The sequence below is a fragment of the Bacillus sp. IT-79MI2 genome, assembly GCF_949768135.1.
GTDB lineage: Bacteria > Bacillota > Bacilli > Bacillales > Bacillaceae_G > Bacillus_A > Bacillus_A pseudomycoides.
In genome coordinates this window covers 173,015-230,175 of sequence record NZ_CATKPV010000084.1, presented here as the reverse complement: position 1 = coordinate 230,175, position 57,161 = coordinate 173,015, and the positions used below count along the sequence as shown (strand labels likewise).

The 57,161-nt window shown below is 34.4% G+C and carries 60 protein-coding genes and 8 pseudogenes (2 of these 68 running past the window's edge); 50 read left to right on the top strand and 18 right to left on the bottom strand.

Annotated features, from left to right (window positions below):
• The 3 genes from ACM6HU_RS22345 to ACM6HU_RS22335 all read right to left on the bottom strand — a co-directional run.
• On the bottom strand, positions 1–353 hold the 5' portion of the coding sequence (locus ACM6HU_RS22345; RefSeq protein WP_414848443.1) for a DedA family protein. The gene continues 253 nt to the left of window position 1, outside the view; only the first 353 of its 606 coding nucleotides appear in the window; the start codon lies at positions 351–353; the stop codon falls past the left edge of the window.
• 165 nt (positions 354–518) lie between these two features.
• Positions 519–1,178 carry a PspA/IM30 family protein gene (locus ACM6HU_RS22340; protein ID WP_414848442.1) on the bottom strand — a complete coding sequence of 220 codons (660 nt, stop codon included), beginning with the start codon at positions 1,176–1,178 and terminating at the stop codon, positions 519–521.
• 2 nt (positions 1,179–1,180) lie between these two features.
• Entirely contained in the window at positions 1,181–1,750 is a 570-nt protein-coding gene (locus ACM6HU_RS22335; RefSeq protein WP_016115127.1) for a hypothetical protein, read from the bottom strand.
• A 318-nt stretch (positions 1,751–2,068) separates the two neighbouring features.
• Between ACM6HU_RS22335 and ACM6HU_RS22330 the strand changes: the two genes are divergently transcribed.
• On the top strand, positions 2,069–2,299 hold the full coding sequence (locus tag ACM6HU_RS22330; protein WP_016115126.1) for a hypothetical protein: 231 nt from the start codon (positions 2,069–2,071) through the stop codon (positions 2,297–2,299).
• 127 nt (positions 2,300–2,426) lie between these two features.
• Here the strand turns inward: ACM6HU_RS22330 and ACM6HU_RS22325 are convergent, their stop codons facing one another.
• Entirely contained in the window at positions 2,427–3,191 is a 765-nt protein-coding gene (locus tag ACM6HU_RS22325; RefSeq protein ID WP_006095061.1) for a DUF1836 domain-containing protein, read from the bottom strand.
• 265 nt (positions 3,192–3,456) lie between these two features.
• Here ACM6HU_RS22325 and ACM6HU_RS22320 point away from each other — a divergent pair, with 265 nt between their 5' ends.
• Positions 3,457–3,906 (top strand): hypothetical protein, encoded by a 450-nt coding sequence (locus ACM6HU_RS22320; protein WP_003198066.1) that lies wholly within the window; start codon positions 3,457–3,459, stop codon positions 3,904–3,906.
• Positions 3,894–4,202: a YxcD family protein gene (locus ACM6HU_RS22315; protein ID WP_033671234.1), complete on the top strand. Its 309-nt coding sequence runs from the start codon at positions 3,894–3,896 to the stop codon at positions 4,200–4,202. The genes ACM6HU_RS22320 and ACM6HU_RS22315 overlap by 13 nt, the downstream gene beginning before the upstream one ends.
• Positions 4,203–4,354: 152 nt before the next feature.
• On the opposite strand, the gene ACM6HU_RS22310 is transcribed toward ACM6HU_RS22315, so the two are convergent.
• From ACM6HU_RS22310 to ACM6HU_RS22295, 4 genes are all read right to left on the bottom strand, one after another.
• Complete coding sequence (locus tag ACM6HU_RS22310) at positions 4,355–5,599, bottom strand: NAD(P)/FAD-dependent oxidoreductase (protein WP_077294139.1); 1,245 nt, start codon at positions 5,597–5,599, stop codon at positions 4,355–4,357.
• Complete coding sequence (locus ACM6HU_RS22305; protein ID WP_016115123.1) at positions 5,596–5,928, bottom strand: (2Fe-2S)-binding protein; 333 nt, start codon at positions 5,926–5,928, stop codon at positions 5,596–5,598. Before ACM6HU_RS22305 ends, ACM6HU_RS22310 begins: the two co-directional genes overlap by 4 nt.
• Positions 5,925–6,197, bottom strand: coding sequence for a (2Fe-2S)-binding protein (locus tag ACM6HU_RS22300; RefSeq protein WP_016115122.1), 273 nt, complete (start codon positions 6,195–6,197; stop codon positions 5,925–5,927). Before ACM6HU_RS22300 ends, ACM6HU_RS22305 begins: the two co-directional genes overlap by 4 nt.
• 73 nt (positions 6,198–6,270) lie before the next feature.
• A complete protein-coding gene (locus ACM6HU_RS22295) occupies positions 6,271–7,932 on the bottom strand; it encodes a sigma-54 interaction domain-containing protein (protein WP_016115121.1) in 1,662 nt (553 codons plus the stop codon).
• A gap of 179 nt (positions 7,933–8,111) precedes the next feature.
• On the opposite strand from ACM6HU_RS22295, the gene ACM6HU_RS22290 reads away from it, so the two are divergent.
• The 7 genes and pseudogenes from ACM6HU_RS22290 to ACM6HU_RS22260 form a co-directional block, all read left to right on the top strand.
• A complete protein-coding gene (locus ACM6HU_RS22290; RefSeq protein ID WP_077294142.1) occupies positions 8,112–9,287 on the top strand; it encodes an NAD(P)/FAD-dependent oxidoreductase in 1,176 nt (391 codons plus the stop codon).
• On the top strand, positions 9,284–10,321 hold the full coding sequence (locus ACM6HU_RS22285) for a proline racemase family protein (RefSeq protein ID WP_016132924.1): 1,038 nt from the start codon (positions 9,284–9,286) through the stop codon (positions 10,319–10,321). Before ACM6HU_RS22290 ends, ACM6HU_RS22285 begins: the two co-directional genes overlap by 4 nt.
• A complete protein-coding gene (locus tag ACM6HU_RS22280) occupies positions 10,318–11,271 on the top strand; it encodes a proline racemase family protein (RefSeq protein ID WP_077294145.1) in 954 nt (317 codons plus the stop codon). The genes ACM6HU_RS22285 and ACM6HU_RS22280 overlap by 4 nt, the downstream gene beginning before the upstream one ends.
• A gap of 53 nt (positions 11,272–11,324) precedes the next feature.
• Positions 11,325–12,221, top strand: a complete 897-nt coding sequence (dapA, locus tag ACM6HU_RS22275) for a 4-hydroxy-tetrahydrodipicolinate synthase (protein WP_033671233.1) — start codon at positions 11,325–11,327, stop codon at positions 12,219–12,221.
• 37 nt (positions 12,222–12,258) lie between these two features.
• Complete coding sequence (locus ACM6HU_RS22270; protein ID WP_077294148.1) at positions 12,259–13,743, top strand: aldehyde dehydrogenase family protein; 1,485 nt, start codon at positions 12,259–12,261, stop codon at positions 13,741–13,743.
• Positions 13,744–13,856: 113 nt separating this feature from the next.
• Positions 13,857–15,347 (top strand): alanine/glycine:cation symporter family protein, encoded by a 1,491-nt coding sequence (locus tag ACM6HU_RS22265; protein ID WP_077294151.1) that lies wholly within the window; start codon positions 13,857–13,859, stop codon positions 15,345–15,347.
• A 45-nt stretch (positions 15,348–15,392) separates the two neighbouring features.
• A pseudogene (locus ACM6HU_RS22260) lies at positions 15,393–15,575 on the top strand (carboxymuconolactone decarboxylase family protein); the annotation flags it as partial.
• Between the two features lie 231 nt (positions 15,576–15,806).
• Here ACM6HU_RS22260 and ACM6HU_RS22255 read toward each other — a convergent pair.
• Positions 15,807–16,613, bottom strand: a complete 807-nt coding sequence (locus tag ACM6HU_RS22255) for an alpha/beta fold hydrolase (RefSeq protein WP_077294154.1) — start codon at positions 16,611–16,613, stop codon at positions 15,807–15,809.
• Positions 16,614–16,812: 199 nt separating this feature from the next.
• Here ACM6HU_RS22255 and ppaC point away from each other — a divergent pair, with 199 nt between their 5' ends.
• Positions 16,813–17,745 (top strand): manganese-dependent inorganic pyrophosphatase, encoded by a 933-nt coding sequence (gene ppaC / locus ACM6HU_RS22250; protein ID WP_016115113.1) that lies wholly within the window; start codon positions 16,813–16,815, stop codon positions 17,743–17,745.
• A 282-nt stretch (positions 17,746–18,027) separates the two neighbouring features.
• Positions 18,028–18,480, top strand: coding sequence for a DUF6884 domain-containing protein (locus tag ACM6HU_RS22245; RefSeq protein WP_414848441.1), 453 nt, complete (start codon positions 18,028–18,030; stop codon positions 18,478–18,480).
• A 342-nt stretch (positions 18,481–18,822) separates the two neighbouring features.
• Here ACM6HU_RS22245 and ACM6HU_RS22240 read toward each other — a convergent pair whose 3' ends face one another.
• On the bottom strand, positions 18,823–19,185 hold the full coding sequence (locus ACM6HU_RS22240; RefSeq protein ID WP_414848440.1) for a cytoplasmic protein: 363 nt from the start codon (positions 19,183–19,185) through the stop codon (positions 18,823–18,825).
• Positions 19,186–20,125: 940 nt separating this feature from the next.
• Entirely contained in the window at positions 20,126–21,388 is a 1,263-nt protein-coding gene (locus ACM6HU_RS22235; protein WP_016132916.1) for an APC family permease, read from the bottom strand.
• Positions 21,389–21,513: 125 nt separating this feature from the next.
• Between ACM6HU_RS22235 and ACM6HU_RS22230 the strand changes: the two genes are divergently transcribed.
• From ACM6HU_RS22230 to ACM6HU_RS22185, 10 genes and pseudogenes are all read left to right on the top strand, one after another.
• Positions 21,514–22,428: a LysR family transcriptional regulator gene (locus tag ACM6HU_RS22230; protein WP_016115109.1), complete on the top strand. Its 915-nt coding sequence runs from the start codon at positions 21,514–21,516 to the stop codon at positions 22,426–22,428.
• A 49-nt stretch (positions 22,429–22,477) separates the two neighbouring features.
• The gene (recQ, locus tag ACM6HU_RS22225) at positions 22,478–24,595 is read left to right on the top strand and encodes a DNA helicase RecQ (protein ID WP_016132915.1); all 2,118 of its coding nucleotides are present in this window, start codon (positions 22,478–22,480) and stop codon (positions 24,593–24,595) included.
• Between the two features lie 23 nt (positions 24,596–24,618).
• Positions 24,619–24,996, top strand: coding sequence for a gamma-glutamylcyclotransferase (locus tag ACM6HU_RS22220; RefSeq protein WP_016115107.1), 378 nt, complete (start codon positions 24,619–24,621; stop codon positions 24,994–24,996).
• A 68-nt stretch (positions 24,997–25,064) separates the two neighbouring features.
• Positions 25,065–25,265 (top strand): annotated as a pseudogene (locus ACM6HU_RS22215) (hypothetical protein); the annotation flags it as partial.
• Positions 25,266–25,493: 228 nt separating this feature from the next.
• Positions 25,494–27,590: a HelD family protein gene (locus ACM6HU_RS22210; RefSeq protein WP_016115106.1), complete on the top strand. Its 2,097-nt coding sequence runs from the start codon at positions 25,494–25,496 to the stop codon at positions 27,588–27,590.
• A 683-nt stretch (positions 27,591–28,273) separates the two neighbouring features.
• The gene (locus tag ACM6HU_RS22205) at positions 28,274–29,977 is read left to right on the top strand and encodes a M4 family metallopeptidase (RefSeq protein WP_016131481.1); all 1,704 of its coding nucleotides are present in this window, start codon (positions 28,274–28,276) and stop codon (positions 29,975–29,977) included.
• 167 nt (positions 29,978–30,144) lie between these two features.
• Positions 30,145–31,215, top strand: coding sequence for a Rap family tetratricopeptide repeat protein (locus tag ACM6HU_RS22200; RefSeq protein ID WP_016115103.1), 1,071 nt, complete (start codon positions 30,145–30,147; stop codon positions 31,213–31,215).
• A 5-nt stretch (positions 31,216–31,220) separates the two neighbouring features.
• Positions 31,221–31,349, top strand: coding sequence for a hypothetical protein (locus tag ACM6HU_RS22195; RefSeq protein WP_003197979.1), 129 nt, complete (start codon positions 31,221–31,223; stop codon positions 31,347–31,349).
• 214 nt (positions 31,350–31,563) lie between these two features.
• A pseudogene (locus tag ACM6HU_RS22190) lies at positions 31,564–32,414 on the top strand (IS3 family transposase); the annotation flags it as partial.
• Positions 32,413–33,177: pseudogene (locus ACM6HU_RS22185) on the top strand (transposase); the annotation flags it as partial. The pseudogenes ACM6HU_RS22190 and ACM6HU_RS22185, both read left to right, overlap by 2 nt.
• 132 nt (positions 33,178–33,309) lie before the next feature.
• Here ACM6HU_RS22185 and ACM6HU_RS22180 read toward each other — a convergent pair.
• Both ACM6HU_RS22180 and ACM6HU_RS22175 read right to left on the bottom strand, forming a co-directional pair.
• Positions 33,310–33,633, bottom strand: coding sequence for a hypothetical protein (locus ACM6HU_RS22180; RefSeq protein ID WP_016115099.1), 324 nt, complete (start codon positions 33,631–33,633; stop codon positions 33,310–33,312).
• Positions 33,630–33,839: a helix-turn-helix transcriptional regulator gene (locus tag ACM6HU_RS22175; RefSeq protein ID WP_016115098.1), complete on the bottom strand. Its 210-nt coding sequence runs from the start codon at positions 33,837–33,839 to the stop codon at positions 33,630–33,632. The genes ACM6HU_RS22180 and ACM6HU_RS22175 overlap by 4 nt, the downstream gene beginning before the upstream one ends.
• A 979-nt stretch (positions 33,840–34,818) precedes the next feature.
• Between ACM6HU_RS22175 and ACM6HU_RS22170 the strand changes: the two genes are divergently transcribed.
• The 17 genes and pseudogenes from ACM6HU_RS22170 (at position 34,819) to ACM6HU_RS22090 (ending at position 46,640) form a co-directional block, all read left to right on the top strand.
• Entirely contained in the window at positions 34,819–36,138 is a 1,320-nt protein-coding gene (locus ACM6HU_RS22170) for an HBL/NHE enterotoxin family protein (RefSeq protein WP_077294711.1), read from the top strand.
• Positions 36,139–36,208: 70 nt separating this feature from the next.
• Positions 36,209–37,429: an HBL/NHE enterotoxin family protein gene (locus ACM6HU_RS22165; protein WP_016115096.1), complete on the top strand. Its 1,221-nt coding sequence runs from the start codon at positions 36,209–36,211 to the stop codon at positions 37,427–37,429.
• Positions 37,430–37,459: 30 nt separating this feature from the next.
• Positions 37,460–38,587: an HBL/NHE enterotoxin family protein gene (locus tag ACM6HU_RS22160; protein WP_016115095.1), complete on the top strand. Its 1,128-nt coding sequence runs from the start codon at positions 37,460–37,462 to the stop codon at positions 38,585–38,587.
• Positions 38,588–38,807: 220 nt separating this feature from the next.
• Positions 38,808–39,899, top strand: a pseudogene (locus ACM6HU_RS22155) (HBL/NHE enterotoxin family protein); the annotation flags it as partial.
• A gap of 425 nt (positions 39,900–40,324) precedes the next feature.
• Positions 40,325–41,038: a class I SAM-dependent methyltransferase gene (locus tag ACM6HU_RS22150; protein ID WP_016115093.1), complete on the top strand. Its 714-nt coding sequence runs from the start codon at positions 40,325–40,327 to the stop codon at positions 41,036–41,038.
• 347 nt (positions 41,039–41,385) lie between these two features.
• Complete coding sequence (locus ACM6HU_RS22145; RefSeq protein WP_016115092.1) at positions 41,386–41,724, top strand: DUF952 domain-containing protein; 339 nt, start codon at positions 41,386–41,388, stop codon at positions 41,722–41,724.
• Between the two features lie 93 nt (positions 41,725–41,817).
• Positions 41,818–42,582 carry a serine hydrolase gene (locus ACM6HU_RS22140; RefSeq protein ID WP_016115091.1) on the top strand — a complete coding sequence of 255 codons (765 nt, stop codon included), beginning with the start codon at positions 41,818–41,820 and terminating at the stop codon, positions 42,580–42,582.
• A gap of 90 nt (positions 42,583–42,672) precedes the next feature.
• On the top strand, positions 42,673–43,020 hold the full coding sequence (locus ACM6HU_RS22135) for a GNAT family N-acetyltransferase (RefSeq protein ID WP_229161695.1): 348 nt from the start codon (positions 42,673–42,675) through the stop codon (positions 43,018–43,020).
• Between the two features lie 18 nt (positions 43,021–43,038).
• Positions 43,039–43,146 (top strand): annotated as a pseudogene (locus tag ACM6HU_RS22130) (MmcQ/YjbR family DNA-binding protein); the annotation flags it as partial.
• A gap of 106 nt (positions 43,147–43,252) precedes the next feature.
• Entirely contained in the window at positions 43,253–43,846 is a 594-nt protein-coding gene (locus ACM6HU_RS22125; RefSeq protein ID WP_016115089.1) for a DUF2441 domain-containing protein, read from the top strand.
• Positions 43,847–43,914: 68 nt separating this feature from the next.
• A pseudogene (locus ACM6HU_RS22120) lies at positions 43,915–44,007 on the top strand (MmcQ/YjbR family DNA-binding protein); the annotation flags it as partial.
• 3 nt (positions 44,008–44,010) lie between these two features.
• Positions 44,011–44,565 carry a YdcF family protein gene (locus ACM6HU_RS22115; protein ID WP_016115088.1) on the top strand — a complete coding sequence of 185 codons (555 nt, stop codon included), beginning with the start codon at positions 44,011–44,013 and terminating at the stop codon, positions 44,563–44,565.
• Positions 44,566–44,666: 101 nt separating this feature from the next.
• Positions 44,667–45,281: a DUF4241 domain-containing protein gene (locus tag ACM6HU_RS22110; RefSeq protein ID WP_016115087.1), complete on the top strand. Its 615-nt coding sequence runs from the start codon at positions 44,667–44,669 to the stop codon at positions 45,279–45,281.
• Between the two features lie 54 nt (positions 45,282–45,335).
• The gene (locus tag ACM6HU_RS22105) at positions 45,336–45,665 is read left to right on the top strand and encodes a GNAT family N-acetyltransferase (protein WP_016115086.1); all 330 of its coding nucleotides are present in this window, start codon (positions 45,336–45,338) and stop codon (positions 45,663–45,665) included.
• 111 nt (positions 45,666–45,776) lie between these two features.
• Complete coding sequence (locus ACM6HU_RS22100) at positions 45,777–46,163, top strand: DUF2809 domain-containing protein (RefSeq protein WP_016115085.1); 387 nt, start codon at positions 45,777–45,779, stop codon at positions 46,161–46,163.
• Between the two features lie 109 nt (positions 46,164–46,272).
• Positions 46,273–46,377 (top strand): annotated as a pseudogene (locus ACM6HU_RS22095) (MW1434 family type I TA system toxin); the annotation flags it as partial.
• Complete coding sequence (locus tag ACM6HU_RS22090; RefSeq protein WP_016115084.1) at positions 46,377–46,640, top strand: Gp49 family protein; 264 nt, start codon at positions 46,377–46,379, stop codon at positions 46,638–46,640. The pseudogene ACM6HU_RS22095 and the gene ACM6HU_RS22090, both read left to right, overlap by 1 nt.
• A 108-nt stretch (positions 46,641–46,748) precedes the next feature.
• Here ACM6HU_RS22090 and rpiA read toward each other — a convergent pair whose 3' ends face one another.
• Positions 46,749–47,411, bottom strand: coding sequence for a ribose 5-phosphate isomerase A (rpiA, locus tag ACM6HU_RS22085; RefSeq protein ID WP_016115083.1), 663 nt, complete (start codon positions 47,409–47,411; stop codon positions 46,749–46,751).
• Between the two features lie 16 nt (positions 47,412–47,427).
• Positions 47,428–47,748, bottom strand: a complete 321-nt coding sequence (locus ACM6HU_RS22080; protein ID WP_016115082.1) for a 2Fe-2S iron-sulfur cluster-binding protein — start codon at positions 47,746–47,748, stop codon at positions 47,428–47,430.
• Between the two features lie 147 nt (positions 47,749–47,895).
• On the opposite strand from ACM6HU_RS22080, the gene ACM6HU_RS22075 reads away from it, so the two are divergent.
• Together ACM6HU_RS22075 and clpP are read left to right on the top strand one after the other, a co-directional pair.
• A complete protein-coding gene (locus ACM6HU_RS22075; RefSeq protein WP_016115081.1) occupies positions 47,896–48,594 on the top strand; it encodes an RNA polymerase subunit sigma-70 in 699 nt (232 codons plus the stop codon).
• Between the two features lie 21 nt (positions 48,595–48,615).
• On the top strand, positions 48,616–49,197 hold the full coding sequence (gene clpP, locus ACM6HU_RS22070; protein WP_016115080.1) for an ATP-dependent Clp endopeptidase proteolytic subunit ClpP: 582 nt from the start codon (positions 48,616–48,618) through the stop codon (positions 49,195–49,197).
• Positions 49,198–49,250: 53 nt separating this feature from the next.
• On the opposite strand, the gene ACM6HU_RS22065 is transcribed toward clpP, so the two are convergent.
• A complete protein-coding gene (locus ACM6HU_RS22065; RefSeq protein ID WP_414848439.1) occupies positions 49,251–50,108 on the bottom strand; it encodes a glycine betaine ABC transporter substrate-binding protein in 858 nt (285 codons plus the stop codon).
• A gap of 189 nt (positions 50,109–50,297) precedes the next feature.
• Here ACM6HU_RS22065 and ACM6HU_RS22060 point away from each other — a divergent pair, with 189 nt between their 5' ends.
• Positions 50,298–51,503 (top strand): quaternary amine ABC transporter ATP-binding protein, encoded by a 1,206-nt coding sequence (locus tag ACM6HU_RS22060; protein WP_016115078.1) that lies wholly within the window; start codon positions 50,298–50,300, stop codon positions 51,501–51,503.
• Positions 51,496–52,335, top strand: a complete 840-nt coding sequence (locus tag ACM6HU_RS22055; protein WP_414848448.1) for an ABC transporter permease — start codon at positions 51,496–51,498, stop codon at positions 52,333–52,335. The genes ACM6HU_RS22060 and ACM6HU_RS22055 overlap by 8 nt, the downstream gene beginning before the upstream one ends.
• A 74-nt stretch (positions 52,336–52,409) precedes the next feature.
• Here the strand turns inward: ACM6HU_RS22055 and ACM6HU_RS22050 are convergent, their stop codons facing one another.
• Positions 52,410–52,655 (bottom strand): hypothetical protein, encoded by a 246-nt coding sequence (locus ACM6HU_RS22050; RefSeq protein WP_016131476.1) that lies wholly within the window; start codon positions 52,653–52,655, stop codon positions 52,410–52,412.
• A 214-nt stretch (positions 52,656–52,869) separates the two neighbouring features.
• On the opposite strand from ACM6HU_RS22050, the gene ACM6HU_RS22045 reads away from it, so the two are divergent.
• The 4 genes from ACM6HU_RS22045 to ACM6HU_RS22030 all read left to right on the top strand — a co-directional run bounded on the left by ACM6HU_RS22045 (position 52,870) and on the right by ACM6HU_RS22030 (position 54,892).
• On the top strand, positions 52,870–53,349 hold the full coding sequence (locus ACM6HU_RS22045; RefSeq protein WP_016115075.1) for an HIT family protein: 480 nt from the start codon (positions 52,870–52,872) through the stop codon (positions 53,347–53,349).
• The gene (locus ACM6HU_RS22040; protein ID WP_016115074.1) at positions 53,327–54,172 is read left to right on the top strand and encodes a PP2C family serine/threonine-protein phosphatase; all 846 of its coding nucleotides are present in this window, start codon (positions 53,327–53,329) and stop codon (positions 54,170–54,172) included. The genes ACM6HU_RS22045 and ACM6HU_RS22040 overlap by 23 nt, the downstream gene beginning before the upstream one ends.
• Positions 54,173–54,199: 27 nt before the next feature.
• Positions 54,200–54,403, top strand: a complete 204-nt coding sequence (locus ACM6HU_RS22035) for a hypothetical protein (protein WP_016115073.1) — start codon at positions 54,200–54,202, stop codon at positions 54,401–54,403.
• Positions 54,404–54,520: 117 nt separating this feature from the next.
• Positions 54,521–54,892 (top strand): DUF4181 domain-containing protein, encoded by a 372-nt coding sequence (locus tag ACM6HU_RS22030; protein WP_016115072.1) that lies wholly within the window; start codon positions 54,521–54,523, stop codon positions 54,890–54,892.
• Positions 54,893–54,968: 76 nt separating this feature from the next.
• On the opposite strand, the gene ACM6HU_RS22025 is transcribed toward ACM6HU_RS22030, so the two are convergent.
• Entirely contained in the window at positions 54,969–55,811 is an 843-nt protein-coding gene (locus ACM6HU_RS22025; RefSeq protein WP_016115071.1) for an oxidoreductase, read from the bottom strand.
• On the opposite strand from ACM6HU_RS22025, the gene ACM6HU_RS22020 reads away from it, so the two are divergent.
• The 3 genes from ACM6HU_RS22020 to ACM6HU_RS22010 form a co-directional block, all read left to right on the top strand.
• Positions 55,753–56,340 (top strand): TetR/AcrR family transcriptional regulator, encoded by a 588-nt coding sequence (locus ACM6HU_RS22020; RefSeq protein ID WP_229161686.1) that lies wholly within the window; start codon positions 55,753–55,755, stop codon positions 56,338–56,340. The genes ACM6HU_RS22025 and ACM6HU_RS22020 overlap by 59 nt on opposite strands.
• A gap of 27 nt (positions 56,341–56,367) precedes the next feature.
• The gene (locus ACM6HU_RS22015) at positions 56,368–56,532 is read left to right on the top strand and encodes a hypothetical protein (RefSeq protein WP_016115070.1); all 165 of its coding nucleotides are present in this window, start codon (positions 56,368–56,370) and stop codon (positions 56,530–56,532) included.
• A 224-nt stretch (positions 56,533–56,756) separates the two neighbouring features.
• Positions 56,757–57,161, top strand: the 5' portion of a protein-coding gene (locus ACM6HU_RS22010; RefSeq protein ID WP_016115069.1) for a GNAT family N-acetyltransferase. It continues 141 nt past the right edge of the window; the window shows 405 of its 546 coding nt (coding positions 1–405); it begins with the start codon at positions 56,757–56,759; its stop codon lies off the right edge, out of view.

Here is a 57,161-nt window from a genome sequence, read left to right as displayed (position 1 = left end):
ACGACTGGAATGAAGCGTGCTGTGAAAATAACACCGGTTCCATAACGATTAAACCATGCTTCTGCAGAATCGATTTGTTTTTTATGAATGAAAATGTACTTGCCATAACGCTCTAGTACAGGTCTTCCTCCGTAACGCCCAATCCAATAAATAAAGATTTGTGCGATAACACCACCAATCATACCAAATACAATGGCGCCTATAAATGAGATGTTTCCTGAGAATACTAAATAACCTGCATAGGCGAGAACGATTTCGCTTGGGATAATCTCAATCATGAGTCCAAGCATAATGCCCCAATAACCAAGGCCTTCTAAAAATGATAATACGGAATGAATAAAACTACCTAACATGTTGCACCTTCTATATGAGATTTTTTTAGAGTAAGAGAAAAAATATTCCTTGCATTTTTAGTATACGGGAAATTATGAAAGAATAGGTGTGGAATTTTATTTTAAAAGATTAATTTCATAAATAATTATTCGCTCGTCCCAAAAAATGAAACGAGCGAATAGTCTTTACTTCCTTACTTTTAATTTTTCTAATTCTTTTTGTACTGCTTCTTTTAGTTCAATCTCTGTATCGTCTGTATAAGAAATAGGCTTTATTTGATTAAAGTAGTTACTTGCTGAGGCCTCAGCTTCTATTTTTTGAATATAACTTTCTACTCTTGCGAAGCCTTTCACTGCATTTTCTGTATGAAAAGATGCAAGAGCTTCATTGTTTTCTTTCATTGTACGTGCTACATGTAACCTGGAAGCAAGTACGAGTTCTTTATATTGTAATTCTTGGTATTCTTTTTGTAGTTTATCAATTTGCTCATATAGGATTGAAGTTTGTTGTTTTACTACATTGTACTGTTCATGATACATTTCTAGTTTTTTCTCATGTGCAATTTTTTCTTGAAGTGCTAATTGTGCCATATCATCTTCATTGCGAGACACCGCAAGCTCAGCCTGACGAAATCTTTTTGCAATAACAGCCTCTGTTTCTGTAATAAGAGATTCATATTTTTTTTCTAGAAATAGCTGCTGAGATAAAGCTTGTTGTGCTTTTACCACTTGTTGCTCCGTTTCTCGTATGTATTGTTTTAACATACTTACCGGGTTTTCTAGTTTATTTAAAGCTTCATGGACATCAGCGGTTACAATGTTTTTAATTCTTTTAAAAATACTCATTTTTATTTCTCCTCTTTACGAATTTGTTTTTCCCATTGATCAAGAATATCCGTTTTATTATTTGATATGACTATATAGCTGTCTACTGTATAGTCAGTTGTAGAATGGGGTGAGTTTTGTTTTCTTTTTTTATAAAGCCAAATTGGAAATACCACGACAACGAAAAGAGGGATCAGTGGTAATATACCAATGATAATAAGAAGGATACCAATCCATTTTCTTATTATTTGACCTTCTGTCTTTTTGAGGATAAACCATCCTAAAAGAATGAAGCTTAACTCAATTGTGAAAAGAATAAGGGAAATCCCATCAAATTTTTCTTTATGATGCTTTTCATAATGTTGAAAAGGCTTCTCGTTTTCCAAATTCTCTTGTTTGAGATGATGTCTTTCATCTTTAAGGTAAGAAGCTTGTCCCCTATATTCCTCAGCAAAGGCCTCACGTTTTGCATGATGCCATCTTTCCATCTGCAATCCGTGGGTTCCTAAAAATACTGCCAAAAGGGAGAAAGCAATAATACTTACCCATATAAGCCAACGAAATTTTGTACGCTTCTTTTTTTGTTTCTTCACATTCTCACCTCCTGCCATATATTTGTGTTTCTTTCATAACTGGAAAAATGAGATTCGCATAACGGTCATAACGTACAATTTTGAAATTTTATTTTAGCTTCACCATCTCCTTTGTGTTTGTATTACTTATAGTAAAGCGTAGAAATTAGAGCCGTGTGAAAGTTTGATGGAGATAGAATGAAAAGTATATTAGAAATTTCTCATCTTGTAAGTGAACCGTTTTTTTAGTAGATATTTAGTAGATAAAAGAAGAAAAAACTTCAGTTCATAGCCCTAGTATTACAAAGTTTTTTTAAAAAGAGAGAAGAAGAGCGAACAGTGGGAGATTTTCTTTGCTTAATTAATGAAGTAATATTAGATGAAATACAGTATTTTACTACTTTGAAAATTGTTGAAAGGGAAGAATTAGTACAATTATCTCTTCTTCCCTTTCAAAATTTAAAGTGGGAAGGAGAGATGAAAGAAGATTTTGTGACCTATAAAGAAAGATGCGTATTTGGAATTTTAACTGAGAATAAGAATCTTAATATTTTTATGAATAGAAACTAGTATTTTGATGATATTTTAAAGACTTCAAAGTATATTCAAGATGTAGTTTATTTATTGCGGAGAGAGTGTGTGTATTATTTGTAATACAAAAGTTCTAAAAAAGAGGAGCGCTTTGCGCTCCTCTTTTTTATGGCTTTACATCTAAATTTTGTAAAAATAATGTTGCAGAAACATAGCGTTTCGCTAACATTTGTACATATGCGGTATGTACAGAGAGCGTTGCGATAATAATCGCATTGCGAATGGCTTCTCGTTGCTCATTGTTGATTTGATCAAACTGACTTGCGATTTTATCTGCTTTTTCTTTTACAATATTTTCAATTGTACGAATGGTATCAGTCGCGTTTAATTGTAAACAACCACCTTGATTCAATTCCTCAAATAAAGAAGAATAAGCGACGTATAAATGAACAGGATTGATTAAATCATCACTTCGATCTGCTGGATCATTTACGATGAGTCTTAACAGCTTACGAATGGATTCAAAATCAAGTGCTGTTTTTAAATCTTCAACAATGAATAATAAAGCTGCTTGTTCGATAGAATATTTTTTTCCTTTTTGTGGTGAACCAATCATTTCTTTTATATCTCGTTTTACCCAGTTTTGCATAGCTGTTACAGAAAAACTGGTATTTTCAATTTGATTACCAAGCGCAACGATCTCATTTAAAGAAAAGCCAATATCTGTATCTTCAATTTTAATGAGCTTTTCAAAAATAGGCGAAAGAGCGGTTGTAATAAAAGCTGTAACACTTTGTCCACATTCAATATCTTTTTTATGTGACTTTGCCCAAGCTTCTTGTAAAATAACGAGAGGCTTTTTTGCATTCCATCCTCTAAGAGAAAGAAGGAGCATTGCCATTTCGTTTCGTGTGAGATGAAATGTTTCCATCTTTTCACCTCCAAAATTATAAAAGTTCTTATGAACTTATAATATGTTTTGTTGCTTGTAAAGTCAATTCTGTTTTTCATTATTTTTCCTGTCATTTTATAAATTGTTAATAAAGTTAAATAAATAATACTTGCTTATTATAGAAAAAGTTCATATAATAGGTTCATAAGAACTTTTTGTTTAACTTTAAAAAAAATCTATCATTCTTATTTCAAAGAAAGATAGATTTCACATATATCTATAGTAAAAGGAGAATGGATATAATATGTTGAAAAAAATCGTTACAGTAATGACTGCATTAATGGTTGTTTTTGGGGCTAGCAGCTTTGTTTTCGTAGATCATGCGGCAGCGAAAAGTTACAAGTCAGGTCAAAAATCATTTACACCAAGTTCAGGACAAAAATCAAAAGTTGATTTAAACAAAAAAGATTCTAATGTGAATGCACAGAAAACAAACCCTGATACAAAAACAAAAGCATCAAACACAGCACCAAAGAGTAATAAAGGGAGCTTTATGAAAGGTTTATTACTAGGTGGTCTTGGTGGTCTACTAATGGGAAGCTTATTTGCAAACATGGGAGCACTTGGTTCTGTATTAGCGTTCATGGTAAATATGCTAGTAATGGCTGGTATCGTAATGTTAGCGATTCGAGCATTTAAATATTTCAAAAATCAACGTAAGAAACAGGCAGAAGAAGCAGTATGGAAACGATGAAAATTTCTGAACAAGAGCTGATAAACGCACTATGTGTGTATATCGCAGAAAAGCGACAAGTTGGCCCAGAAGCAGTTTTAGTTGAACTAATGTATGATGATGACTATGGTTTTTCTGCTGAAGTAGAAGTAAATGGTCGTAGGCAAATTTTAATTCAAGCAAACTTAATTGAAGCACTTCGCTTATGGCTTGATAGGGAATATAATGTCAATCCGTTTGCGGCAAGATTGCAGCTTGAGTTAGATGATGAAGAAGGTATTTTCGCATTGGCGAATTTAAATAACTCGGATGAGTAGTCAAAAGGAGCTGTTGAGATTAATTTCAACAGCTCCTTTTAGTATGCACATTTTTAATGAAATAATGAACCTAGTAGTTAAGTGAGGGTGAATACCTTTGCTTCTTCATTTGTGTGCCCAGCTAAGCTGGGCACTATTCTCTAGGCAATGAATTATACAATTTCTTGAGGCGGATTTTGATCATCCTGATTTAAACAAAAATGACTCCAAAGTTCATTCATTTTACGTCTACCAGCGGTAACCATTGGGTTAAATTGAATTGCAGCTTGTTCGCGGACAGCCTGGACATTTTGGATAGCTTGCTGTAATTGTTGTCCGACTGAGTTTAATTCTGTACAAGCATGCTTAACAATTGAAAGACCGGCAACAGTTCCTTGCGCCATAGCAATTTTTCCACTTTCAATTCCAGTAATATTTCCAGCTACAAATAATCCGTGAAGAGGGGTTTCCATTGTCTCTGAATGGAATGGGACATGTCCACCCAGTTCAGGAATGTAATGGAATGGGCATCCTGCTACGGCAGCGAGCTCTGCAAGTGGATATAATCCTCCTGCGATACAAACAAAGTCTGCTTCATATATTTCTTCTGATCCTTTTATAATATTTCCTTTCGAATCAATGTTAGCAACACGAACGCCCTCCACTTTATCCGTTCCGATAATTTCAATTGCAGCTTTGCAAAGGTGGAGTGGTGTACCATTTATTTTTATACCGTTATTCGGATAAAAGGTTAAACCAGCTTTTCGAATCCAATCATGTTTCATAAAGCGACTTCCGATGCGTAGTAAAGCTGATGGGGCAAGGTGAGCAGCATTTAATAGTGACTTTAAAACTTCCTCTGGTTCACCAGCTTTTTGGCTAAGGTCACTCTTTTGAGGGAGTACGATATGATCAACAGTAATACCAGCTAGTTGTAATTCATTTAAAATTGCAAATGATAAAATATTGGCTCCGATAATAATTCCTTTTTCCCCAACTTGGACTCTATGAACATTTGTCATAACTTGAGCAGCGCCAATTGACATGACTCCTGGAAGAGTCCAGCCAGGAAGTGGGATAGAGTATTCAGCAGCCCCGGTAGCAAGTAGTACAAAGGGGGCTTCAATTGTACCTATGCTTGTATGTACATACCAAATGTTTTCGTCTTTTTCTAAATTGTATACTGACACACCACATCGAATAGGAACTGAGAGTGCTTTCGCTTTTTGATGAAGGCGTTCTGATTCCTTTATTCCGTTCCACCATTCTCCAGTTGGTTCTTGATGTAATTGTCCTAACAATCGTCCGCCAGGCTTCATAAATTCATCAATAACAAGTACGTTAAGTCCAGAACTAGCGCAAGCAATTGCACCAGCTAATCCTGCTGGTCCCGCGCCAATTACAATTACATCCATCATCGCTTTTCCACCATCTTTCTAATAATATTTGGATGCTGTTTACCACTTTCAACAACCATTTCGTTTTCTACAACAGTTAAGCACGCCCGGACGTTCATTTGATTATTAACTGTTACGCGGCATTCAGAACAATGTCCAATGTTGCAGTAAATTCCTCTAGGTGTACCACTATCTTCGTGAACGCGTAACGTTCTAATTCCATTTGCAAGAAGGGCAGCAGCAATCGTTTCATTTTCATATGCTTCGTATTCTTTACCATTAAATTGAAATGAAATACGTTTCCTATCGTCTAAGTTTCCTAAAATAGGGTGATGTAAAATTCTATTCATTGCTTTTCACCTACCGCTCCAAAAGTTACTGCGCGTATTGGTGGTTGATATTTTAATGGAATCTCATGAGGTGATGTTCCAGGATTTGCACTTTCTATCATTCGATCTATTGTCGTTCTACATGTACGCCCCCCGCAAAAGCCCATCCCAGCACGTGTTCTTAGTTTTAGCTCCCGAGCCGAGCAATTATATGTAGCAATTGTCGATTGAAGTTGTCCGTATGTAACTTCTTCACAACGACAAATAATTAAATTCTCTTTATTAGACATGTATATTCCTCCTCTAGTTCGGTTTACAAAAATTATAATGCAAAAGGTATGCCAATATAGAGGAGGGGAGGTTTTATTGTAACCCGAGTCTTTTTAAGCGGTTGTATAAAGTAGCTCTTGTTACACCAAGTTGTTTCGCACATTCTAATTTATTACCATTTAAAATTCGTAAAGCTCTTTCGATCACTTTTTTCTCGTGTTGATCCATCTCTTCTTGTAAGGAAAAAATCGTGTTGTTGTTACTGACTAATGGATAATGAGATACTATTTCCTCTGGAGTATTGTTTGTATGAAAGGGTAAATATTCTTGCTTTATAATGCCGTCCGTTGCAAATACGACGAGTCTTTCTATAACGTTGCGCAGCTCGCGAATATTCCCCGGCCAATCGTAATGAAGGAGTTCGTGCATAATTTCTGGGGGGAAATCATGAATTGGCCTTTTGTAATTTATTGAAAAGTCGTTTAAAAAAGAATAGGTTAATTCTATAATGTCTTCTCGTCTTTCACGTAATGGTGGAATGTGTAAGCTAACTACATTTAAGCGATAATATAAATCTTCACGAAATGTTCCTTTTTCCATCTCTTCTTGTAAATCGCGATTTGTAGCTGCAATAACACGAAAATCAATATTAATTTCTTTTTCTCCACCGACACGATAATATTTTCGTTCCTGCAGTACACGCAAAAGCTTAACTTGCATATCGAGTGGCATTTCGCCTATTTCATCGAGAAATAAAGTGCCACCTTGTGCAAGTTCTATTTTGCCTTTCTTTCCTTTACTATTCGCTCCAGAAAAAGCTCCGCGCTCATAGCCGAATAATTCACTTTCAAATAATGCTTCTGGAATTGCACCACAGTTAATCGAAATGAAAGGGGCATTTTCTTTCTCACTTGCTTCATGAATCGCTTTCGCAAATACTTCTTTTCCGACACCGCTTTCTCCTAGTATTAAAACGGTCGATTTAACAGAGCAAACTTTCCTAGCCAATTGGATCGTTCTCTGTATGACAGCACTCTTTCCTTTCATGGAATGAAAGGGATCGGATGTGTCTTTATATTTTGCTACTTCTTGTTCTAAGCGGTGCACTTCATGTGACATATTAAATAACTTTTCATTTAGTACAACCTGATTTGTAACATCCGTTTCAGAAACGACTGCACCGATAATTTTGTTGTCGCAATAAACAGGATTTGAATTAATTAATACAAATAGATCGGAGCGAGGTTGATGATACTGAGCTACTATACGTTTTCCTTTATGTAATGATTGTAAAATTTCTAGATCTTTATAATCAAAAAAATGAGTAATAGATTGTCCGATAATGTCTCCATGTTTTACTGAAAATATTTTTTCGGCTCCATCTGTCCATGTACGAACACGTTCATTATCGTCGATAACAGTAACTGAAGAATCTGTCGTTTGAAGAACGGTATTGTAAAATGCCTGTAATTGATTGTAAGAATTATAGAGAAAAGGGACCATTTGGGTAACAGTTATACAGTGTGTTGGATCTTGTGTTTTATTGAGAATAACGACTGCAAAATGATTAGAAAATGCTTTGATTAAATTAGAAAAGGAGTCTTCTTCATATAAAGTTGCACAAAGTAATTCTTTCGTATGTGCAGTAAGGTAATAAAATTCGCCATTTTTTTGTTTGATGTGACTTATGTCGAATGTATGATTTGTTGAAAAATATTTTATAAGTTCTTTTATTGATGGGAATGAAAATGCCATATTATCCTCCTGTAGTGTGAAAAATTTTAGACACTGATAAAAAAATAATACACTTATTTCTGTTAAATTCAAAATATTTTTACATCTATTTTTCTTACATATGAAAATAAATATATTTTGAGTTGGCATACCAATTGCATAAATAGAGGATGAGAGATTTGAAAGAAAGGAGGGGCTGCATGAGACACTGTGACGTTTTAATACTAGGCGGTGGAATTATTGGCTGTTCTATTGCTTATTACACTTCAAAATATGGAAGAGACGTAACAATCATTGACAAGGGGGAATTTGTCAGTGGCACGTCTTCACGGTGTGACGGCAACATTTTAGCCATTGATAAAGACCCAGGATTTGATAGTCAGATGTCGCTAGTAAGTCAAAAATTAGTAACGGGATTAAGTGAAGAATTGGAACATTCGTTTGAATACCGAGCGCCAGGAAGTATTCTGGTCTGTGAGTCAGAGGAGGAAATGGAGGCAGCTCAAAAATGGGTGAATCGTCAAAAAGAAGCTGGCTTACCGTTTCGGATGCTTGATAGACAAGACATAAGAGAAGAATCACCGTTTTTCGCTGATGATTTATTAGGTGGTTTAGAATGTGCAACAGATTCGACTGTAAATCCGTATCTCCTTGCTTTTTCACTTCTTGCAGAAGCGGAAAAATTTGGGGCAAAATCTTTTAAGCATACAGAAGTAAAAGAAATGAGGAAAGCCATAGATGGTTCCTTTATTGTAGAAACGACAAATGGAACGTTTACTACAAAGCAAATTGTGAACGCAGCGGGAGTATGGGCACCTAAAATTGGAGAAATGTTGGACCTATCTATACCGATTGAGCCAAGAAAGGGGCATATTATCGTAGCTTCAAGGCAACAACATGTAGGCTCTCGCAAAGTAATGGAATTTGGTTATTTAATTTCTAAGTTTGGTGGGAAACGGAAAGTCGATGCTTTGACTGAAAAATATGGTGTAGCTCTCGTGTTTGAACCAACAGAAAGTCAAAATTTTTTAATTGGTAGTAGTAGAGAATTTGTAGGATTTCATACGAGGATAAACAACGAAGTAATTAAATGTATTGCGAATCGAGCGATTCGTTTTTATCCAAAAATGGCAGATATGATGGTTATTCGTTCTTACGCTGGCCTGCGTCCATGGACAGAAGATCATTTGCCGATCATTTCACGAGTAGAACATATTCCAAACTATTATATTGCTGCAGGACATGAAGGGGATGGAATTAGTCTCGCAGCAGTTACAGGGAAAGTTATTGAAGAGCTCTTAAACGAAAGAGAAACATCAATTCCGATTGAACCGCTTCGTTTGAATCGTTTTACAGAAAGGGTGTTAAACGGATGAGGTCACAAAGAGTCTTTACGACCATTGATACGCATACAGGTGGAAATCCTACGAGGACGTTAATTAGCGGACTTCCAAAGTTAGTAGGAGAGAAAATGGCAGAAAAAATGCTTCATATGAAGAAAGAGTATGACTGGATCCGTAAATTGTTAATGAATGAACCGCGCGGTCATGATGTGATGTCTGGGGCGTTATTAACAGATCCGTGTCATCCAGAAGCGGATATAGGTGTCATCTACATAGAGACAGGTGGATATTTACCGATGTGTGGTCACGATACGATCGGTGTATGTACGGCTTTAATTGAATCAGGTTTAATACCTGTATATGAGCCGATAACTTCTTTGAAATTGGATACACCAGCTGGTCTTGTTGAAGTGGATATTTCTGTTCAAGACGGTAAAGCAAAAGAAGTATCTTTTTGTAATATACCAGCTTTTTTACTAAAGAGTATTTCTGTCCATGTTGAAGGGATTGGAAATGTAGATGTTGATATCGCATATGGCGGAAACTTTTATGCCATTATCGATGGGGAAGCGCTTGGTCTAGAGTTAGTGCCAGAAAATGCTTCTACAATAATTGATAAAGCGATCCAAATAAGAAATACGATTAATGAAAAATTTGAAGTTATTCATCCGCAATATTCATTTATAAAAGGGGTAACACATATTGAATTTTACACAGATCCTACCCATGAAACGGCACATGTGAAAAATACCGTTGTTGTTCCGCCGGGAGGAATTGATCGTTCTCCGTGTGGTACGGGAACATCTGCGAAGTTAGCCGTATTATACGCTAATAAAAAAATTGCAATGCAAGAAGAATTTGTGCATGAAAGTATTGTTGGCTCGTTATTTAAAGGAAGTGTAATAGATACAACATATGTGGAGAACATTGAAGCTGTAGTAACAAAGATCACTGGTTCAGCTTGGCTAATGGGAATGCATAGATTTTTTTACAATGAAGAGGATCCACTGAAAGAAGGATTTTTGCTAATTCCGCCGATGGAACATGAAACGGAGGAAGTGAAATGAAGATTCGAAAAATGTATATGACAGTAGATGTACACGTAGCTGGTGAAGCGTTTCGTGTAATTAAAGACGTACCGTGTAAATACTATCATAGTTTGGAACAACTAAATGAACAAATTTCTGGTGAATTAGCAGAGGAAATGCAGCTTTTATTAAATGAACCACGAGGGTTCATAGGTTTAAATGGATGTGTTGTCGTTCCTTCTATTCATAGTGAAGTTGATGCAGCTGTATTATTTTTTAATCATAAAGGAGCAATTCCTCTTCATTACGGCGGAATTGTCGCGGTAGTAACTATGTTACTCGAAAGTGGACACTTAAAACAAAACGATTCAAATCAATACAAAATTGAAACGCTATGCGGTGTGTTTTTAGTCCGTGCACATGTAGAAAAGGATGAAGTCGTTTCTGTATCGCTAGAAAGTAAAGTGTGTTACTCAATCGAAGAGAATCTACCACTACATAGTCCTATTGGAAATATATGCTACTCTCTCATACAAGCTGATCAAGTATATGCAGTGTTTCAGAAAGAGGAATGTTCTCCGGAAATTTGTATTGAAAACATTTTTGAATTAAAGAACTGGGGGAAAGCTATACTTGAGTCCATGCCAAAGCAGCCACTTATAAAAAGAGTCGTTTTAGTAGATTCTTCCCACATAAAAGAGAATCGTATAAAAACAATTACATTTCAGGATGACGATTATATTGTGCGTTCGCCTGGATTCGCATCAACAAGTGTTTCGTATATGAGTAGCCTTTCTATAGGTGATATACGTACGGAAGAACCTTTTATGAATGAGAGTATTTTTAATAGTTTTGTGAAGGTGCAAAAAGTGAATAAGGAAGAGAACGGATATACATTTACTTTCACAAGCAGAGGGTTTATTACAGGTATGCAAACATTTGTATTAGACCCTACTGATCCATTTCCAGTAGGCTTTTTATTAAAATAACGGTTATATACAGTATGTGAAAAAAATAAATGAAATGTAAGGGAGAGAATATGATGAGAAGTATAAAAGGAGCATTTCCAGTATTAATTACTCCGATGGATGAATTTCAAGAGATTGATTGGAACGGAGTGAAACAGAACGTAAACTATTTTATTGAGCAGAAGGTTGCCGGCATCATCATTAATGGAAGTACGGGAGAATTTGTTAGTTTATCAAAAAAAGAACGATTTAAGATGGTGGAAACGGTATTAAAAGAAGTTGATGGACGCATTCCTGTAATTGTTGGAACTGCTGCAGAGACGACGAAAGAAACGATTGAATATACGAAGCATGCAGAAGCTCATGGCGCAGATTGTGCATTAATTATTAACTCTTATTATTGTAAACCGAAAGAAGAAGAAATCTACTTTCATTTTAAAGAAATCTCAAATGCTGTAAATATACCAATTATGTTATACAATAACCCGTTTACCTCTGGTGTTGATATGAGTATAGAGCTTATGCTTCGAATAGGAAAAGAATGTGAAAATGTTACACATATTAAAGAATCTAGCGGAGATATTCGTAAAGCGAGAGATTTAGTAAGACAAGGAGAGAGTGCTTTTCAAGTCTTTTGTGGATCCGAAGATTTAGTTATGGAATCATATTTAGTTGGTGCAACTGGATGGGTCTCTGTGGCGGGTAATATCGTTCCGGGACTTGTTACAAAAATGTATGAGCATTTTCAAAATGGAGAGTTCGAAAATGCATGGAAGATTAATGATACAATTTTGCCTCTTTGTGAATTCCTAGAAGGGTCAGGGAAATACGTACAAATTGTTAAACGTGCAATGGAGTTACATGGACAAACTGGAGGGCCATCTCGTTATCCAAGATTAGGATTGACACAGGAAGAAGATCAAAAACTTCAACAGATTTTATCACAAATTACGGCTAATTCAGCTGTTTAAACTAGATTTAAATTGTAACTAAGGAGGAGAGAAATATATGTTAACGACAAATATTGAGCTAAAACCAAAAGTGAAAGCGTTTTTAAATGAAGAAATTAAATTGTTTATTAATGGTGAGTTTGTTCCTTCTATTAGCGGGAAAACGTTTGAAACGTACAATCCAGCTACAGAGGATGTTCTTGCAGTTGTGAGTGAAGCGCAAGAGGAAGATATTGATGTAGCAGTGAAAGCTGCAAGAGAAGCTTTTGAAACGGGACCTTGGTCTGAAATGACTACCGCTGAAAGGGCACACCTTATATATAAATTAACTGATTTAATTGAAGAACATAAAGAAGAATTAGCGCAGCTAGAAGCTTTAGATAATGGGAAGCCATATCACATTGCACTTGAAGATGATATTCCAGCGACAGTAGAAAATTACCGGTATTATGCTGGTTGGGCTACAAAAATTGTAGGGCAAACAATTCCTATTTCGAAAGATTATTTAAATTATACACGCCATGAGCCGATTGGAGTTGTTGGTCAAATTATTCCGTGGAATTATCCGTTAGTTATGGCTGCTTGGAAAATGGGGGCAGCTCTTGCGACAGGATGTACCATCGTATTAAAACCAGCAGAGCAAACACCGTTATCTTTACTATATGCTGCAAAGCTTTTTAAAGAGGTGGGGTTTCCAAACGGTGTTGTAAACTTTGTTCCAGGTTTCGGACAAGAAGCAGGAGCAGCAATCGTAAACCATCATGATATTAATAAAGTAGCTTTCACAGGTTCGACAGTTACAGGGAAATATATTATGCGTCAATCTGCTGAAACAATTAAACATGTAACGCTAGAACTTGGAGGTAAGTCACCAAATATTATTTTAGAAGATGCCGATTTATCTGAAGCTATTAATGGTGCCTTCCAAGGCATTATGTATAATCATGGTCAAAACTGTAGCGCAGGATCTCGTGTGTTCGTTCATCGGAAACATTATGAAAGAGTAGTAGATGAACTTGTAGAAATGGCGAATAAAGTTAAGCTCGGTACCGGTATGGAAAAGGATACAGAAATGGGCCCGCTCGTATCTAAAAAACAACAAGAGCGTGTGCTAAAGTATATTGAACAAGGAATGGCTGAAGGAGCAACAGTTGTAGCTGGGGGAGAACGGGCATTTGAAAAAGGTTATTTTGTGCAGCCCACAGTTTTTACAAATGTTACAGATGATATGACAATCGCAAAGGAAGAAATATTTGGACCAGTCGTTGTAGTTATGCCATTTGATTCGACTGAGGAAGTAATTGAAAGAGCAAATAGCTCTTCTTACGGATTAGCAGCAGGTGTATGGACACAAAATATTAAAACTGGACATCAAGTCGCAAATAAATTAAAGGCAGGAACCGTTTGGATTAATGACTATAATTTAGAAAATGCAGCGGCACCATTTGGCGGATATAAACAATCCGGAATTGGGCGCGAATTAGGGTCGTATGCACTTGATAACTACACGGAAGTAAAGAGTGTTTGGGTTAATATAAAATAATGATCAAATAGGAAGAGTGAACGGACAACTTGAATGAACGGTGAGGTTGTCCGTTTTATTTTTTAAGCACGCAATAAATAACTCTTTTTCACACAATTATGAGGGGGATTGGGATGGAAAAGTTAGTAGAGTGGTTAGTAGGACAAGTATGGAGTATAGGATTAGTTATTTTTGCGTTAGGAGCAGGCGTGTATTTCACAATTGCTACTCGTTTTTTACAAATTCGGTATTTTAAAGAGATGATCAAACTATTATTTGAAGGAAAGAGCTCAGAGACCGGGATATCTTCATTTCAAGCATTTTGTTTAGCGTTATCGGGCCGGGTCGGAATTGGAAATATTGCTGGTGTAGCGACAGCTATTGCTTTTGGTGGTCCAGGAGCTGTGTTTTGGATGTGGGTGATGGCTCTATTAGGGGCAGCTAGTGCATTCGTTGAGTCAACGCTTGCTCAAGTATATAAAAGTAAGGTAGGCAATGAATATAGAGGTGGTACACCATATTTTATTGAAAAAGGCTTAAAAATAAAATGGTTTGCCGTCATTGTAGCGGTTGTCGTGACGATTTCATACGGTGTTTTATTGCCAGGGATTCAATCAAGTAGTATTGCGGTTGGATTTGAAAATTCTTCTGGTATTAGTAAATATATGACTGGTGTATTTTTAGTTGTGTTGCTGGCAGCGATTATTTTTGGAGGAGTAAAGAGAATTGCTGCTGTTTCTCAAACTCTAGTGCCGTTTATGGCAATTGGTTATGTAATTGTTACATGTATCGTTTTAATTGCTAATATAACGGAAATCCCTAATATGTTCGCACTTATTTTCTCAAGTGCATTTGGAATCGATGAAATGTTTGGCGGAATTGTTGGGGCAGCCATTGCATGGGGAGTGAAACGAGCTGTATTTTCAAATGTTGCTGGTGTTGGAGAAGCAACGTATAGCTCTGCAGCTGCTGAAGTATCACATCCTGCTAAACAAGGATTAGTACAAGCATTTTCGGTTTACATCGATACAATTGTTATATGTACAGCAACAGCTCTCATGATTTTAATAACAGGGATGTATAATGTCATACCTGAAGGAAAGAGCGCCATTGTGAAAAATATGGGGAATGTTGAAGCAGGGCCAATTTACACACAACAAGCAGTTGAAACTGTTATGACAGGTTCTGGTCCATTATTTATTTCAATCGCAATCTTTTTCTTTGCATTCACAACTCTACTAGCATATTACTATATTGCCGAAACTACACTTACTTACTTGGATCATAAATTGAAATTTAAATGGTTAAAAACGATTTTGAAATTCGGATTTTTAATTATGGTTTACGTCGGTAGTGTGGAATCAGCTTCACTTTTATGGAATCTTGGAGATTTAGGGATAGGTAGTATGGCATGGCTGAATCTTGTAGCGATTGTATTGTTAAGTAAGACGGCATTAAAAGTATTAAAAGATTATGAAACGCAGAAAAAAGAAGGGAAAGATCCAATATTTGACCCTAAAAAAGTAGGGATTGAAGGTGTTGTATTTTGGGAAGAAAAGTGTAAAGAAGGTGAAAATGAAATTTCTAGAAGAAAAGTACCAGTAGATGATAGTGTGAAATTTTAGCTTTATATATTTTTAAGATTTGAAAACTGAAAATTCTATCTTTTCATGACGGAATATCAACAACATGGTTTTATAAATGATGTATTACTTCATTACAAAGAAGGCATTGGAAATTTTTCAAAACAAATTCCAGAAATCGCAGAAACATATCATGCATTTACACAAGCTTGTTTCCAGGAAGGTGTATTAACAAAACGCGAAAAACAGCTCATTGCGTTAGGGAGTAGTTACTAAAAAATTAATCACGACAGAAACGATTCCAAATAATAAAAAGGAAATCTTATTTAAAACAACTCCTTTAGGGAAAGAACTGTATTACTTACATCAGGCGTTGCATGATGTAAGTAATAGAGGAGTTATTCGATTTTTAAAGGCCATTCATTGTTTTAAATGGCCTTTTTGTTTTGATTGAAAAATGAGTTTTAAAGTTTCGACAAACTAGGTCCTTTGAAAAATACGTTACGACAGTGATTGAATAAAAGAATGTAGCACATTGTTAAAATGGTCAGCTTCTTCTAGAAATGGACAATGACAGCTGTTTTCGAAAATAACGAGTTGAGAGTTATTAATATGTGCGTGTAAATATTCGCCCGCAGCAACTGGAATTAATTTTTCTTCTCTACCGAAACAAAGTAAAGTTGGTTTTGTAATTGCATTTAATTCTTTCCGATAATCAACAACAGATTGATCGAATAAAATCGCGCTCGCAATAGATGCTGGAACTTTTGTTACTTCCTCAAGCATCCAAGTTGAATCTTCTGCAGAAAGGGGGTTTTTAAACATGAGAGGGATAAAACCCTTTAGAAACTGGGCTTGATTTGTTTGAATTTCTCTCATGAAATGAATAAGTGTTGGGAAATCAAAGGCACCAATAGGGAAATCGGGCCATTTAAAATCTGATGCTAATTCATCAACAATAACAGAACCTTTAATATTTTGTTCTCCAAATTGCTTTATATATTCCCATATAACAAATGCTCCCATTGACCAACCGACTAAGATAACATCTTTTAAAGATAAACTTTCTATAAAAGCATGCACATCATGGGCATAGTTTGTAATTGTATGTCCAGTTTCAATATGGGGAGAGCGCCCGTGACTTCGTAAGTCAATTGAAATCGCACGATATTTTTCACTGAAATAAGGGATTTGTTTATGAAAAAAACGGCTGCTCATCCAGACACCGTGAATAAAAAGAATGGGCGTACCTTCTCCGCGCTCTTCGTAGTATAAGTTCACACCATTTTCAAGCTTGATAATGGGCATAATGGACAACCTCCTTTTAATAAATGGCCTTTTTATGATTTTATTCTGTTTTTCATGTTTTTTTCCTCTTATATGGGAGAAGTAAGATGTTTTTTTGTGTAAAATAGGGCAGAACCTTTATTTTATTTATAAAAAATGTGTTTAAAATATTGTCATATTTGCTTCTTTAAGATATCCTTTTCATGAAGAGGTGGAAATCATGGAAAAAGTACTAGTTTTCGGGCATAAAAACCCAGACACAGATGCAATTTGTTCTGCAATTGCTTATGCAGAGCTGAAAAAAGAATTAGGAATGAATGCTGAGCCTGTACGTTTAGGTGAAATCAGCGGTGAAACTCAATTTGCGTTAGATCATTTTAAAGTAGAAGGACCGCGTTTTGTTGAAACAGTAGCAAACGAAGTGGACAACGTGATTTTAGTTGACCATAACGAACGTCAACAAAGTGCTAACGATATCGAATCTGTTCGTGTGTTAGAAGTTATCGATCATCACCGTATTGCTAACTTTGAGACAAGCGATCCTTTATACTACCGTTGCGAGCCAGTTGGTTGTACAGCTACAATCTTAAACAAAATGTACAAAGAAAACGGCGTTGCAATTCGTAAAGAAGTTGCAGGTTTAATGTTATCTGCAATTATCTCAGATTCTTTACTATTTAAATCTCCAACTTGCACAGAACAAGACGTAGCTGCAGCGCGTGAATTAGCGGAAATCGCTGGTGTTGATGCGGAAAGCTACGGCTTAGAAATGTTAAAAGCTGGTGCAGATTTAAGTGGTAAAACAATGGAGCAATTAATCTCTCTTGACGCAAAAGAATTCCAAATGGGCGATGCAAAAGTTGAAATCGCACAAGTAAACGCTGTTGATACAAACGACATTCTTGTACACCAAGCGGAATTAGAAAAAGTAATCTCTGCAGTAGTAGAAGAAAAAGGTTTAGACCTATTCTTATTCGTTGTAACTGATATCTTAACTAACGATTCTGTTGGTCTTGCTATCGGTAAAGCGACACAAGTTGTTGAAAAAGCATACAACGTAACATTAGAAAACAATACAGCAACTTTAAAAGGTGTTGTATCTCGTAAAAAACAAATCGTTCCTGTATTAACAGAAACGTTCCAAACTCTATAAGAGAAATTTTGGATGAAAAGGAAAGGACAAACAGATATATAGTCTGCTTGTCCTTTTTTTGTTTTTAGGAGCATAAAATTTCGGATATTAAGGTCTGTTATTTTAATGTTTCATTTAGGAAAAATGGAAATTGGGTAGGAAGAAAAGAAAAACCTGGTATTTTTATCTGTGAATTAAAAATGCTATGATTTCATTAGTAATTACTATGTCTTAAAAGTAATAATGAAAAAATAAAACAAATTATATATAGGATCGAAAGAGAAAAGAGGGAAAAAGGTAATAATGAAAAGGCTATGCATCATTCCATGTGGAAAAAAGAAAATCTGGGATCAGTATCCTGATAAGGGACCAGCAGAAGCAAAGGATGTATACATTAGTCCATTCGGAAAAGCATGCCAAGCATATGCTTTGCAATTTTTTTCACACTGGGTTATTTTATCAGCTAAACATGGATTTTTACTGCCAACTGATATAGTAGAAAAAAACTATGATCTCGCTTTTAATTCGAAAAGTAATGAGATTATTAGTATAGAACAATTAAAAAGACAGATGATTGATAAAGACTTGCTAGACTTTGATGAAATTGTCCTGCTTGCAGGCAAGAAGCATAAAAAAGTAGTGACAAAGTTATATCCGGAAGAAATGATTTCCTATCCGTTAGAAGGCTGTAAAGGGATTGGATATATGCTGCAGAGGTTGAAGTGGGCGGTTGAAAATCATAACGAGATTCAGTAAAAGTTAAAAGAACTCGATTTATCCCGCATTAACGGGTAGTAAGCTCTCACTGATTAAAGTTTCACTTTATATTGTACATAAGGGTGTTATGTATCGTTAGAAATATAGACCTATAAGGAAAAAAGCTAGATGAGGAGTTAATGGGCGATCTATTTTTTGTTGTTGTAAAAGATGTTAATTTTCGAGTGCATACAGCTGAACATGGAATGGGTTAGTAGGAGAGGTAATTATGTTATGTAGATATTGTCAGTCTTTAGTACAACAACCAAAACAAAAGAATATAAGTGGAAAGCACCCAAATTGGGTGCTTCTATTTTTAAGAGAATTTCCATTTAGAACATACTAAACGTTATAGTTTATTACTTGCTTCATAAGGTTTCTTATCTCTTTAACTGGTGGTTTTTTATCGTATACATCAACATATGAAAAATAATAATTTAAATTTCTGACAAGACCTTTTCCAATTTTTGCACTTAGGAAAGGAAATACTTGTCCAGTGTAGTCTTCGAGAGATTTACAATAGTATTTTTCATCCAAATAAATACTATATTTACATGTTAGCTCTACTAGTGGGTTATCTTCAGAATCATATACATCTTTAGATTCAATAATGTCTATTAGTGCAAATCTATCATTAAGATAAACTTTTTTCTTCTTTTCAGGTTTATTAGAAAGAATAAAAGCGAGACCTAGTGCATTAATCAATACGTTTCCTCCTACAAATAAAAAAGATATTAATAAAATATATCGATATATGTTAAATGTAAAGTGGTAAGGCAAATGGTAAAAGATTACTGTAAATATTATTAAGGGATTTCTAGAAGATAAAAAATATTCTTGAGTCAATTATAGGGAATTTAGTTGAAGTAGATGTTAATAAAAGTGAATATAAAAGAAATGAATCCCTGCAAGGGAAGTTGCAGGGATTCATAAGGGTATTGTCGAGAATGTCGAACTCGACAAAGTAATCTTAACATGAATTTCTTGGAAAGAAACCTGGTAAATGTGTCCAAATGAATGTCTAGTATGGGGGCTATAAGAAACCTTTCAGACAAAGTCAAAGAGACCTACTTCCCGCAGCAGGTCCCTTTAACTAGATAATGTTGATGAGCAATAACCCATCTGGAGTACTTTTATCGTAACAAATGGAAAGGGTTTTGTGTATTGAGAAAAAATTTTAAGCAGACATTTACGGTAGCCATATACATGTCGAATTTTTATGCTTGTGTTCAATTCATAGAGTAATGAAGGAATAAAAAAGACCTGCAAGTAAGAAGCAGGTCGTAAGAAGGGGCTTTAATCCAACAGATTAATTAAACGTTATCAATTGTAATGAATGAAGTCCATAGGTTATGTGTTGAGAAACTTTGTATGAAAGATATTAATGTTTTGTATTCTTGAAAAAGAGATTGAAAAGAGATGTTAAAATCTTCCTATACGAGAATAAAGGTCGATATTTATAAAGAGATTCATATTTCCAAGCATCACGATTAGAAACCTTGAGTTGTTTATTTGAAGAGCGAAAAACAATTAGATTATTGTTGCGTTTCATAAATAAACCTCCCTTAATTTGATGCAGGTATATTATGGAAATGAATCTGTAATTTGTGTGAGAAATAGTTTAAATGAGAATCTTTTCTTTTCATTATCGTATTGAAATTTCCTTTTCATAAGTATTTGGTCTGTTTTTGAAGTACTGTAACCCATAGAAACCAACTAGTATTCCAATACTTATTAAAATCCAGATGGAAGAGAAAGAGAGAATGATAAGAAAACAGACAATCAAACTTAAAGAAAGAATTTTGTTAAAGATACCTGGTAATAATTTATATGCTGCAAAGATTCCACAAATGGCATTACAGATAAAGAAAGCATTTGCAATGGCTACGATTTGTTCTACTGTAATGCAATCGTTATAAAGACAGATAAATACAATGGTATGTATGCCGATTAATAAAAGTAAAGAATAGATTGATACATTCGATTTCGTACGATAGGAAAGTTTATATAATTTCTTTATATATTTTGCTTCAGAAGCGATAAGACGCGAGACCCCGCCAACAACTAATAAATATGTACTCATGCAAAGAACAGTAGTAATAAAGGCGATAAGAGGAACAGCAAACTCTCCAAATAAAGTAGCTAATATGGCTGTTATTCGTAAGTCTTCTTGATGTGAACTAGGAATTACAATCCATTGTGTGGCGCCTGCCACGACAAGACAAACAACCGTTACAGTAAGTGTGCTTATCGTAATTGCTTGTGGGATGGTTTTTTTTCGATTTTTGACATCCATACTGTAATTCCCAATAATCTCCCAACCTACTAAAGCCCAAAAGAGCAATAAAATACTATATCCAAAATCTCCAAAAGAAAAAGATGTTTGAACTAGCTGTTCCGATCGAAAATGAGGGATAGAACGAATTCCACCGCTCAGTAAAAGAACGGTTGCAGCTGTTGAAAATACAAATGATATTTTTCCAATAGATGATATATCTAATAATAAAATCAATACACAAAGGCTCATTAAAAGAAAACCAATTCCCTCTAATGGAACTTTAAAGTTTGAAAATAAAGCCGCTATATATTGACTGGCTGTCATAAGAACAGCTGTAGGTCCTAGACAACCTGCTATGATAAAGAAAATAGAAGTTAATTGCTTCATAGAAGGTCCAAAAGCTTGATCTACCGCATGTGCAACCCCAGATTCATTAGGGAAGAGAATGCTTAACTTACCAAATAAGGAAGCAAATAGAAAACCAATCCCCATAATAAGTAGCCAAGCGATAATGGCATAATCTCCAGTTGTTTTGTAGATAAGTGGAGGAAGTAAAATAATCCCAGACCCTAAAATTGGACCAATAATTAAACCGCTGAGCAGTACTGGTCCTAATTTTTTCTTTCTCATATATGTATACATCTCCTTTTGAAAAATTGTGTTTCTTCTATTGTAATTCGAGTTTATCTATCAGTAAAATAGATATATATGAAGTTATTAATCGGAAATTGCGATGTTAGAATGGAGAGATTGAGATGGAGATTCGGCATTTAAAAACATTTAAAACAATTGTTGAGTTAGGAGGATATACACGGGCAGCCGACTATTTAGGATATGCACAATCTACTGTAACAGGGCATATTCAAGCAATTGAACAAGAAATGGGACAGCCTTTATTCAATCGATTAGGGAAAAAAATGGTGTTAACAGATGTAGGAAAGCATTTACTTCCTTATGCAAATGAAATGATTGCTTTGTCTGAGAAAGTAAAACAAATCCCAAGCGTGGATAATGAGATTACTGGAAAAATTGTAATTGGTGCCCCAGAATCATTAACAATTTACCGCTTGCCATCTATTCTTCATGAATATAAAAAGAAGTATCCAAAAGTAAAAATTACATTAAAAGCTTCAACGTGTCGGGAATTGAGAAATGATTTAAAGAGTGGAAATATAGATATTGCTTTCCTCTTAGACACTGAGCGTCATGAAGAGGATTTACATATTGAGCAACTTGTCATGGAGCAAATGGCGTTTGTTTTTCCAAAAGATTACACTGTGACACAAACAGATTCGCAAGATGTCCAATTTTCTCAAGAGGAAACGTTTTTGTATACGGAACGTGGTTGCAGTTACCGAGCATTTTTTGAACATTATTTACAAAGGCAAGGCATTCAACATGAAAGTACATTTGAATTTTGGAGTATTGAGGCGATAAAACAATGTGTCATGTGTGGATTAGGGATTTCTTTACTACCAATTATTACGGCCCAGCAAGAGCAGAAAGACAAGAAACTACAAGCTGTTATTTTAAATGAAGCAAAGTTTGCAACACAACTTGTATATCATAAAAATAAATGGTTTTCTCCAGCTTTACATGAGTTTTTAATAATTATTCGTAAGCATGCGAGGGGATGGAAAGAAGTAGAGAGTACAGTGACTTTTAACTAATGATATAATATTAATAGATGAAAGACTAAGAAAAGCAGGTGAATCTTTTTTGTTTACAAAAGCACAAGAACTTTTAGCTTCCTATTTTGGCTACTCGTCATTCCGTAGAGGGCAGGATGAAACAATTAAAAATGTATTGGCTGGAAAAGATACAGTTTGTATTATGCCAACAGGCGGTGGCAAATCAATTTGTTATCAAATTCCAGCACTAGTATTTGAGGGGACGACATTAGTTATCTCACCTTTGATCTCACTTATGAAAGATCAAGTAGATACATTAGTACAAAACGGGATTTCAGCTACATATATTAATAGTTCTATTTCAATTACAGAAGCAAATCAACGAATCCAATTAGCGAAACAAGGTCATTATAAGTTGTTATATGTGGCGCCGGAGCGTCTTGATTCAATGGAATTTGTAGATCAATTAATTGATATGAAGATACCGATGATCGCAATTGACGAAGCTCACTGTATTTCGCAGTGGGGACATGATTTCCGTCCAAGTTATTTACATATACATCGTATATTGGACTATCTTCCAGAAAAACCACTTGTACTTGCGTTAACTGCGACTGCAACACCGCAAGTGCGTGAAGATATTTGTCGTGTGCTAGAAATTGATCAAAAGAATACAATTATGACAACGTTTGAACGGGAAAATTTATCGTTCTCGGTAATCAAAGGACAGGACCGAAATGCATATTTAGCGGATTATATTCGTCAAAATAAAAAGGAATCTGGAATTATTTATGCAGCGACAAGAAAAGTTGTTGATCAGTTGTATGAAGATTTATATAAAGCAGGCGTTTCAGTTGCACGTTATCATGCTGGAATGAATGATCATGATCGAAATGAACAGCAAGAGCGATTTTTACGTGATGAAGTGAGTGTTATGGTAGCGACATCTGCATTTGGTATGGGGATAGATAAATCAAATATTCGTTATGTGATTCATTATCAACTCCCGAAAAATATGGAAAGTTATTATCAAGAAGCAGGACGTGCTGGTCGTGATGGATTAGATAGTGAATGTATTTTGTTATATTCTTCTCAGGATGTACAAGTGCAGCGTTTTTTAATTGATCAATCTACTGGGGAATCACGTTTCTCAAATGAACTTGAAAAACTGCAACATATGACCGATTACTGCCATACAGAACAATGTTTACAATCATTTATTCTAGAGTACTTTGGAGAAGAGCCGAAAGAAGATTGTGGACGCTGCGGGAATTGTACGGATGAACGTGAGAGCGTCGACGTTACGAGAGAATCGCAAATGGTCTTATCGTGTATGATTCGAACAAACCAGCGATTTGGAAAGCAAATGATTGCACAAGTATTAACGGGATCAAAAAATAAAAAAGTAATTGAATTTAATTTTCATACATTACCAACTTACGGTCTTTTATCGAATCGTAGCGTAAAAGAAGTAAGTGAGTTTATTGAGTTTTTAATTTCAGAAGAATTAATTGCGGTGGAACACGGGACGTATCCAACCTTAAAAGTGACAGCCAAAGGGAAAGAAGTATTACTCGGAAATGAAAATGTGTTACGGAAAGAAAGAGTAGAAACAAGACAGATTGTAGGGGACCATCCACTGTTTGAGATATTACGTGAAGTGCGGAAAGAAATTGCACAAGGAGAAGGCGTACCACCGTTTGTTATTTTCTCTGATCAAACGTTAAAAGATATGTGTGCGAAAATGCCACAAAGTGAAAATGAGTTACTACAAGTAAAAGGGATTGGGGAGCATAAACTTGCGAAGTATGGTTCTCACTTCTTACAAGCAGTTATTCATTTTATGGAGCAAAACCCAGATTACGCTGAAACGATGAAAACAGAAGTTGTTACGGAACGTAAGAAATCTGGAAAAGCATCAGCAAATTCTCACTTAGAAACGTATGAAATGTATAAACAGGGAACTGAGTTAAGTACAATTGCCAAAGAACGAGGCTTATCACGTCAAACGGTTGAAAATCATTTAATTCGTTGTTATGAAGAAGGAATGGAAGTAGATTGGCCAAGTTTCGTTCCACCAGAATACGAATCTCTTATTGAATCAGCAGTACAACATGCAGAAGGCGGATTAAAATCTATTAAAGAACAACTTCCAGATGAAGTGAGTTACTTTATGATTCGTGCTTATTTACAAATAAGAAAATAGAGAAGTATTAAGGGGACAGGGAAATGCACTATGTTTTTGTTTATGGCACTTTAAGAAAACAACAAGCAAATGCCCATTATTTACATGGGGCAACATGTATAGCTGAAGAAGCATGGACTCATGGGAAACTATTTGATACAAATGAAGGTTATCCTGCAATGATTTGTACAAAAGAGGATAAAGTACATGGAGAAGTGTATGAAGTAGATGATGAGATTTTAAAAAAGTTAGATGAACTTGAAGAATATACAGGTAATCCAGAAAAAGATTTATATGATCGGATTACACAGACCATCTATTTTGGGGATAGAAGTATAGGGGCATATGTCTATATTGCACAAAATGACGGGATGTTACAGAGACTAATAATTACTGGTGATTGGGCGAGTTATCGAAATTGAATCGATAAGGGAAGTATGGTTCCATTTTGAAAGTATTCAGGCTCTTTATTCTTCTGATATATACGTGTATAGTAAAAGTTTTGAAAGCGATGGCAGAGTATCATGATATTTCACTAGGCGTTTTTCTTGAAAGAATAGTTCTTCACGCTTTTGAAAACAAACCTGTATTTAGCCAAGAGAGTCTTGAAAAGGTTAAAGCTATAAAAGAAGTTTATGATATGGATTATGGTTTAGAAATCAGCCGTAGGTGGAATGATTCGGAAAATTAGAGGGGTTTTATTTATGCCTTTATCTATTTTATCAATGAACATTTTTGTACGAATGTTTATCGTATAAGAGAAAAAAATTAAATAATGAATAGTGAAAAAAGGCGGGATTACTTCTTGTATTCTTATATTTTAGAAAATTCCCGCTCGAACTATTGACTTTATAAATGTATTTTTTATACAATTGTATCTCGACTGAAAAATTCGAACGGACAGGAGGGAATCAGCATTATGAGTACTATATTTGAAGAAGAATTCCAGCGGATGAAAAAAACTTTATCTACAATGGATGAACAACTAGATAAACTGGAAAAAATTCCAGTTTATTATGGAGAGGATTTTAAAGAGCAAATTCTTGAAAGTATGAGGGAGTCAAATCGGCAAAACCTACGTATTGGTGTGCAAGAACCATACTTTGGGCGATTGGATTTTCAGGAGGATGGACAGCCAGAACCAAACCCGATTTATATTGGTAAAGTAGGTGTGTCTGATGAAGAAACGATGAAACCAATTGTTATTGACTGGCGCGCACCCGTTGCTAGTATGTTTTATTCATTTACTGGTGGTGAAGAACCGGCTTTTTATCATTCACCAGATGGCTTAGTAGAGGGCGATGTGTATTTAAAAAGGAACATTGCTATTCGCAAAAGAGAACTGGAACGTGTTGTTGATACATATGTAAAAGGAAGTGAAGATGTATCTCTTGCAGATGATTTTCTTCTATATCGATTAGGTGAAAATAAGGATAATAAATTAAAAGATATCGTTTCGACGATACAATCTGAACAAAATGATATTATTCGTGCAGAGAAAAATATGCCATTATTAATTCAAGGGGTTGCAGGAAGCGGAAAAACAACAATCGCTTTACATCGCCTTGCTTTTTTAATTTATGAATATCGCGAGCAGCTAGAGGCAGAGAGAATGATTGTATTCGCTCCAAACAGTTTGTTTTTAGATTATATTTCTAGTGTACTTCCTGAACTTGGTGTAGGAAATATTAGGCAAACAACATTTCAAGATTGGGCGCTAAATACATTAGATGATGCGGTGAAATTGAAAGATACTGACGAAAAGTTGAAAGAAGCTTTTTCGATAAATCGCGATGATAAAAAGGTTATGCTCGGTAAATTAAAAGGAACGATGAAATTCAAGTCATTTATTGAAGAAAATATTGTTCAATTTGAAAAGAATTTATTGCCAACAAAAGATTTTGAGGCATGGGATAAAGCATCTATTACAGTAGAAGAAATTAGAAAATGGATGCAAGTGGAATATAAGCACTATCCATTAAAGAAGCGTAGAGAAAGATTAGTCGGCCGAATAAAGCGCTGGATTGAGATTGAACTTAAAAAGTTTGAAGGAACAAATGAGAAAAAAGCATTAAAAAAAGAAGCTACAAAGAGATTAAATGCCTATATGAAATTTTGGCCTAAAATGAGCCCGTTATCATTTTATAGTTCGATGATGAAGCAAAAAGAAGTATTGGAAGTTTTGCCTGAAGAACTTGTTCAGGAAACAGAAAAAAATTGTCGTAAAAAAGAAGTGTATGTAGAAGATTTAGCACCTCTTATTCATATTCACCATCGATTAGCAGGTATCGAAATCGGGCAAAAATTCCACCATGTTGTTATAGATGAAGCGCAAGATTTTTCACCATTCCAAATTTATATACTAAAAGAAATTACAATGGGTAACTCGTTTACGATTTTAGGTGATTTATCGCAAGCAATATATGATTATCAAGGGATTGAAGACTGGAATGACTTTAAAGAAGTATTTCAAGAAACCGGTTATTATGAACTGACGAGGAGTTATCGTTCTACAAAAGAAATTATTGAATTTGCAAATGAAGTCATTAAAAATGCTGAAATTCCAGTAGGACTCGCAACCCCTGTTTTCCGTAGTGGTGAGAAAGTAAAGGTTATTTCTACGGACAATCAATTTGCTGCAATTGTAAAGACTCTACAACATATGCAGAATGAAAATGTGAAGACGATTGCTGTTATAGGAAGAACAGATGATGAATGTCGTGATATATATGAAAAGTTAACAGCTACAGGAATCACTGCTAACGTCATCGAAGCAAACCAAAGTAAATATGAGGGTGGTATTTCAGTTGTACCTGTGTATTTAGCAAAAGGATTAGAATTTGATGCGGTACTTCTTGTCGATGTTGATGAAGTACATTATAAAGGTACAAAGCATGATGCAAAATTATTATATGTTGGATGTACAAGATCTCTCCATGATTTGCGAATTTTCTATTCTGGGGAAGCATCACCTTTAATTCAAGGAATACAAGAAGAGTTTTATGAAAGTAAATAATAGATGTTTCAAGAGGATTTTCAAGTAATGAGGTAGCACCCCATCGTCATCAACCTAACGAAATTAAATACCCTAAAAACGAAAATTTTCTTTCTCTACAGTTAGTTCTTTTGAGAATTCAGCGTATTTTTTTAGTTTTAGAGAATAATGAATTTCTTAACCTAACGGCTATGAGTGCTATCTCCTATAGTGAATATTTTTTTAAGCGGTTCAGGAATAAACATAGGCTGTGGAGAAGACTTTCTCCACAGCCTATGTTTATTAATAGGAGCAGTTTTTAGTATGTCTTGAGTAAAAACTTTGATCTCTTCATGTATAAACTCTGTTGAAATACGATTCCTGATTTGTTTCCTCCACAATCCATTCTGCCATCATATAAAGTAAAAAAGAGATAAGAACACTGTATGAAGTATAATCTCTCTTCTCGAATATATATTCTTAGCCCACGTAACCGGCTACTAAAAGAATTACCTTCTTCAACCGTTTTCCTTTAGAATATCTCATTCATTATAAACATTAATTTTTTCTAGAATAATGGAATTTAAATAACGGATTATCGACATTAAATTATGTAATTTTGCATAATGTTACATAAATTCGGCATTTTCTCTTTTTTTTGACAAGAATAGACAGTATACTTTTTACAAGTTTAATATTTCAGAAAATTATACGAGGTGAAAAACATGAAAAATAAAAAAACATTAGCTACAGTTGCATTAACAACAGGAATAGCTTTAACAACTGTAACACCATATGGACTAGGTCATGCAGAGGAAACAGATCAACTACAAGTTCAAATGCAAGAGGATTCGTTTCGTACAGGTGAACTTACACGACCATCACAAAAGGCACCAGAAAATGTAGTAAAAGATGCTCTTAAGGAGAAGACAGAGCAAGCTTTGTCTCCAAAACAAGTTAATGGAGAAACGGGAGTAGATTATAAGGTTCTTCAAAAGCGTGGTTCTTATGATGGAACTACACTTGTGCGTATGCAACAAACATATGAAGGAAAAGAAGTATATGGGCATCAATTGACTGCACACGTAGATAAAAAGGGTGTTATTAAAAGTGTTTCAGGAGATAGCGCGCAAAATTTAAAACAAGAAGATTTAAAGAAGTCTATTAATCTATCACAAGAAGAAGCGAAACAATATATTTATACGAAGTACGGCAATGATATCAGGTTTATTTCTGAGCCAGAAGTAAAGGAAGTTATTTTTGTTGATGAAAATAATGGACAAGCCAGCAATGCATACCAAGTTACATTTGCTGCTGCAACACCGAACTATGTATCTGGAACCTATTTAGTGAATGCTCATAATGGTGATATGTTAAAAAATATGGTACAAGAATCAGATTTAAAAGCAAGTGAAAAGCTTGTTGGAGCCTTAAAGGAAAGTAGAAAAAGCAATCTTACATCATTAACTGGAACAGGAAAAGATGATTTAGGTACATCTCGTACATTTGGTATTTCTAAACAAAGTAATGGGAAATATGCACTTGCTGATTACACTAGAGGGCAAGGAATTGAAACGTATGATGTGAATTACAGAGATATTACTAAAGAGGAAAGCTATTACCCTGGTACACTAGCAACTAGCACTTCAACAACATTTAATGATCCAAAAGCGGTAAGTGCTCATTTCTTAGCAACAAAGGTATATGATTTTTATAAAGATAAATACAAGCGTAATAGTTTTGATAATAAGGGACAAAAAGTAGTTTCAGTTGTACATGCCTGGGATTCTGGAGATACAAATGATCCGAAGAATTGGCAGAATGCATTCAGTGCTAATAATGGTAGCATGCTTGTATATGGAGATCCTATTGTAAAGGCATTTGACGTAGCAGGACATGAATTTACACATGCGGTTACATCTAGCGAATCCAACCTTGAATATTCCGGAGAATCTGGTGCGATTAACGAGGCGTTATCTGATATTATGGGAACAGCTATTGAGAAATATATAAACAATGGGAAATTCAACTGGACAATGGGAGAACAAACTGGATCAGTTTTCCGTGATATGGCAAATCCATCTTCAGTTCCTTCTTCAACTGGAGTACCGTATCCAGATGATTATAGTGAATTTAACGATTTTAATGGATGGGATAATGGAGGTGTTCATTTCAACTCAAGTATTATTAATAAAGTTGCGTATTTAATTGCAAAAGGTGGCACTCATAACAGTGTAACTGTAAAAGGTATTGGCGAGGATAAAATGTTTGATATTTTCCATTATGCAAACACTGATGAATTAAACATGACTTCTGGTTTCTCTGAATTGAGATCGGCATGCCTTCGAGTTGCAGCAAATAAATATGGGGCGAACTCAACTGAGGTTCAAGCAGTTCAAAAAGCTTTTGATGCAGCAAAAATTAAGTAAGTGAAAAATATAGTTCTTATCCGTATTGATGAACTCAACACATAATTTGTATAAGCAAGAGATAGGCCAGGTTCTGCCATTGTTTCGACAACATTATGGAAAGTTAGAATAAAATGCCGGAAAATTTGTTTTTGTTATAATATTAATATAATAGGATGAGGAATATTATGGATACACATATAATAGCAAAAGAAGAAATAATAACATTATTAAGCAGTTGGTATAATGCAATTATTTCTCAACATATAATAAAAGCTAAACACTTAAAAGAAGAGATTGATAGAAATATTCATAGTATTGAAGAAGACTCTAATATCTCTATCTATTATTCCCTACTTAACTTTAGATATAATTTACTGGTTTGTGATATAGATGGTTCTAAAGACTGTCTAGAAAAGATTGCTCCATTTCCAGAACAAACCGAAACATTTTTGAAATATTATTATCATTTCTTCAAAGCTATTTATGCAATTTCAGTTGGAAATCATAATGAAGCTAAAGAACAATATGAGAAGGCTGAAAAACTCTTAGCAACTATTCCAGATGAATTAGAAAAGGCTGAATTTGATTGCATGTTTGCAGTATTCCATTATCAATCCTTAAACCCGTTGTTGGCTGCTAAATATGCTAATAAGGCAAAAGAGGTATTTTCAAAGCATACAGGATATGAAATGAAAGTTGCTTCCTGTCAAAACACCATAGGACTTGCTTGTACTAAACTTAGGCTGTATGAAATTGCTGAGGAAAATTTCATTTCAGCTCTTAGAATATTTGAAAAATATGGCGAAGAACAACTAATAGCTAAAGTGAAACATAATTTAGGATTATTATATGCTGATCAAAACCTTTCAGAGTTAGCGATTAAGTATTTAAAGGATTCTTTAAAAAATAACCCTAAAACTATGTTTTTATTAGCTAGGGAATACTATAAGTTAGGAAAAAATTTTCTTGCTGCAGATCTAATTGAACAAGGATATAACCTTACAAAACTTAAAGAATATAAGTGCCATTTTGCTATCTTAAGAGAACTGAATAAGGGAGCAGAGATTGAGGAACTAGAGAAAGTCATTATGACAGGAATATATTACTTCAAGAAAGAAAATCTATGGGGTCATGTAAAAGAATATGCTTCAATTCTTGGAAATAAATTCTATGACCTAAACAATTATGAAAAAGCCAGTAGATTCTTGCACACTGCCCTAGATGCTGACAAAAAAGATTTGGAGAAGGGAGCCTAAAAATAATGAAAAAAGTACTTTTAACTGTAATGATTTTTACAGGGATTTTATCTTTTGGTGTTGCTAATCAATCTATTAAAGAGCCATCAGCTAAAGCTAATCTACTTTGTTTAGATCATGGAGAAACTATCTAATTGAAAAAAGAGAGTGCCTTTTTGGGAAAAGGGACTCTCTTTTTTCAATTATTTTATTATTTATAATTGTCTTTTACAGTATCGACGAAGTTTTCATATTTTGAGTGTAAGGCAACTGGAAGCGAAACATTAGTAAATGGATAGGCTACACTGAACTAGACAAAAAAATTAAGGTCAAGTAGACTACAACTAATATATTTGAGGAGAATCTACTATGACGAACAATAAAAGAGAAAGAAGAACCTTTACAGCGGAATTTAAGCACCAAATGGTTCAACTGTATCAGAATGGTAAACTAAGGAAAGACATCATTAAGGAATATGGATTAACACCATCATCATTGGATCGGTGGATTAATCAAAGTCATACGTCTGGCTCGTTTAAAGAGAAAGATAATAAGACCGCTGAACAACTAGAGTTGGAAGCGTTGAGAAAACAAAACAAACAACTTCTTATGGAAAATGATATTTTAAAGCAAGCAGCGCTGATACTAGGACGAAAGTAAAAGTAGTGAAGAATAACCTACATAAATACTCAATATCAGCAATGTGCAATGTCCTACAATTATCAAGAGCAACGTATTATTATGAAGCCAAACAAGCACAAGATACAGTAAATGAATTGTCACCACTCGTGAAAGAAATCTTCCGAGAGAGCCGTCAGAACTATGGAACACGAAAGATAAAAGTAGAACTAAAAAAGGTAGGATATGTGATTTCACGTCGCCGTATTGGGCGAATCATGCAGAACCAAGGTTTAGTATCGAACTATACGATTGCACAATTTAAGTCGAAGAGAGTTAGCTGTAACGAAGAAAACATTTCAAACGAACTCAATCGTCAGTTCAACCAACAAGAAGAGCTGGCTGTAGTCGTAAGTGATTGAACATACGTCCGTGTGAACAAAAAGTGGAATTACGTATGTTTATTAGTCGATCTCTTTAATCGAGAAATCATAGGCCATAGCGCAGGCCAAAAGAAAGATGCCGAGCTTGTTTCACAAGCTTTCGCAACGGTGAAAACAAACTTAAATCGGATTACCTTATTTCATACAGATCGAGGAAATAATGATTGAATCTGGGGCAAAGCGAATAGCTACGAAGGCGTCTAAGGCACTAGCAGACGTAACAGCAAAGTCTATAACAATTGATGTCCCTCATTTAGTTGGAAGGCAAAATTGGGTAATTGAAGAAGCGTTACGAATTGAAGAAAGTATTAAAGGGATTGACAATCACATCCAAGAACTACTTCACGGAAATACAAGTAAAGGTATTAAACCTCACCCTTATACAGAGTTATTATACTCTTTCCCTTTCATGAGCGATAATTGGGCTTGTACCCTTATCGGAGCCATTGGTGATGTTGAACGATTTAATACATATAAAGAGTTCAAAAAATATCTTGGTGTTTCGGCTGAAAATAAACAATCAGGGACATCAGTAAAGGGTACGAGAATGACCTTTAGTGGCGTTCGAGATGCACGTCGCGTTCTCTTTCAAATGGCGATGATTATCATTGCGATGAAAAAGCAACCGTCCGTATTCAGCTCCTATTATCATCGTCTTGTAGAGCGTAAAATGAATGGAAAAACAGCAATTGGGCATATGTGTGGAAAGATTGCCAAAATCCTTTATATGATTCTTAAAACGGGGCAAAAATATGACCCTGTAAAACACGTACAAGCAACAGGTATTCCTTGGGATTCTGTTTATGACAAAAGAACTAAAAATGTCAACTCGGAGAAGTTTTTTCAAGAAGCATTAAAGCTTGCGGGGGATTCAACATCTAACGATGTTGAATTAATTGAAACAGATGTGGACATAAAATGAGCCGAATTTCCTAACTATAAGAGAGATTCGGCTCCGATTAGGGGGTATTTTGCTTTGTTAGCTTGATAGCGATGGGGCGGGCCCCCTTTTATAAATTTTGAGTTTGTTCATTCCTTCTCATTTCACGATAAACTATATTCTTTTGTCGTAATATTTTATAGCAAAATACTCTACTATATGCCGTGACATTATAACCAAAGCTATAATAAGTAAAGTATTGGATAATGCAACTTTAATGTTTATGTCAACTACTGTTCCAAGAAAAAAGCCTAATAAAACTAACAACGAAATTAATTTATAGAATTTGATAGTAACATTATTCGCTTTAATCAAAATCAGTTGCCATCTTTCATCATTTTTGTAAGATGTTTGCCGCTCTCTTCTTATGTGATCGTTTTTCCATACGAAAAATCCTAAAATAATCATTACAGCTAAACCAAAAAAATTAATAGTCATTGTTCTTCCTCCTCCTCAAATAAAAATACATCTACTATACTTACATCCAATGCTTTTGCTATTTTAAATGCAAGTTCAAGAGAAGGCGTGTATTTATATTTTTCTATTGATATTACAGCTTGTCTTGAAATACCAACTTTTTCTGCCAAAGTTTCCTGTGTCCAATTTCTTTCTGCTCTTAAAATCTTAATTCGATTTTTGATCAAAAATAAATACCTCCAATGTAATCACTTGCTTACATTTATTGTAATCAATAAATTACTTTTTGTAAACAAGTGATTACATTTATTTGTGTTCGATTTCTGTTCTAGTTTTCCTATTAACTTGTCGATATTCGGACTATTGTCTTTTTTTGATCTTCTTCATGGGGCGGGCCCCCGTTAAGACTTAAAAAACTAATTTTCTGTAAGTGTTTTAAAAGATAAAAAACAACTGTTTACGGTATAAAAATAGTGCTATTACTAAGAGGGATTTTTTACTTCCCCTTAGGATAGCACTACACTACATTAAATAACTTTATTGTCATTTTACATAATCCGCCTTTACGTTGAGTACATGTATTCAACGTAAGGGCCCCTTTAAATTCGTTTTTTAATTTTCTTAGTTAAGGTAATGTGTATATCTCGGCTGAACCCCTAGAAGAAAATTTCCCCTGTAATATTTATGGAAAATCAAATTACTATTCATAAGATAATAATAGTATGAGTTATTTATTGTTGATATGACTATATTTATATGTAATTTTGCATTTCCAAATAAAGTGAAATTGCATATGAAGTACCATTAAATTATATTAAAAACATTTTCTAGTAAGAGATTAATATAGATTAATGAAAATCACTATATTGTAGGTTTAATTATCATAGTATAATTATTTCACTTAGTGAAGTGATTAACAATATTTAACTTTTTTTAATATAATTTTTTTCTATTATGAATATAAAATATCTGAATTGTTAAATACAAATAATAAAATTTTGTTGTTTACTTATTAAAAACATAGTGTTTAAATGAGGGGGAAGTAAGGTCCTTACATTCTATGAGAAGTAAATAATAACCAGAGTTTAACACTCTATCCGAAAGAATTCTCCATCCTCAAGTGTATGCAAGGAGAGAGCCTAGCGCTTGGTCGTTCAAGATGTATGAATAAGATTGTAAAAAGACAATAGTAAAGAGGTGTACGGAATGAAAAATAAAATAATTAAAGGATTTCTAATAACATCAATTGTTACTGGGGCAGTTATTCCTATCAATACTCTCGCAACGCCTATCGTTCAGGCAGAAACGCAACAAGAGAATACGGATATTTCCTCATCATTACGAAAATTAGGTGCACAATCTAAATTAATCCAAACATATATAGATCAAGCTTTAATGAGTCCTAATGTACAGCTAGAGGAAGTCCCAGCTTTAAATACGAACCAATCCCTAATCAAGAAAGATATGAACGAATGGTCATCGGAACTTTATCCAAAATTAATTCTATTAAATGCAAAAAGTAAAGGATTTGTAACTCAATTTAATAGCTATTACTCAGCATTAAAAGGGTTTGTAGACAATAAAGAAGATAAAGAAGGGTTTGTGGATAGACTAGAAGTTCTTCAAGATAAAGCTACGACAAACCAAGAAAACGTGCAACGTCAGATTAATGAATTAACAGATCTTAAATTACAGCTTGATAAAAAACTTAAAGATCTCGATACTGATGTGACAAAAGCGCAGGTTGCCCTAAGTTCAGATGGAACAGGGAAAATCGACCAGCTAAAAAATGAATTACTAAATACCCAAAAATCAATTCAAAATGATTTACAACAAATCGCATTGTTACCAGGAGCTTTAAATGAACAAGGGTTTGTTATATTCAAAGAAGTCTATGATCTTTCAAAAAATATCATTGAACCTGCTGCTCAAACAGCGGTAGCAGCGTATAACAAAGGAAAAGAAATTAACAACTCTATTTTAGAAGCAGAGAAAAAAGCAGAGCAAGAAGCGACAGAAAAAGGTAAATCTGCTCTAGAGATTGAATCGGCTAAAAAAGCAGCTCGTGAAGCAATTGAGAAAAGTAAACAAGCTGAAATAGCTGCAGCTGCAGTTGCAAAAACGAAAGAGTATGACCTTACGAAAGTTATTGACCCTAAACAAATTAAAAAAACATATAGTGCCTTTGCTGAAGTAAATAAACTAACAGCAGAGCAACGAGCACATTTAGATGATTTAGAGACACAAAACCAAAAGTTTTATGAGTTAACAAAAAACCTAACAGTAGCAGATTTACAAAAATCAATGCTTCTTATTACGCAAAATGATTTACATACATTTGCAAATCAAGTAGATGTAGAACTTGACCTACTAAAACGCTATAAAGAAGATTTGAATCTAATCAAAAATAATATTACAAAATTATCTACTAATGTTGATACAACTGACCAGCAGTCTCAAAAAGATACATTAAGACAATTAAAAAATGTAACAAGTTACCTTGGAGAACAAGTTAATAAGTTTTAATATTAAGAATTTAATAAAAATAATATGAAGATTATAAGAATCTATCAAAAAACTGAGAAGGAGAATAGTTATGAAAAAACTTCCATTTAAAGTGTTAGCTGTAGCCACTCTAGCAACAGTTATAACTGCTACTAACGGTAACACTATGCATGTACTTGCACAAGAACAGACTGCCCAAGAACAAAAAGTAGGGAATTATGAATTAGGGTCTGAAGGGCTGAAGAAAGCATTAACTCAAACAGGATCTAATATTCTTGTAATGGATTTGTACGCAAAAACAATGATTAAACAACCGAATGTAAATTTATCCGGTATTGATTTAGGTTCAGAAGGAGCAGAATTACTCAAAAGCATTCACCTTAATCAGGAACTGTCACGAATTAATGCGAATTATTGGTTAGACACAGCAAAGCCGAAAATTCAAAAAACAGCACGTAATATTGTAAATTACGATGAAGAATTTAAAAATTATTACGATACATTGGCAGCTGCTGTACAAAAGAAAGATAAAGCAGAGTTAAAAGATGGAATAAATGATTTAATCACTACAATTAATACAAATTCACAAGAAGTTACAGAAGTAATTAAGATGTTACAAGACTTCAAAGCAAAACTGTATGACAATTCTACAGGGTTTAAAAATAATGTTGATGGACAAGGTGGATTAACGGCACTATTAGCCGGAAATAATGCCCTGATTCCACAACTTCAAGCTGAAATTGAGAAGCTACGTTCTACTCAGACAGAGCATTTTAACAATGTATTAGCATGGTCAATTGGTGGTGGATTGGGAGCATTCATTTTAGTTGCTGCAGCCATTGCAGGAACGGTAGTAATTGTTGTGACTGGCGGTACAGCAACACCAGCTGTTATTGGTGGTCTTACAGCTCTCGGTGCAGCTGGTATCGGTTTAGGAACAGCATCTGGTGTCATTGCGTCTAAGAATATGGACTCCTATAACGCAATTTCTAACAAAATCGGACAATTAAGTACGAAAGCCGACCTTGCTAGCCAAGCAGTTATTTCGCTTACGAACGCGAAAGCAACTTTGACAGATCTATATCAAACAGTGGATCAAGCGATACTGTCTCTAACAAATATCCAAAAACAATGGAATACAATGGGGGCCAATTATACAGATTTACATGATAATATCGACTCTATGCAAGAACATAAACTTTCTTTAATACTTGATGATTTAAAAGCTGCTAAACAAAGTTGGAGTGATATTCATAAAGATGCAGAATTCATTTCGAAAGACATCGCTTTTACACAAGAAACAAAGAACTAAAAATCAAAACCTATATAGGAGGAATATGAAATGCTAAATAAAATCCCTTACAAAATACTTGCTGCATCGGCGCTTTTAGCTTTGACAACAACTTCTGTAGTCTCACCAGTAGCAACTTATGCAAGTGAAATTAATCAAACTAACAATGGAGATACGTCTCTTTCTGCAAATACAGACGGGATGAAAAAAGCTTTGCAAGATGCTGGAGTATTTGCAAAATCTATGAATGAATATTCTTATTTATTAATTAATAATCCAGATATTAATTTTGAAGGGATTACTATTAATGGGTATCCAGATTTACCTGGTAAAATTATACAAGACCAAAAGAATGCTAGAGCACATGCTGTTACATGGGATACGCAAGTAAAAGGACAGCTTTTAGATACATTGACAGGCATTGTCGAATACAATACAACGTTTGACAATTATTATGACACAATGATAGATGCGATTAATACAGGGGATGGAGATACTTTAAAAGAAGGGATTACAGATTTACGAACTGAAATTCAACAAAACCAAAAGACTGCACAAAATTTAATAGCAGAATTAACGAAGTTAAAAGATAATGTTGGACAAGATGTTAGAGCATTTGGAAGCAATAAAGAACAATTGTACTCGATTTTAAAAACCCAAACAGCTGGGCTTGAGGACGATCAGAAACGTCTAGATGAAGTTTTGGGGCAAGTAAACTATTATAAAAAATTAGAATCTGATGGATTTACAACAATGAAGGTTGGCGTTTTTGGCCTATGGTGGATTGGTGGTATAATAGTAGGTACAGCAAGAGATAATTTAGGCAAGTTAGAGCCGTATGTAGCAGAAATACGTAAGACTGTAGATTCTAAAACAACATTAAATCGTGTAGTTGGAGTTGCGTATAATAATACTGATCAGATGCATAAGGCGATTGATAATGCGATTAATGCTCTTACTTATATGTCCTCGCAATGGACTGATTTAGATAATCAATATGCTGGGGTACTGCGACAGATTGATAAGGCAGCTGGAAAAGCTGATCAAAATAAATTTAGCTACTTAAAACCTGCCTTGAAGACAGCTAAAGATCTTTGGAAAACATTACACGAAGATGCAGTCACAATAAAAGATGGAATAAAAGAATTAAAAGTGGAACCTGCTACTCCGCAAAAATAAGGAAATATCGGTTCTGAATCAAGGATTATATCTTTAAATTTTAGTATAGAAATTATTAATTCCTCATAAACCAAAAAGGCGGAGTCTGATGAAAGACTTCGCCTTTCACTATAAATACTACGAAACAAAGTTGGGATGATATTCGTAAAGATACAGAACTAATTTCACTTTTAAAAAAGAATAGAACTTATACTCAAAACCTGCATAGGAGGAATATGAAATGATGAAAAAAATCCCTTACAAACTACTCGCTGTATCGACGTTTTTAACGATTACAACAACTTATGCAGTCACACCAGTAGCAACTTTTGCAAGTGAAATTGTGCAAACTAACAATGGAGATATGTTTCTTTCAGCAAATGAAGAACAGATGAAAAAAGCTTTGCAAGATGCTGGGGTATTTGCAAAATCTATGAATGAATATTCTTATTTGTTAATGAATAATCCAGATGTGAATTTTGAAGGAATTATTATTAATGGGTATGCAGATTTACCTGGTAAAATTGTACAAGATCAAAAGAATGCTAGAGCACATGCTGTTACATGGAATACGCAAGTAAAAAAACAGCTTTTAGATACATTGACAGACATTATTGAATATGATGCAAAATTTGACAATCATTACGGAACATTAGTAGAGGCGATTAATTCCGGGAATGGAGCTACTTTAAAGAAAGGGATTACAGATTTACGAGGTGAAATTCAACAAAACCAAGAGCATGCACAAAAATTAATACAAGAATTAACTAAGTTAAAAGAAGATATTGGACAAGATGTTAGATCATTTGGAAGCGATAAAGATCAGTTGCAGTCGATTTTAAAAAACCAAGGTGCTGATGTTGAGGCCGATCAAAAGCGTCTAAATGAAGTTTTAGGACAAGTAAACTATCAGAAAGACATAGAATCTAAAGGATTGACAATGGTAAAAGTGCCCTTTCTTCCCACATTGATTGCTGGTGGTATAATGATAGGTGATGCAAGAAGTAAATTAGGCTGGTTAGAGCCTGAATTAGCAAAATTACGTCAGACTGTAGATTATAAACTAACATTAAATCGTGTAGTTGGCGTTGCCTTTAATAATATTGATCAGATGCATAGCGCGATTGATAATGCTCTGAAATCTCTTACTTTTATGTACGACCAATGGAGTGATTTAGATCGTCAATATGGATCGGTTCTAGGGTTTATTGATAAGGCATCTGAAAAAGCTGATCAAAATAAATTTAAATTCTTACTACCTAACTTGAATGCAGCTAAAGACAGTTGGAAAACATTAAAAACAGATGCGGTTACATTAAAAGAAGGGATCAAAGAATTAAAAGTGCAACCCGTCACTCCGCAAAAATAAGGAATGTGCTTATTTTCTTACTACTAGTAATGGAATTTATGTAAATTACCAAAGAAACATCTTTATTCACTGAGAAGGTATAGCTACTCCATTTGTAATATTATTGCAATGATTGTAATGATAATTCTGAAAAGTTGAAATCAAATTCTAATGCTAAGGGTATTTCTAATTGTTTGGTTGGATTTTCAGAAAGAGTAAGGTAAATACTTTTAAAATAATATAAAAGGAAAATCAGGTGCCTTTATGCGTGTTAAATTAGCATAAATAGGCATATGTAGAGAGTTCAAACTTATTTGAATTTAAAGCATTGTTAACCCCGGTGAAACACGAATTATTCTAATTGTTAGTACAATTAGAATATAAGATTTAATTGGAAAGAAGGGGTTATTATGAAAGAAACAATTAATAGTTATGAAGATTTATTGGATATGTTAGATTCGTTATTGCGTGAACCAACTCAATTTTGGGATGATTTTTATTCTAATCGTGAAAAAGGAGTTCCCTTTTTTACTAATAAACCAGATGAGAACTTAGTTAATTATTTCGAGAAAAAATTACTTAATCCAGGAAAAGTTCTTGAACTCGGATGCGGTCCAGGCAGGAATGCAATTTACTTTGCTGAAAAAGGATGCTTAGTTGATGCAGTAGATCTATCACAGGAATCAATTCAATGGGCAACCGAACGGGCAAAAGAAAAAAATGTAAATATAAATTTTATTTATAACAATATCTTTGACTTACAAATTGAAGAGGGTACATACGATATTGTATATGATTCAGGATGCTTTCACCATATTGCTCCACACAGAAGAATGAGTTATATAGATTTGGTGAAAAAGGCTTTAAAACCAGGTGGTTATTTTGCAATCACTTGTTTTGTTCAAGGTGGAGAATTAGGTGGAGCAGACATAACGGATTGGGAAGTATACAAACTGCAAAGTCTTAAAGGTGGATTAGGTTTTACAGATAAAAAACTTAGAGCCATCTTTAAAGATTTTTCTGAAGTAGAAATACGTAGAATGAAAGAGATAAAACAATCGAATAAAGTATTTGGTGTCTCTGGACTTTGGACAGCCTTATTCACGAAAAATTCCACTGAATAATAAAAAATGCTATTCTTTTTGTAGAAATATACAGAAAGGATGGCGTTTTTGGTATGAATATATCGATTTTTGATGAGCTACAATTGTTTTCTAAAGAATTACAACGAAAAAGTAAATCTCGTTGGCACAACTATATAGTCGCTTTTTTAGGGATTCAAGGAAAAACTAAGCTTAAGAAGATGGGGTTTTAGTGGTTGCAACCTCCTTAATTGATAAGTCAAAAAGCAAAATAATTTCGTTTTGTGAGCATTTTAAAATCTGAGGTTGATGGGCATGTGGCGTTATCCCGTAACGAGCGGGAAAATCCTTTTATTGTTTCTATAAAGTAGGGAAGAAGGAGATTGACTATGATTACAAAGGTAATGGGAAAAAGTGCATGGGAAGTAGCAAAAGCAAAAGGAAACATAATGGAAGCTTCACTGATGCAAGAAGGGTTTATTCATTGTTCTTTTTTAGAACAATCTCTTCAAGTGGCAGAAAAGCATTTTAGTACTGAAGTGGAGTTAGTATTACTTGTAATTAATCCGTCGTTAGTTGAGGCGGAGATAAAATATGAATTGGCTTCTAATGGTCAAAACTATCCACATATATACGGAACCATAAATGCTAATGCTGTTGTGAAAGTAGTAGAACTTCAGAAAGAAAATGGCGGCTATGTTTTACCAGTAGAGTTGGAACAAAAATAGGAGAATGCATTTGTTAACCTCATAAAAGGATTTTTGATTCGTATTATCGAAATACTGAGAGGGATAAAAACGAAATCGAGAAGAGGCGTACAAATGGAGGAAGTAATCAAGAAAATAAAGGAGATAAAATCAGGTCAAGTAGGTATAGTTGCTTATTCGGCAGAAAGCCAAAATATAGTCGCTTTATATAATGATGATTTATTGGTTCCACTAGCGTCTGCCGCAAAGGTTGCAATTGGATTTGCTGTAGCTAAAATGGTTGAAGAGAATCAAGTTCGTTGGAGTGATGAAATCGCAAATATCGTATTTAATCCGAAAGAAGATAGTAAAGAAATATATCCACATCTACAAAGAAGAACCGTATTAACACTCAAAAGTGCTGTAGAAGTAATGATTGCATGTCATGACAATTGTATTGCACAATCTGTTGTCAACTTTTGCGGGGGATGGGAAGAAGTAAATAGGAGAATTCAATGTTCTTTTTCAAAGATTTATATTACGAAAGACCCAAGGGATATGAAAAATGTTGGGGAATTAAAACAAGTTCTTAAACTTTTAATTCGTATATTCCAAGGATATGAATTGAATCCGGTGCTATGGGAACCAATTATAAATGGAATGGTGAGACAACAAGGACAATATGAAGGAATACCAGGGTACGACTTAGCCCATATGACAGGTGGGTTACCTACAGCTGTTATAAATATCGGTATACTAGGAACATTTTATGAAAAACCATTGCTTTATGTGATTGGAGGAATGAAGTTACCAAATCGTTATGAAAATCAAGAAGCAGATATAAGAATGAAAGAAACACTACAATGTTTGTATAAAAAATATATAGAATGCTATATATAGTGATGAGAAAGGAGAATAGACTTGAAAATTATACAACAAAATAATTCAAAAGACAGCGAGTACATTAAAAATAAAGTAATCCAATACAATATGTCTATACTACCAGATGAGGTAAAAAGCCCATTAGAACATATAAGTTTTCTATTAAAAGACGATGTTAGCAAAATATTTGGGGGCATAACAGGCACAATATATTTCTATCACCTTCATATTGATTTTTTATGGGTGGATGAGTCAGTACGTCATGAAGGATATGGTAGTCAACTAGTAAATAAAATCGAAGAAATTGCCAAAGAGAAAAACTGTAGACTTATATTACTTGATTCATTTAGTTTTCAAGCACCTGAATTTTATAAGAAACATGGTTACAGGGAGTTTGGGGTAGTTGAAGATCACCCTAAAGGGTATAGTCAACATTTTTTAGAGAAACGTTTATAAGTACTACATAATTATATTATGGAAGTAACACGTACATGCTGTCTTTCAAAAAGAAAAGCAACTGAAGATTCTCCAGACGGATGGAATGCTACATGTATGAGAATTCATAATAAAATATTTGTGATTGATCCACTGATGAATAAAGAAACTGAAACTAACTATTCTTTACGGACAAGAGTGATGGGAATTACATAATATAGTCAATATGATGAAGACCAATAGGAGACAGACCATGAAAGAGAACGAATTGTATGTTTATCACATTGTTACTAGGAAAAAAATGATTCTTGGGCAGATAATTAACTTTGACAAGAATCAAAACAATACCTTATATCGCTTCTTTTTTGAGAGGGAACAATTGAATTCTAAAGGCGAAGACTTTATTCAGATTTTACAAGATCATTATACAAATGAAGGTTTGAACATGAATAAAGAAAATGCCGAAGTAGCTATTAAGTATGTAGACCAAACAATCAGAGCTATTAGAGAAGTAATAGTAGAAATGGTTAGACTACAAGAATATCCTGAATATCCTTCAAGATTGTCTTGCTTATACGCTGCGAAAAGCTATGAAGATGCTTTGAAATGGAAAGAATTATTTGATTCTTATAATCGGAAAGTTTTGCAGATTGTTAAACTTCGAGTTATTGGGAATTCTTTTTTGGGGGATGGAAATCTTTTACCAAAGGAAGATGGTGTTCCTTTCTCTCGAAAAATTGAACAAGCTAAAGAATATTGGAAGGGTAATGTAAAAAACGAGCTTCCAGAGCTGTTGATTAACGGAAAAATTGTAGTGGTAGAAATTATTGATGATTTCTCAGCTTAAATTCTAGGGAAGTTGTATATATCGGCTTTCCTAGAAAAATTATAAAAAATCAACTCTATTTGTTAACAGAGGTAATAAATCAAATGATAGATTGGTCTTATGATTTAGTTTTGCAATCTTTTTCGAAAAAGAAGCAGAAAGAGATTTTGGGAGAGGAATAGATGATGTCTTATCCATTCGATTGCATTACCAATTTTATTTTTGTTGAAACTGAAATTTCTCCAGCAGATGTAATTTTAATTCCTGGTGCTAATCATCCTCAACTCATGGAAAAAGCTACTTCGTTGTATAAACAGGGTTTAGCACCCTACATACTTCCATCTGGCGGATATAAACCACACGTAGGAACGACTGAATGGGATTTTTTAAGAAATATTGGCATTGCAAATGGAGTGCCTGAAGAAGCGATTTTAAAAGAAGATCAAGCACAACATACTTTGGAAAATGCACGTTTATCGTTGGAAGTTTTACAAAATACAGGTATAGAACCTAAAAAAGTTATCATTGTCTGTAAAGCGGGGCACTCGCGCCGGGCATTATTATGCTATCAAGCCGAGTTTCCAAAAGAAACTGAGTTCTTCGTCTCATCTGTAATCGACAGGTATGGAATAACTAAGGAAAATTGGTTTACGACTGAAATTGGAATCAGCCGTATAATGAATGAAGTTGAGAAAATCGGTAAGTACATTGGTCCTCATATTTCGAATTGGATGAAATAACACGTGAATTTTGTCTATTTTACTATAAACAAGAGACTGGATCGATGTATCCTCTATTTAGTAAAGTCTACTAATAAGAAAATGAAAGGAAGAGAAACATTATGTCAAAGCTGTTACATGAATTATCTAAATCGAATAGTGAGGTCCTACGTCCTGAAGTATTAGACCATTTAAAAGTTACTTCAGGTAAAATGGTTGCTTGTGATCCTCTTATTTTTAATAAAAATTCTTTCGAGCAAACAATTCAGCCCGGAACATATCCAATTGTTACTTGGTGGAACGAGGAAGATGGTGTAATTGCTGGTGCTGAATTAAAATTATCAGAGTCAAAAGTGACAGAGTGGAAGATGGCAACAAAACCAGGGCAGAATGTAAGTGAACTAGAGGAAGGATATATTTTTGGCTACCCAGTTGATACGGGTCTAGGATGTTTTGCAGATGTTGAAGCAATTGATAAATTAGAAGAAATAGAAGATAGACTACAACAAGAATTAGGAGAAGAATTTATTAGTTTGTATGATGATCTAATAGATGACGTACTAACAGAACATGATGATGAGTGGGGGAATTGTGTAGTATGTGAGGAAACAGAAAGTAATATTATTATATTCCGTTCAGGTTATGGTGATGGCTTTTATCCTTCCTATTGGGGATTTGATGAGAACGGGAAAATCGTTTCACTTGTCACTGATTTTCAAGTGTTATATGAAAAATAAGCTAATGATGATATAGGTGTCAATCATGTTTTGACTAGTGGGGGAGGGTGGAGTGTGGAAATCAGAAAGGCACATTTAGATGATTTAACTGTATTAATGAATCATCTTGGTTATCCAACAACTGTAGAAAAAATGAAAGTAAGACTTCAAAATATTTTTTCTCACCCAGATTACTATACGTTGGTAGCAGAAGAAAATGAGCGTGTTATTGGAATGATTGGCTTATGTACAGGCATACTTTACACTGAAGATGGAATATACGCTCGCATTATCGCATTAGTAGTAGATGAAGAGTTTCGAAATCAAGGAATAGGAAAAAGATTAATAGAAACAGCAGAGAAATGGGCGATGGGACAAGGGATAGATTCGATTTGCTTAAAATAGTGGGAATCGTGAGGAAAGAAAACATGCACACCAATTTTATAAAAATATAGGGTATGTTGAAAAAAGCACAGGTTTTGTAAAAAGTTTGTTGTGATAAGAGAGGATTTAAAAATGAGTTATAAACGAAATAGACTACTGTATGCGGTATTAACTATAATAGTAATTATCTTAGGTTTGGGATCAAGAAAGTTCGCGTATGTTTTACCAGATCTATTGAATGATTATTTAGGGGATGCACTGTGGGCTCTCATGATTTTTATTGGAGTTGGATTCCTGTTTCATAAAATGAAGACTAAAAAGCTCGCGTTTTTAAGTTTACTATTTTGTTATGGTATTGAAATCAGTCAATTATATCATGCGGATTGGATAGATAATATTCGTGCAACGACTTTAGGGGGACTTGTATTAGGGTATGGGTTTTTGTGGAGTGATTTATTAGCTTATACAATTGGAGTTGGAATGGGTATGCTTTGTGAATTAATGTTTCGAAAAGTATAAAAGGCTTCGGATTTCATAAAGGGGTATATGTACAATGGAATTCATATAGACGGTCAACGGTGTATTAGTGTCGTGGTCTTTATAAAACAAGCATAGAGGACATAATGTCTCATATGTTGCATATATTGCAATGAAAACAGTACAAGAAAATTTTGCTCCTTGGTTAGCTTTACCAACTGATATGTTAGCAGAAGATTGGGAGGTTGTTGAATAATGGATAATACGGTAACTCAACAGGATATTGATAATATTTTAGAAAAAACTCAATGGACAGTAGAAGAATTTCATGGCAAATGTACAGTCGTAGTTGCGAAATTGCCAAATGGATTTATTTTAACTGAATCCAGTGCATGTGTTGACCCTGCTGATTATGATATGGATATTGGTATGGAATGCTGTAAAGAACGAATTCTAAATAAGATTTGGGAATTAGAAGAATATAGATTGCAATGTGAATTAGCTAAATTAGTTAAGTAAGTCGCTATTAGTGAAGTGATCTCAAAAAAGTTAGACAGGTTACTTCATTAGTCAAAACTAAAGGGCATGGGCTCGGTATTGTACGAGGGCTCATGCCCTTTAGTTTTGTCATAATACTTTTATTCCTTTTTCAGTTGCAATAATCGCTTTATTTACCATATTAATAAATAAACCAGTTTCAATCACACCAGTTACTATTTTTAACTGCTGATGAGTTTCAATTGGGTTGGTTATTTGGTTTGGAAAAACACAATCTAAGATCATATTGCCGTTATCTGTTATAAATGGTTGATTGTTTTGGATACGTAAAATCGTCTGGCAACCAAAGGATTGAATTCGTTTTGCAGTTTGCTCCCAAGCGAACGGTACGATTTCAATAGGAAGAGGAAAGATACCTAAATTCGTTACAAGTTTCGATTCATCAGCGATTATGATAAGTTTTTGGGAAGACACAGCAACTATCTTTTCCCGAAGAAGGGCACCACCTCCACCTTTAATTAACTGTAAATCTGGGTTAATCTCATCTGCACCATCAATCGTAAGGTCAAGAGAATCTATTTCACTTAAAGAGATTAAAGGGATAGACAGTTGTTTTGCCAATTTCTCAGTTTCGATTGATGTTGGTACAGCTTGAATCGTTAAACCTTCGCTAACTAGGTGCCCTAATTTTTGTATCGTCCAATATACAGTGGAACCAGTGCCAAGTCCGATTTTCATCCCATCTTTTATAAAATCAGCGGCATATTCACCAGCTAAACGTTTTAAGTTCATTATAATTCTCCCAAAGTTATTCCGCAGGCCGTGGCCCAGCATCTAATCCGGAATTTTCAACTGTTAATATGGGACGAACGGTGAGGTCAGTATGTACACGCATTTGACATGATAATCGCAAATGATCTTCAATGCCTTTTTCAGTAATCGCATTCTTCTCAACATGTGTAGGTTCACAAAAATCTCCAGCCATGATTTCTACACGGCAAGTGGTACAACGCGCTTTTCCACCGCAGCGGTGAAGAATATGGATACCATTATCTTCAAGTGCTAGTGCTAACTTTGTTCCTTCTTTTACATCAAATGTTCCACTACCAATAACGGTTAATTTTGGCATATTGTTGCCTCCTCATGTAAAATTCTACATAACATATTTATGACCCCACTTTCGTAATCATAAACGTTATAAATTTTTTTATCAAACCCGTAACTTTTTTATCGGTAAAATCGTTTATTAAGTAAGCGCTGAAAAGGAGTGGTTATTTTGTGCACAAAAGTAACTCAAATGTTAAAGAATCATATCGATATGAATCATTCAAATATAAACTTTATCATTGAAAATTATGCGGAGTTAAAAAGGTACTGTACGTTTTTAACAAAAAGCAAATGGGATGGGGAAGACCTGGCCCAAGAAACGGTTTGTAAAGTACTTCAAAAATATATAGGTGTAGAACATAAAGATGTTTGTATTACGCTTCTATATATAATTGCTCGAAATCAATGGCTCGATCAAATGAAAGCAAAATCAGCTAAGAAGAAATTAGAGCAGGAGATTACATTTGAAGAACCACATGAAAAAATTGCTGATTTGCATGAGATGGTGGAGAAAGTTTTGTCTTTATTAAATGTACAGCAATCCATCATTTTCTTATTAAAGGATGTTTTTCAATATAGTCTATCAGATATTGCGAAAGTATGTTCAATATCAGAAGGTGCAGTGAAGGCTTCACTGTTTCGTAGTAGAAATAAATTGAAAACAGTAAGTGAAGAAGAGGAGATTGAATTAGCCGGACAGGAGGAAGATGTTGAAGTAGTTGTAACAGCTATTCGTGAACAAAAACCAGAATTGTTAACAAAACTTCTTCGAACAATCGACTTTACACATCTGTCATCTAAGCAGCCTGTGTTATTATTCAATACAAAAACACCTTCTTCTTACGGTTATATGCTATGCGCAGCTTAAAAAGTAGATGGAGGGATTATGATGAATGCAATTCCGTATGTTGTAGAACAAACAAAATTAGGAGAGCGCTCCTATGATATATATTCAAGACTGTTAAAAGATCGCATTGTTATGATTGGATCAGAAATTAATGATCAAGTTGCAAGTAGTGTAGTGGCACAGTTATTATTTTTAGAAGCAGAAGATGCGGAAAAAGATATTTTTCTTTATATTAATAGCCCAGGTGGTTCGACTACAGCAGGTTTTGCGATATTGGATACAATGAACCTTATTAAACCAGATGTTCAAACGCTTTGTATGGGATTTGCAGCGTCATTTGGAGCATTATTGTTACTCGCTGGAGCAAAAGGAAAAAGGTTTGCGCTTCCAAATAGTGAAATTATGATCCATCAGCCGCTTGGCGGAGCGAAAGGGCAAGCAACGGAGATTGAAATAACTGCGAAACGAATATTAAAGTTAAAACACGATATTAACAAAATCATATCAGATCGAACAGGTCAGCCAATTGAAAAGATAGCTCTTGATACAGAAAGAGACTACTTTATGACTGCGGAAGAAGCGAAAATATATGGTATTGTCGATGCTGTTATTGAAAAAAAATAACTTAAAATAGGCCAGAGAACATTGGGTTCCTTGGCCTATTTTTGCGTAATAAATTAATCGTTTATCCACTCATTTACTAATGCTTGGTTCTTTTTAATCCATTTTCGAGCAGCCTCTTCGGGATCCTTCGTTTTATTTAACATAACCATTAATGTACCAAGCTGTTCATCATTCATTTTCCATCTATCGAAATGTTTTACAATATCAGGGTAATCTTTTTCAAAACCTTTTCGTACAGAGTAATAAATGTCATCTTTTTCACCATATACTTTCTTAGGGTCTTTTAAATATTTTAAATCAAATTCTGAAAAGCCCCAGTGTGGATTCCAAAGCGTTACAACGATGGGTTTCTTTTGCGTATATGTCTTTTTTAGCTCACTCATCATTGCCGCTTCTGAAGATTGGACAAGTTTTAGCTTTATATCATATTCTTTCATTGCTTTATCTGTTAAATTCATAAGGCTACTACCAGGCTCAATTCCGACAATCTTATTACCCAATTCATCCTTATGGTTATTTAAATCCTCGATACTGTTAATGTCTTTCATATAAGAAGGAACGACTAACCCAAGTCCAGTTCCCTCATACCATTTCGATTTTAAAACAATGTCATTTTTATACCGATCATTTAATGGTTTATCAGTAACAGGGAGCCATACTTCTAAGTTTGCATCTACATCGCCGCGAGCAACACCAGTCCAAATGGCAGCTTTTTCTAAATACATGAGTTCAACTTTATAGCCTTTTTCTTCTAATAAAACTTTCCATATATTTGCAGCCGCAATATTTTCCTTCCAACTTGTTACACCAAGTTTAATTTTTCCTTTTGTATTTGCATTTGTGGCATTACAAGAGGTAATAATCATACTGATAAATAACAAAATGCTTATAAGCCAAATTTTCCGTTTCATTAAATCCTCCCGTTTCATAAATAGAAATTTTTTTATCGTTTTGTATAGCGTTGCTTTTATGAATAAATCTATAAGTGAACCTTCTTATTATGAACGGAAACAAGAATTTTAAAAAAGGCCTCTTTATGTAATATTTCTGTTTAAAATTGTTACACTATGTGAATAGATAGGCAGAAAAGGAGTCGTTGTATGGAAAATACAAAAGTACGTGTTGAAAACGTAATAAAAGTATTTGGAAAAAATCCTCAAAGAGCAGTTGCGTTATTAAAAGAAGGAAAAAGTAAATCAGAAATATTGAAAGAAACAGGAATGAACGTTGGGGTGAAAAAGGCAACGTTTGAAGTATATACAGGAGAAATATTTGTAATTATGGGGTTGTCAGGAAGTGGGAAGTCGACTCTAGTTCGGATGTTAAACCAATTAATAAAACCAACATCAGGTCATATATACATAGATGGAGAAGACATCGCAACGATGGGGAAAGAGGCGCTTAGGAAAGTCAGAAGAACGAAAATGAGTATGGTTTTTCAAAAGTTTGCGCTATTCCCACATCGTACTGTCTTGCAAAATGTTGCCTATGGATTAGAAATACAAGGGGTTCCGGTAGAAGAAAGAGAAGCGAAGGCTCTAGAATCACTTAAATTAGTTGGATTAGATCATCATAAAAATAATTATCCAGGGCAACTAAGCGGCGGAATGCAGCAACGTGTCGGTATTGCAAGAGCTCTTACAAACGACCCAGATGTCCTACTTATGGACGAGTCATTTAGCGCATTAGATCCACTCATTCGAAAAGAAATGCAGGATGAATTGTTAGAGCTGCAGGATAAGATGGAAAAAACGATTATTTTTATTACACATGATTTAGATGAAGCACTTCGAATTGGGGATCGTATCGCATTAATGAAAGACGGAGAAATTGTGCAAATTGGAACGCCAGAAGAAATTATGATAAGCCCAGCTAATGAATTCGTAGAGAAATTCGTTGCGGATGTGAATTTAGGAAAAGTGATTACGGCTGAATCTATTTTAAAAAGACCAGAAACATTATTGATTGACCGCGGCCCTCGAGTGGCCCTGCAAATTATGAGAAATGCAGGGGTATCTACCGTATATGTTGTAAATAAAAAACACGAATTTTTAGGTATTTTAACGGCTGATGATGCAAGTAAAGCTGTTCAAAAACAATGGCCAATCGCAGATTTACTGCTGAAGGATATTCCGCACGTATATTTAGATACATTATTGGAAGAAACGTATGCGAAAATGGCGGAAATGAAGCTTCCATTACCAGTCATTGATGAAAAGAAAAGGTTAAGAGGCATCATAAAACGAGAAAGTGTCATTCAAGCCCTTGCAGGAAATATTGAGGAAGAGGTGAATGACGGTGAATAGTATTCCGCGTATTCCTTTAGGTGAATGGGTCGATGCATTTGTTACGAGTTTATATGCGCATTTTGAAGGACTGTTTAGAGGGTTTTCATACGTCATTGGTGGTTTTGTTGATTTGCTTACTAATTTTTTAACATTGATTCCAGCGTTTTTAATGATCATAATCGTATGTTTTCTCGTTTGGTATACAACAAGGAAAATATCTTTAGTGGTATTTGCGTTAATCGGCTTATTATTTATTCTAAACATTAACTACTGGGGACAAACGATGCAAACATTAGCGCTTGTTCTTACATCAGTCATTATTTCCATCATTGTTGGAATCCCAATCGGCATTTTAGCATCTCAAAATGAGCGGTTTTCAAAAATATTGAGGCCAACATTAGATTTTATGCAAACAATGCCAGCATTTGTATACTTAATTCCAGCGATTACATTCTTCGGAGTAGGTGTTGTTCCTGGTATTATCGCTTCTGTTATTTTTGCGATGCCACCAACGATTCGTTTTACTGATTTAGGGATTAGGCAAGTACCAGAAGATTTAATTGAAGCTGCAAATGCATTTGGTTCAACTACATCGCAAAAGCTATTTAAAGTTCAGTTACCTCTCGCAAGGGGAACAATTATGGCCGGCGTAAATCAAAGCATCATGTTATCTTTATCGATGGTTGTTACAGCTTCACTTGTAGGTGCACCAGGACTTGGGGTAGATGTATATCGTTCTGTAACACAGGTTAACATTGGAATGGGGTTTGAGGCTGGACTAGCTATTGTAGTCATTGCGATTGTATTAGATCGGATTACGCAAGGATTTCATAGGAAAAAAAGGGGTTGAACAAAAAACACGCTTCGTATGTGAGTATGTTGATTACGATGCGTGTTTTTTGTTCTGATTAAAGTTTCACTTTATTACATACGAACAATTACCGAACCTCCAGTGGGTGCGCAAAATTGATTTTGTTGTTGTTCCATCGATTTGATTAATTGATTGTTTTCTTCAATTAATGCAATTAATTTTGCCAGTTGGTTTTCAAGATTCGTCATTCGTTGCATCATGTAATGAGAATCATGAGGGCTTGGTGATGTAGTTCGTACATTGTGGTTTGGATAGGGGCTTGGTGGATAGTTTATATGAGAATTCCAATGTGGGTGCATATGTTTTGTTCCTCCTTTAATAAAACAGTGCTTCTTCTATAATAAATGCCCATCTATATTTAAAGGGGACTCATTAAAAAATAAGGAGATAAATAACATTTACATTCCTATTCGAAATAATTAAGGTATATAATTGTGATATTTCTAAAAAATCTCACTAATCATTCGTTTTGTGATATTATAAATGGTAAATTTAAGGAATAGAGGGATGCAAATGTCTACACAAAGCCACTTTGAAGAACGCTGTTTTATATGCCAGAAACATAAAGGAGAAATTAAGGTGCCAGGCGGGGCAATCTATGAAGATGACCTCGTATATGTAGGGCATGTTCATTGGGAAGAGGATAAGACGTATCTTGGATATATAATGATTGATATAAAGAGGCATACGCCTGGACTGGCAGAGCTAACGGAAGAAGAGGCGAAAACTTTTGGGTTAATTATAAGTAGAGTAGGCCGGGCGTTAAAAGAATGTGAGGGCGCGGAACATATATATGCTTTCGTTTCTGGTAATGGAGTAAATCATATGCACATGCATATAATTCCACGTTATCCAAATACACCGAAGGAATTTTGGTCACCAACTAAGGTAGCAAATTGGGAAGGTGCACCATATGGACAAGCAGAACAAATACAAAAACTATGTGAAAGAATACGAACATATATGGTGAATGAGTATGCATACAACAAGTAATACACAATATTCATGGGTTGGTAGTGACGAAATGTATTTAGGGGAAATTTCAGTTCAGCAACATGGTGAGATAGTGCTTGGTAGATATGGTGGAAATACGAGTGCAGGCGCAAAGAAGAATGAAGACGGTGCATTCGTTTGGTCAAATGGAAACTGGGAATTTGCGATGATATTAGATGGACACAATAGTGCAGAAAGTGTCGCTTTAGTAGTACATACAATAAAAAATGAATATGAAAATATAAAAGTTTTATTAGAAGAGCCTGTTGAAACGGTATTTCGATCTGTTGAAAATCATTTACTTGCACTTTTTCAATCAAATTCATTCAAACAGGCGTGTCAGCAAGTGAAAGGTGAAACAGCTTGCTTAATTTGTGTACGAAAAGAAAATTATATTTGGTGGTTTTCTATAGGGGATTGCCTTGTTTATTTATTTCATGAGGAGTTACATAAATTAGGGCAGTATATGCTGAATCAACGTCATTTTTACGAATGGATTGGGCATGTGAATACATTTTCTTTACCAGTTCCTTGCTATTCATCGGGTATTCGGGAGTTACGCACAGGAAAAAATAGAATCCTAATGGTAACAGATGGTGTACTAGAATGTGGAGAACGTCGTTATGAAAACCCGCTTTATTTATATCAAGATATGTATGAAAATGAGCAAGAATTAACAAAATGTGTTCAAAATGTACTTAAGCATGTTCATCATCAGCTTGGACGAGATAGTGCGACAATGATTAGTTGGGATTATGAAAATCGTGTTTATTCCACATATCCAAGTGATCAGCCAGAGAAAATGCGATCTTCCAATCAGTAAAATAAGGGGTGAGGAAATGAAAACGAATTGAATCACCATGTTTATGTTTCTTCGCATGAAACGCCAAATAGGTTTGAATATGTTACACATCATGGATTAATTGCATGTTGTTGGGATATAAAAGTATTAAGTTTTGAAAGAGATTGTTGGGTAAAAACAGTGTTGGATAATCCGAAAGATATCCCTAATATACAAGAATATGTACAAATGAGATTGAATGAAGATGCGTAGTCCATTACATGTAAAATCGATGTCTTCAGAAGTTACGTTTTCTTATAAAAAGAAAAATGAGCTATGTATTACACATAGTTTTTATTGAATGTATTTTTAAGAATGGAGGAAATACTTTTGGAGAAGTTGTTGTTTTTAATAATAATTGTTGTCTTATTTTTTCTGTTGGAGAACTTGCTAAGAAAAAAGTTAAAGATTACACGGAAAAATGGTTTCATCTATCGACCTGTTAATAGTTTTCATAAATGGGGAGAGCGAATTATAATAATAGTCTATTTAGTGGCTGGCTTTGTTTGTATTTACACCTCAGAGTATATAAAGGTTGTATATATATTATTTGTATTTTCAGGTATGCAACAGCTTTTTCGGGCATATATGGAATGGAAATTTGATAAAGAGTCAAAAGAATATGTAATTTCCCTATTGGGAGTATTTTGTTTAATGATTACATTTAATTTAATGATTTATTTATTCCAACCTGTTGGTTAAAAGAGCTAGATAATAAGAGTTGTTATCACAATTTCAATGTGTATAACGACTCTTATTTATCAGTAGTCTTTTTATATTACATCTTCTTAAAACTTCTCAAAACAAGAAACTCCCATACTCTCCATGGAAGAATTTTTTTAGCAACCATCATCAATTTCACACCTTTTCCAATCGGGTATCGCAGCGTTGTATTTTTTGATTCAGCAATCGCTACAATCTTTTGAGCGACATCTATTGGATTACCAAATGTATCATTACCATTATTAATATGATCTTGTATTTTATCCATATACTCTTTATAGGGAGAGGTAGCTTCTGAATAATTTTCTGCAAGCTCTTTTCCGACTTCCCAAATATTTGTATTATAAGAACCTGGCTCGACTAATGAAACATCTATACCGAATGGCTTTACTTCTAGACGAAGAGATTCGCTCCAACCTTCTAATGCGTATTTTGAAGAAACATATGGAGATAACCCTGGGAATCCAACTTGACCACTAATACTGCTCACGTTAATGATTTTTCCGCTTTTTTGTTTTCGCATATAAGGTAATACAATTTGAGTTATTGATATTGCTCCAAATACATTTGTCTCAAATTGTCTACGATATTCTCCTACCGAAATTTCCTCTATAAATCCACCGCTTGCATATCCTGCGTTATTGACGAGAAGGTCAATTCGATTTAATTCTTTTAAAAATAATTGAAATTTATGTATAGATTTTTGATCTGTTACATCTAGTTGATGAATTTTGATATTTTTCTGTAAGTGTAATGCAGTAGCTTGAGATAATAATTCCATTTGTTTATTAAGATTACGCATTGTAGCGATGACGAAATATTCTTTTTTTGCAAGCTCAATGGTAGTTAAAAGTCCAAATCCACTGGATGCACCTGTAATAATCGCGATTTTACTCATTTTCCGCTCACTTTCTTTTTTCTTACATCATAACGATTTACGTGTAGAAAATCTATTATTCTCTTACATCACATCGTCAAGCGTAGATATTGTTTCTTTATATACATTTGTTATTGATTACTATATAGCTTGCCAGTCCTTTATTTGTCCGCAAATTGGAACTCAAACGTCCCCAAAAGGAGTGCTTCAAACGTATATTGAATCCAATCTGAAATTTATAGATGAAAATCGAAAGCATGTATTCGCTGTTATAGAAATTGTTTCGAATGAAAGAACAGATGAAGGGAAACTTCGGTTTGCAGCAGACCATGATGAAACTATTTTTCTTCCCATTGAAAATTTTCTACGTTTAGGCATGCAAGAAGAAGTGTTTCGAGAGTTTTCCGCACTGTCCTTAAGGGTGATGGCGTTAACAATCAGGCATGCCATCGACGGGTTTAACCTGGAGCTAATGAGAAATTCCGATCTTAACGTTAAAGATTGCACTAAAGAACTTATCACGATCTTTGAGCGGGCAATTCAAAAGTAACGTATCACCCTAAGGAGGGGAAAGTACATGATATTTTATGAGGTTATTTGTTTTTGTTGTAAAAATGTATTTCGGGTATATGAAGGAACTGAAAAATATAAGCAATTTAAGAAAAATCAGAAAGGGAAATATTGCTGTGACGAATGTAATCATAAAATTCAGCTTGAAGCAATAAAACATTTTTTTAGATAGAGGTAATAGCTACTACTGTTATCGTTAAGAGAAAGATGGTTACAGATAGCTACTTATTCTTAACTGATGGAACCTATGATAAACTAAGATTGTCGAGATTTACCATTTAGGACAATATCTTACGGAACAAATCGGTGGAGGTTATTTGGTAGAATTGCAGTAAATTACTAAGGTCGTTACCTGTTTTATTTTTCTAAATCAATTTAATATAAAAGGAGTATATTATGATTATTAACAAACAAGAGTTTGATGTAAATGGGATAATTTATACTATTAGATCTGCAATGGATAAAGATGCAAAAGAATTATCTGAGTTAAGATTACAGATTGATGGAGAGACTGAAAATTTAGACAGAGAAAAAGGTGAAGCATTTATAGGCACATCAGGATTTGAACATATTATAAAAGATGATACTGACAAGCCAAGAAACTTATTTTTGGTTGCGGAAGTCAATAATCGAATTGTTGGATTTTCAAGATGTGAGGGAGTGTATTTAAAGAGATTCACTCATAAAGTAGAATTTGGAGTATGCGTATTAAAAGAGTTTTGGGGATATGGGATTGGGAAAAATCTTTTAAAAGAGTCTATGTCTTGGGCTGACGCTAATGGTATTAAAAAAATGACTTTG

What these genes read in the sequence shown, in the direction of transcription:
- ACM6HU_RS22050 (WP_016131476.1), bottom strand. Translation starts at nt 52,655, where the DNA reads ATGCACCCACATTGGAATTCTCATATAAACTATCCACCAAGCCCCTAT.
- ACM6HU_RS22145 (WP_016115092.1), top strand. Translation starts at nt 41,386, where the DNA reads ATGATTACAAAGGTAATGGGAAAAAGTGCATGGGAAGTAGCAAAAGCA.
- ACM6HU_RS22305 (WP_016115123.1), bottom strand. Translation starts at nt 5,928, where the DNA reads ATGAATAGAATTTTACATCACCCTATTTTAGGAAACTTAGACGATAGG.
- ACM6HU_RS22315 (WP_033671234.1), top strand. Translation starts at nt 3,894, where the DNA reads ATGGAAACGATGAAAATTTCTGAACAAGAGCTGATAAACGCACTATGT.
- ACM6HU_RS22150 (WP_016115093.1), top strand. Translation starts at nt 40,325, where the DNA reads ATGAAAGAAACAATTAATAGTTATGAAGATTTATTGGATATGTTAGAT.
- ACM6HU_RS22210 (WP_016115106.1), top strand. Translation starts at nt 25,494, where the DNA reads ATGAGTACTATATTTGAAGAAGAATTCCAGCGGATGAAAAAAACTTTA.
- ACM6HU_RS22180 (WP_016115099.1), bottom strand. Translation starts at nt 33,633, where the DNA reads ATGACTATTAATTTTTTTGGTTTAGCTGTAATGATTATTTTAGGATTT.
- ACM6HU_RS22045 (WP_016115075.1), top strand. Translation starts at nt 52,870, where the DNA reads ATGTCTACACAAAGCCACTTTGAAGAACGCTGTTTTATATGCCAGAAA.
- ACM6HU_RS22170 (WP_077294711.1), top strand. Translation starts at nt 34,819, where the DNA reads ATGAAAAATAAAATAATTAAAGGATTTCTAATAACATCAATTGTTACT.
- ACM6HU_RS22135 (WP_229161695.1), top strand. Translation starts at nt 42,673, where the DNA reads ATGTCTATACTACCAGATGAGGTAAAAAGCCCATTAGAACATATAAGT.
- ACM6HU_RS22100 (WP_016115085.1), top strand. Translation starts at nt 45,777, where the DNA reads ATGAGTTATAAACGAAATAGACTACTGTATGCGGTATTAACTATAATA.
- ACM6HU_RS22025 (WP_016115071.1), bottom strand. Translation starts at nt 55,811, where the DNA reads ATGAGTAAAATCGCGATTATTACAGGTGCATCCAGTGGATTTGGACTT.
- ACM6HU_RS22040 (WP_016115074.1), top strand. Translation starts at nt 53,327, where the DNA reads ATGAGTATGCATACAACAAGTAATACACAATATTCATGGGTTGGTAGT.
- ACM6HU_RS22235 (WP_016132916.1), bottom strand. Translation starts at nt 21,388, where the DNA reads ATGAGAAAGAAAAAATTAGGACCAGTACTGCTCAGCGGTTTAATTATT.
- ACM6HU_RS22140 (WP_016115091.1), top strand. Translation starts at nt 41,818, where the DNA reads ATGGAGGAAGTAATCAAGAAAATAAAGGAGATAAAATCAGGTCAAGTA.
- ACM6HU_RS22340 (WP_414848442.1), bottom strand. Translation starts at nt 1,178, where the DNA reads ATGAGTATTTTTAAAAGAATTAAAAACATTGTAACCGCTGATGTCCAT.
- clpP (WP_016115080.1), top strand. Translation starts at nt 48,616, where the DNA reads ATGAATGCAATTCCGTATGTTGTAGAACAAACAAAATTAGGAGAGCGC.
- ACM6HU_RS22020 (WP_229161686.1), top strand. Translation starts at nt 55,753, where the DNA reads ATGGTAGTTAAAAGTCCAAATCCACTGGATGCACCTGTAATAATCGCG.
- ACM6HU_RS22110 (WP_016115087.1), top strand. Translation starts at nt 44,667, where the DNA reads ATGTCAAAGCTGTTACATGAATTATCTAAATCGAATAGTGAGGTCCTA.
- ACM6HU_RS22200 (WP_016115103.1), top strand. Translation starts at nt 30,145, where the DNA reads ATGGATACACATATAATAGCAAAAGAAGAAATAATAACATTATTAAGC.
- ACM6HU_RS22245 (WP_414848441.1), top strand. Translation starts at nt 18,028, where the DNA reads ATGAAAAGGCTATGCATCATTCCATGTGGAAAAAAGAAAATCTGGGAT.
- ACM6HU_RS22325 (WP_006095061.1), bottom strand. Translation starts at nt 3,191, where the DNA reads ATGGAAACATTTCATCTCACACGAAACGAAATGGCAATGCTCCTTCTT.
- ACM6HU_RS22205 (WP_016131481.1), top strand. Translation starts at nt 28,274, where the DNA reads ATGAAAAATAAAAAAACATTAGCTACAGTTGCATTAACAACAGGAATA.
- dapA (WP_033671233.1), top strand. Translation starts at nt 11,325, where the DNA reads ATGAGAAGTATAAAAGGAGCATTTCCAGTATTAATTACTCCGATGGAT.
- ACM6HU_RS22060 (WP_016115078.1), top strand. Translation starts at nt 50,298, where the DNA reads ATGGAAAATACAAAAGTACGTGTTGAAAACGTAATAAAAGTATTTGGA.
- ACM6HU_RS22220 (WP_016115107.1), top strand. Translation starts at nt 24,619, where the DNA reads ATGCACTATGTTTTTGTTTATGGCACTTTAAGAAAACAACAAGCAAAT.
- ACM6HU_RS22280 (WP_077294145.1), top strand. Translation starts at nt 10,318, where the DNA reads ATGAAGATTCGAAAAATGTATATGACAGTAGATGTACACGTAGCTGGT.
- ACM6HU_RS22160 (WP_016115095.1), top strand. Translation starts at nt 37,460, where the DNA reads ATGCTAAATAAAATCCCTTACAAAATACTTGCTGCATCGGCGCTTTTA.
- ACM6HU_RS22195 (WP_003197979.1), top strand. Translation starts at nt 31,221, where the DNA reads ATGAAAAAAGTACTTTTAACTGTAATGATTTTTACAGGGATTTTATCT.
- ACM6HU_RS22165 (WP_016115096.1), top strand. Translation starts at nt 36,209, where the DNA reads ATGAAAAAACTTCCATTTAAAGTGTTAGCTGTAGCCACTCTAGCAACA.
- ACM6HU_RS22255 (WP_077294154.1), bottom strand. Translation starts at nt 16,613, where the DNA reads ATGCCCATTATCAAGCTTGAAAATGGTGTGAACTTATACTACGAAGAG.
- ACM6HU_RS22285 (WP_016132924.1), top strand. Translation starts at nt 9,284, where the DNA reads ATGAGGTCACAAAGAGTCTTTACGACCATTGATACGCATACAGGTGGA.
- ACM6HU_RS22265 (WP_077294151.1), top strand. Translation starts at nt 13,857, where the DNA reads ATGGAAAAGTTAGTAGAGTGGTTAGTAGGACAAGTATGGAGTATAGGA.
- ACM6HU_RS22015 (WP_016115070.1), top strand. Translation starts at nt 56,368, where the DNA reads ATGATATTTTATGAGGTTATTTGTTTTTGTTGTAAAAATGTATTTCGG.
- ACM6HU_RS22080 (WP_016115082.1), bottom strand. Translation starts at nt 47,748, where the DNA reads ATGCCAAAATTAACCGTTATTGGTAGTGGAACATTTGATGTAAAAGAA.
- ACM6HU_RS22290 (WP_077294142.1), top strand. Translation starts at nt 8,112, where the DNA reads ATGAGACACTGTGACGTTTTAATACTAGGCGGTGGAATTATTGGCTGT.
- ACM6HU_RS22300 (WP_016115122.1), bottom strand. Translation starts at nt 6,197, where the DNA reads ATGTCTAATAAAGAGAATTTAATTATTTGTCGTTGTGAAGAAGTTACA.
- ppaC (WP_016115113.1), top strand. Translation starts at nt 16,813, where the DNA reads ATGGAAAAAGTACTAGTTTTCGGGCATAAAAACCCAGACACAGATGCA.
- ACM6HU_RS22115 (WP_016115088.1), top strand. Translation starts at nt 44,011, where the DNA reads ATGTCTTATCCATTCGATTGCATTACCAATTTTATTTTTGTTGAAACT.
- ACM6HU_RS22295 (WP_016115121.1), bottom strand. Translation starts at nt 7,932, where the DNA reads ATGGCATTTTCATTCCCATCAATAAAAGAACTTATAAAATATTTTTCA.
- ACM6HU_RS22125 (WP_016115089.1), top strand. Translation starts at nt 43,253, where the DNA reads ATGAAAGAGAACGAATTGTATGTTTATCACATTGTTACTAGGAAAAAA.
- ACM6HU_RS22065 (WP_414848439.1), bottom strand. Translation starts at nt 50,108, where the DNA reads ATGAAACGGAAAATTTGGCTTATAAGCATTTTGTTATTTATCAGTATG.
- ACM6HU_RS22310 (WP_077294139.1), bottom strand. Translation starts at nt 5,599, where the DNA reads ATGATGGATGTAATTGTAATTGGCGCGGGACCAGCAGGATTAGCTGGT.
- ACM6HU_RS22230 (WP_016115109.1), top strand. Translation starts at nt 21,514, where the DNA reads ATGGAGATTCGGCATTTAAAAACATTTAAAACAATTGTTGAGTTAGGA.
- rpiA (WP_016115083.1), bottom strand. Translation starts at nt 47,411, where the DNA reads ATGAACTTAAAACGTTTAGCTGGTGAATATGCCGCTGATTTTATAAAA.
- ACM6HU_RS22320 (WP_003198066.1), top strand. Translation starts at nt 3,457, where the DNA reads ATGTTGAAAAAAATCGTTACAGTAATGACTGCATTAATGGTTGTTTTT.
- ACM6HU_RS22270 (WP_077294148.1), top strand. Translation starts at nt 12,259, where the DNA reads ATGTTAACGACAAATATTGAGCTAAAACCAAAAGTGAAAGCGTTTTTA.
- ACM6HU_RS22090 (WP_016115084.1), top strand. Translation starts at nt 46,377, where the DNA reads ATGGATAATACGGTAACTCAACAGGATATTGATAATATTTTAGAAAAA.